The sequence below is a fragment of the Streptomyces sp. RPT161 genome (assembly GCF_027533845.1).
Lineage (GTDB): Bacteria > Actinomycetota > Actinomycetes > Streptomycetales > Streptomycetaceae > Streptantibioticus_A > Streptantibioticus_A silvisoli_A.
On the sequence record NZ_JAPZVN010000016.1, the window covers coordinates 54783 to 111380 of the forward strand.

A 56598-nucleotide genomic window follows, 5' to 3' on the forward strand; every position below is an offset into this window, starting at 1 on the left:
ACACGCCGATGGAGCGCGAAGGACGCACCGCGTGCCGGTTGAGATCAGCGAACATCTGCTGCGAGCGCGCGAGCCCGGCATCGTGGAAGAAGACGACCGCGATGGTCTCGTCCCCGAGGTCGGGGTTGTCCTTCAGCGCGAGCTCAATGGCGGCGCGGCGGTGCTGCCCGTCGTTGATCAGGAAGCGGGCTGCCATCGGAACACGGATCTGCCCGGCGCGCATACCTGCGCCCTGATCGCCGATGCTCTCGAACGTAACGTCGCCGTCGATGGACGCGGTGAGGGCACTGAAGACGTAGTCGTCCGGGTTGTCCAGAATATACCTGGCTAGAGCCGGTAGTCTTCCCTTGTTCAGCACTCGCTGGGCCCGCACCTCGGGGGCAATCTCGTCCTCGTCAAACAGGAAGATCCTAGGGATCAGTCTCAGGGGACACATCGAGACAAAGTACTCACGTCCTGCCTGAACCCCCCGAATGGCAGGGAAGACGTACTCGAACCCAACTGATGTTGCCTCGCCCGCCACAGGCGCACCTTCTCCCTCAACGACAGCGGTATCGTAGCAGCAGTACGTTATCTGAGAGACGTACCGACGTTAAATGCGGGGAGAGGGCTGAGGGATGCCAGCGACGTACCTAGATGCAGCTGCCACTACACGTGTCGACGAGCGCGTCGCGGAGGTCGTGTTGCACTGGATGACGGAGGAGTTCGGCAACGCGGGCAGCCGGACACACGATTATGGCAACCGGGCCAAGAAGGCTGTTCAGCGAGCGCGTGAGCAGCTCGCTGCCCAACTCGGAGCCCGAGCCGATGAGTTGATCTTCACCAGTGGCGCCACCGAGAGCAATAACATCGCCCTGCTTGGGCTCGCGACTCACGGCCAGGAGGTGGGGCGCCGACACATCATCAGTTCAGCGATCGAGCACAAGGCGGTCATCGAGCCGCTAGAACACCTGCAGACGCGGGGCTTCGAGGTGGACTTCATCAAGCCCGACTGCCGCGGCAGGATCCACACGGAAGCCGTCAAGGAGCTACTGCGCCCAGATACGCTCCTGGTCTCTCTGATGCACGTCAACAACGAGACCGGGGTCGTCCAGCCCGTTGCCGAACTCGCAAGGCATCTCCGGGAATCGGCCACCTACCTGCACGTCGACGCCGCCCAGGGATTCGCAAAACTGCCAGACGACTTGACCGCCCCGATCGACATGATCAGCATCAGCGGACACAAGATTGGGGCGCCCAAGGGTGTGGGCGCGTTGCTTATCCGTCGCCGTGGCTGGGACCGGATCCCCCTGCAGCCGATCATGTTCGGCGGCGGACAGGAGCGGAAGCTTCGCCCGGGCACGCTGCCGGTTCCCCTGGTGGTCGGACTGGCCAAGGCGGAGGAGATCTTCCGAACGGAACGCGACCAGTGGGTTGCAGGGGCGCAGAAGGTGCGCGAGGAAATCCTTGCGGCTCTATCCGGAACTCGGTACCACCTCAACGGTGACCCAGACCACAGCGTGCCTCACATCCTCAATGTGTCCTTCGAGGGTGTGGATGCGGAAGCCCTCATTGTGAGGCTTAGGGATATCGCCGCGGTTGCGACGGGCTCGGCATGCACCAGCGCCTCCTACACTCCGAGTCACGTCCTCACCGCTATGGGACTGCCGGAGAAGGTCGCAGCGAATGGCCTGCGCCTGTCCTGGTTCCCCTCTCAAGCTGACAATCTGGACATGCAGCAAATTGCAACGGTTGTCCGATCACTTCAAGACTGATCCTCGGGCTGGCGCACCGGCTCTTGCGCGTTGCGGCGCACCAAGCGGTGCCCGCGCAATTCCCGACCGCAACGGACCAGCTCGGCCTCCCAACCTCGCTCGGTCCCAATGAGGTGCGGCCGCTCATACAGTCCTGCACGCACCTCGGCTTCAGTGAGCCGCCGGTACTTGGGTACGTCCGGGTCGTCAGCCGCCAGAAACTCGTGCTTTCGGTGCAACAGGGGGCGGTTCGTAGAGTCCGTATAGGAGGTGTGCGTGGTTTCTAGGCTCTTCATCTCCACCGCGTATGACGTCGCTAGCTTCGGGTGCGGATCGCGGTCAAACTCCGGGTAGTCCAGCCAGCTCACCGACCTCCCCTGATGCCGGAGTTTGACGACGTTCCAGGCAGTCGGCCGCCCGGCTGCGATGGCAGCGCAGTGCTCATACAAACGAAGTACGGTCGGAATTTGCTCCACCGCGCGAAAATGAACATAAAGGGCAGTGGGCGTGAGCTTGCCAGCCTTCGAGGCCCGCATGGCCCCGCGAACGTAGGCATCATCGCGGAGCTTGAGCATGAGGCGGTCGGCGCGCTTGCATGCCTCTGCGTAGGAGGAGAAGCAAGCGCGGATGTCCAACTGCACAGACAGCGGCAAGCTACCGAAGGGGCCCCGGCCGTTGAACAGCTCAACCGCAAGAAACAGCAGAGTGTTGAGTGTTGTCCGGTTGACTCCAACTGACACCTTCTCCGGTGCAGCGGTTCGCCGCACCAGACGTTGGAGATCAGCACCGCTTAGGTGCCCCAGGAGCTCCGCCAAGGGGTCCGGCATCTCTTCGAGGCGAGGCAAACGTCCACGGCGCTCCGTGTAATCAACAACCGCAGTGATGGCGGAGGCAGTATCGTCGGAGGTCATCCAATCCACATTAGGGACGATCCTGCGCGCGAGGAATGCGATGCGCGACGAGTCCTCACGGAACGCATATACAATTCCGGGAGCGGCCGAAACACAACGGACTCCTGTGACATCTTCTACGAAGGCTCGCAACTCTCCAGTGCCAAAGAGGTGCTGGAAAGTCTGGCGGCTGGTAAGCACACCGTCCGCATACTCCTCGCCGCGCACCTTGCTCCGTTCCCAAGTCAATCGAGCCGCGACGACCAAGACAGAGCGAGCGAGCCCCCATGCGCGGACCAACGTCATGCGACGTTCAGTCGGATCTTCGATCACGTTGAGTACGTATGTCAGCAGAACAGCGTCCGACACCTCCTGGGCGTTGCCAGGGAAAAAGTAAGGGTCCCAGCCCTTGGCGTTCACCTGCATTTGCTGGAGGCCGTGGACGTCGTCGCCACGGCCACAGCCGTAGTCCAAGACACTGACGCCGGGTCGGAGCTGGCCATCGACAACCGCCTGGCGGGCTGGAACTGACAGGCCAACACGGCCAATGGCCGTCAGACGCCGCTCTGTATCCCACCCTGCCGCCATAGCACTCCACCGCCACATGCCCGCCCTCACCACACATGCCCACCAAGCGTATTGATTGGCTGCACTCGTGGCGACAGATGACGGCGGCGACGCCCGCACTAGGGACCCTAGACCGAGTGAAGGCCCTCACACTGACAGTGGCATCCGCCGGTGACGGCTGTGCCCCTGACTCGCTGCTCAGCAGAGAGCTACTGGCCGGTTGGAGTCTCAGCCAGCCAGTCGAGCACTCAGTCGTGGCAGTGCCGGAATCACCGGTTCGAGCGATGGCCCCACAATTCGAACATATGCTTGAATCTGGCCATGGTCCACACCTTCCCCGACGACCTCATGCAGGCCCAGCGCGACTGGTACCGCGTGTATCAGCAGCTCGCGGGGGCGGAGCACGAGGCGCAGCTAACGGTTTTGCGGCGTGCATTGATTCAATTGTCCGTGCAGATCTCGACCCATACGTACTGGGCGAGCCTGCCCGGCACGGCGCCAGCCGCCCGACTGGAACTGAAGCAGGCAGCCTGGGACGCGCTCTCCCAAGAGCAGGCCACCGCCTCACAGCGTCCACCTGCTAGCTGCGGGCATGGCTGAGGCCCGTCCCGGGGACCGCGCGTCGTCGTGGTGACGCCGGATGGCGAGGAGGTTCGAGCCGGCCTGCCGGAATACAGGTGTGCGGTTTGCACTTGGGTCTTCTCGTAACGCCAGCAGGAGGGGGAGGCCCAGGTGACCGACCTGAAGTTGTTCCGTCTCGACGACGAGGGACGCGATGTCGAGATGCGCGGCTCAACGGCGCCGCTGGAGCGCGATCTGCAGCGGCGGATCGAAGCGGGCATGGAGGCGATGCTGGGCATCCGCTTCCTGGCGTCGGAGTACCCGACGGGTCCGTGGCACCGAGGACGGGTCGACTCGCTCGGGCTGGACGAGAACGGGACTCCGGTGGTCATCGAGTACAAGAAGGCCAGTCATGCCGGAGTCGTATCCCAGGCGGTCTCCTACCTATCTTGGCTCAAGAGCGCGCGCCACGAGTTCCACGCCCTGGTGAAGGAGCGGCTTGGCGATGACGCCGCCGAGTCGATCGATTGGCGCACCCCGAGAGTGGTGTGCATCGCCAGCGACTTCTACCAGCACGACCGGATTGCTGTGCGGGAGTTGGGCAAGCGTATCGACCTGGTGCGGTATCGCTTGTTCGACGGGGGCTTGCTGAGCCTGCTGTTGGTGGAGTCCGTGTCGGGCTCTGCGGAGCCGGTGAGCGAGCCGTCGCTGCCTGACCGTGGCGTGCTGCCGTCTGCTGGAGGCGGTGGGAGGACGGTGTTGGCCACGTTGTACGGTGCGCCGTCGTCGCTGCGCGCGCTCTATGACGAGTTGCATGAGGTGCTGACCGCCTCGGGTGAGGTGGAGGTGGAGGCGAAGCTGCATTACATCGCCTACCGGCGGATGGTGAACGTGGCGTGTGTGCAGTTCCGTCCTGCTCAGTCCGCGATCGTGGTCTACCTGAAGCTGGACCCGGACTCCATCGACTTGGAGGATGGGTTTACCCGGGACATGCGGGGTGTCGGGCATCATGGCACCGGTGATCTGCAGGTGCGGATCACTTCAGCCGCTGCTCTGGAGAAGGCGACCCCCTTGATTCAGCGGGCTTTCGAGGCGGCATGAGTGAACGATGCAGGTCGGCTGGTGCACCGGTTACGGCGGTGCACCAGCCGCCGGGTGTGTGGGGACCTAGCTGGTGGTGGTCTGGCTCAACCATGCGACCAGCCCCGCGCGCAGCGCTGGTCAGTCGCGTGGTTTCAACTGTTCTATGGAGTTAACGAACTCCGACCATGCAGTGGGCTCAAAGGCGAGAGTGGGGCTGAATGGGTCTTTGGAGTCCCGCACGCAGACAGTGGGTGCAGGGCCAGGGCCCATCGCAACTTCGACGCAGTCGAGCCCTGCCGAGTCGCAGTAGCGGGACCTAGTCCAATGCATGGGCCTCATCTTTCCTCCTCCATTGACTGCACAGCCTGGCAGGGCACTTGTCGTTCGAAGGTGTCACGTAGCGCCATAGTCGTTGGGCCGCTGGATCGGGAGCTCCGAGATGCCGAGATCTCTTCGCATGGTCTGCCTCACCTCGTACAAGCCCTCCGAGGCGCGTTCCAGTCTGTCCTTGATTTCTTCCAAGGACTCCTCAGTTCTGATCGCCTGCTCGTGCTGGCCGAGTAAGGCGTGGAGGCGATGAAGTTGATGCACGATGTTGCCTGCGACAGCAAGTACGTCATCGCTGATCACCATCTGCGCCTCAGCGTATACGTCGCGTAGGATGCGACGAGGTTCTTCGCGCTCTCGGGCCTGTTGAGGGCTCGCCTGCCCAGATGCAAGAGCGAGGTAGTCTCTCGACAGAACCGAGTGGAACTGCCGTAAGCGCTGGTTGAACGCCGCGTACGAGGCTCTCCGCGCGCTGAGGGCCTCACGGCGTTCTACCGCCAGTTGTTCTTCCCGCCTCTGCCTCTCTGCATGGTCAAGTTCCACCGTCTTGGTCTGAAGCGCGCTCCGGTGTGCCAGTAGCCCGGACGCAAGTGTGCCGATCACCCCGACCACAGAGACGACCAAGGCGCTCATGGAAGGGTCCATGGCCTGAATGTAGCCCAAAGGCGAGCCATGGGTCCCTGGGTTATGACGATCGCAATTGCTGGTAGTGATCAAGTCAACCGGGCAGATCCCGCCTTCAAAGCCCGCGTCGCCGCAGCCCGGCTGGGTGGTAGCGCTCCGGTCGTGCTGGGCATAACGGGTCCCCACGGGTACTGGCCCTAGAACGCGGCGAACCGGCGTGTCATCGGGGTCCGCGGAGCGATCGTCTGGGGCCTCCTGCAAGAAGCGGGCGCGCTGCTGACCGGCTTACCCCGACTGCAGCGCCTCGAACACAGCGGATGCCGAACCCAGCAGGACAGCACCCTCTATCAGCTCCAGGCGGTCGGAACCGGCCGACTCGTCTACGTTCGGCACCTCAGCCTCCGTTGCATTGAATGCAACATTGTTGAGGCTTGCCCATCCCATAAGGCAACACCCGAGGCACGGGCTTCGGGTGCTGCCTTGACGCTCTGTCAGTCACATCCGGGACCTGCAAGGGCGAAGTCCTCGCGCGTCAGAGTAGGTTGCGCTGCCCGCAACAGACGCTCTTCCGCAACATCGGCGTAGTGCGGGGACAGTTCGACACCGATGAAGTCGCGGCCTTCGCGTAGGGCGGCGACGCCGGTGGAGCCGCTGCCGGTGAACGGGTCGAGCACGGTGCCGCCTTCGGGGCATATCCGGACGAGCTGCTGCATGACCTCTACGGGCTTTTGTGTGATGTGGACTCGGTCCTTGCGGGGCTGGGAGGCAATGAAGTGGCCGGGCAGGTAGAGGTCACGGTCCTTGTCTAGGGTGCCCTTGACGCCCCAGAGGATGAACTCGGACGACTGTTTGAAGCCGCCCTTGCGGGGACGGGACGCGGGCTTGATCCAGGGAATGGTGCCCGTCCAGGTCCAGCCTGCCATCTGCAGCGCGTCGCTGGTGGTCGGCTCCTGCCGCCAGTCGGTGAAGACCATCGCAACGGAGTGCTCGGTGGCTGCTCGGTACGCCTCGGTGAGCAGTTCGGTCAGCCAGGACCGGTAGCTCCTCTGGTCGCGGTTCTCGCCAGGGAAGTTGGCCAGGTCGTGTGCTGCGTCGCCGGAGGTGTACTTCGCGCGGGCGGTGCGGCTGGTGCGCTCAGAGCTGGTACGTCCGCCACTGTTGTACGGGGGGTCGGTGATGACGGCGTCGATACTCTCGTCGGGCAGGGCCTTCAGCACGGTCAGGGCGTCGCCTCGGTGCAGGGTGTAGCTCATCGCTAGGAACCTCTCGGGTAACGGTTTGGGCCAGGCTTCGAACGCCGCCGTAGGGGGGCCACTGGAGTGCTCGAAGTGGGGAGTGCGCCGGAGGTTAGCTGTGTTTTCCGGCCGCACCTAACGCGGCGGTCCGGGCCCAGGTGGGCTGCTCGGGTGGTCGTTTGGTGCGGCCGGAAATCGCGTCTACTGTCTCGCTTCGTCAGCGCGACGGAGCCCTGCTCCACCGCGCTGACCTGTGCCGATGCATGATTTCGCGCGTCCAATCGCGCCACTGCATCAGCTCGTTGTCCGCACCCATACATCCGCACAAGGAGGCGCCTGCATGCACAGGCTGAGATTACGAGGGCGGCTGGCTGCCGCTGACTGATGTACGTCTGGCGTTCCGGGACTACCAACTCCGTTGCCGGGCCAGCCCTCCGGGGCTGATTCACACCGGCGCGGTGCCGACGACTTTCCACAAGGAGTTGGCACCGCGCCTCCTACGACCAGCAAGGAGACGATGCGATGCAGCACGCTCTCATACACCCGTCGCCCGGCCCAATGCCGGCTACAGCTCCGGCTGTTCGCTGCGGCGTTGGGCGGTGGCAGTGAAGAAGACCTCAGCCGCAGCGGCCGTCGGGCTCGTCGCCGCCGGTCCGCTGATGCTGGCCCTGCCTGTCGTGGTGGCCGCAGCGGCAAGTGCACAGGCTGTCTCCTGTTCAACTGGCAGTCCGCGGTCTGTTGATGCTGCGGTGGTCGCCGCCCAGGTGAAGACCACCTTGGGCGGAGGCGCCAAGACATCGGTTTCGGTTCCGGGGCTGGATGATCCGGCAGAGCAGGTGCCGAACGCCGAGACGATCGTTGCCACCGGGTTGGCGATGCATATCCCGACCCGTGGGCAGATCGTGGCGTTGGCGACCGCGTTGCAGGAGAGCGGCCTGCGTAATCTGAACTACGGCGACCGCGACAGCCTTGGGTTGTTCCAGCAGCGGCCGTCTGCGGGATGGGGCACGCCTGAGCAGATCATGGACCCGGTGCACGCCAGTACCGAGCTCTACTCGGCGCTGGAGGAGGTCTCCGGCTGGCAGTCGATGACTGTCGCTCAGGCCGCCCAGGCGGTGCAGCGGTCAGCATTCCCGGATGCCTACGCGAAGTGGGAGCCGCTGGCCACGACTCTGCAGAAGGCGATCGAACCGTTGCTGGCGAAGGCCAGTGGTCCGAGTGCCGGCCCGTCACCGAGCGGCTCGTCGCCGAGCGGCAGCGGTGGCTGTTCGACCAGTGACGGCAGCAGTTTTGGTCCTATTCCCGCCGGGGCGGTGCCGTCCGAGTATTCGATCCCGGCGGATGCTTCGCCGCACGTGCGTACCGCGATCCGGTGGGCGCTGGGGCAGCTTGGCACTCCGTATCAGTGGGGTGGTAGCTGCACTGATCCGCATGGTTCGGACCCGATGGGGCGCTGTGACTGCTCGTCGCTGATGCAGATGGCCTACAAGGCGGCGGGGGTCTCGCTGCCGCGTACGACCTACGAGCAGGTCGTAGTCGGCCAGCCGGTGCCGGTGAGCGCCCTGAAGCCAGGTGACTTGCTGTTCACGCGAGGCACTGCGGCGGCGCCCGAGCACGTCGGCATGTACATCGGTGACGGGCTCGTCATCAACGCCCCACACACCGGTGACGTGGTCCGCATCGCCACGCTCGCCGCCTGGAAGCCGCAGATCCTCGCGGCTCGCCGCGTCGTCTGACCGGCGCTTCCTCTTCCCCCTTCCTCTCTTCACGGCGTGCTTCCGCGCGCCCACTTCCGAACTGGAGTTCGCAGTGATGCTCGCTGATAAGGCCATCCAGCTCGCCTACGATCCCGGTATCAGTCCCAATAGCGGCGGCCTGCCTGGCTTGCCGGTCTTGAAGCAGGTGATCGGCTCGATCAACCTGTTCGGCATCATCGCCGTGGTCGGCGCGCTCGCGGTCAGCGCGGGCGTGTGGGCCTGGGGCCACCACTCCGGCGGCCACCAGGCGGAGGCGAACGGTAAGAAGGGCGTGCTGGTCTCCGCCGGTGCGGCCCTCCTGCTGGGCGCGGCGAACGGCGTGGTCGCGTTCTTCAGCACGCTGGGGACGCAGGTCCACTGATGTCCACCCGCAGCAATGACTCCTCCGGCGGCGCACCGCGAATGCGCCGCCGGGCGCTGATCGGCACCGCCGTCCTGGTCGTGCTCGTTGTCCTCGCCGGCTTGTTCGCCTACCTCACGCGCGACAGTAGGACGCCTGCCAAAGCGCCTGCAAGGGGGCAGAGTTCGGCATCGGCCGTTCCTTATGCGCCGTCGCCGTCGGCATCCGCGTCTGCCGGACGCGGCACGCTGCCAAGGCCTCCGGCGACGCACGACCCGATCGCCTTCGGCAGGGCAGCAGCCACCGCCCTGTGGTCATACGACACCCGCGCCTACTCCCAATCCCGGTTGCTGACAGCACTGCATGCCTGGATGACCAGCGAGTCGAAGTACGCGGATGTCGCATCGGTCGACGAGCAGGTTCCCTCGGCCCAGTTGTGGGAGCAGATGGCCCAGGACCGCCAGTACGCCACCGCTACCGTGGCCGAGGCCCACTTCCCGGCCTCGTTCACACAGGCGCTGCAGGCAGACCCCGGCGCGATCGCCCAGGCGTACATCTACGCCGTCACCGTCACCGGTAAGCAGTCCATCGCGTGGAGCGGCTCGCCCCACGGCGGTGCCGAAGACCGTTCGATCACCCTCGCCGTCCAGTGCCACCCCGGCAAGGATTGTGCCCTGGTGGGCGTCCTGCCCGCCGTCGCCCCCTGACCCCCGAGACAGAGAAAGGAGGTATCTGCCATGGGAGTCTGCGACATCCCCTTGATGGACAAGGTGTGCGACGTCGTCGATGGCATCAACTTCGTCAGTGACCCGGGCAAGAGCATCACCGACGGCATCGGCGCGTGGATAGCCAAGTCCATGGGCGAGTTGGCCACCAGTGCCGCGAACCTTGCCGCCAAGGCCGTCGACAAGACGACGGCCATCGACTTGAACGCCTCGTGGTTCAGGAACAACTATGACCTGATTCTTCCAATCGGTCTGGCGTTGATCGTCGGCACGTTCTGCCTGCAGCTGATGCTCGCCGCCTGGCGCCGGGACGAGCGAGCACTCGCCCAGGCCGCCTGGGGCACCATGACCGGCGTCCTGTTCTCCTTCTGCGCCGTCTCCTTCACTGCGGTCGCCGTCACCGCCGTTGACGCATTGTCCGACGGGCTGTTCAAGGCGGCCAACCTCAGCATCGCGGATGCGGTGCGACGCATCATCAAGGTCTCCGAACTGGGGGCGATGTTCCAACTCGGCTGGGCGATCCCCGCCCTGGTCGCCGTTGGTTGCGCGATCGGCGCCTTCTTGTACTGGTGTGTCATGGTCGCGCGCAAGGTCGGCGTGCTGATCCTTGTCACACTCGCGATCTTCGCCGGGGCTGGTGGCGGTTGGGAGGCAGCCCGGCGCTGGCGGCGCGGGTGGATCGAGGCCACCAGCACCCTGGTGGTCTCCAAGCTGCTGATGACGGTGGTCTTCCTGATCGGCGTCAGCGCGATCGGCAACAGCGATACCAAGGACGGCATGGGTGCCGTGTCGGACGCCATGGCGGGCATCGTGGTGATGGTCCTGGTGCTGTTGTGCCCGTACGCCACGTACCGGTTCATCCACTGGGCGACCGACGGTGGCGGCCACGATGAGGTCCACCGATCCGGTGTCGCGGGCATGGCGGTCGCGGCAGGCGCGGCGAAGACTGCGGGCAGCCTGGCCTTGCAGATGCGCACCGGCTCTCCGGCTCCGCAGGGGCCGAACCAGGTTCCGGGCATGGGTCCGTGCGGCGTCGCCTCCGGCATCGATCCGACCGGTCGGATCAGCAAGGAAGGCATCGACGCCGGACCGCCCCGGCAGCCCACCAAGTACCGGTACGGCGAGGATTCGAACGCCAACGGTGACAGGGGTCGCACTCTCATTCAGCGGCCCGGCATCCCACCACTGATCACCCGACCCGGCACGGCAGGCGGAAGTAATGCCTCCGAGTCCCGCGAGCCTGCGACCAGCGACGGCTCGGCTCAGCAACTGGCCTCCCCGAGTAGCCAGTCCGGCGGACTTCCGACCAGGTTCGTACCCGCCGCTCCCTCCGGTCCGGAACGCGGTGGAGATCCCGGGCCGATCCGGCCTATCGGCAACGGTGTGTCCGCTCGCCGATCGGAACCGGCGGCGGGCAGTAACGGCCCGTCGGCGACCGGCTCGCCGACCCCGGCTCGCTGGAACTTCCCGGACCAGCCGCCAAGTTCCGATGCCTGATCCATCCGCGGGGCGGGCTGGTCCGCTACGCACAGCCCGCCCCGCCTCCTCCTCGTTCCTCAACCGAAACAGGTGTCCCGCGATGACTTCCAGAAGAGCGTCCCGCCTCCGGTCGCCCGATATTCCGTGCTCATACCACCTGGATTCCCGATGTCTGACTACCCGGCCACCACCTTGGCCGCCGTAACGTTCCCGCACCGCTCCCGCCGCGGCATCCTGCTCGGCCTGACCACCGCCCAGTTGATCGTCCTCGCCGCTTCTGGCCTGCTGCTGCTCGCCGTGATCCTCACCCGCGGCGTGGTCGGCGCCCTGCAGCTGCTGCCCGCCTGGGCCGCCATCGCCTTGTTCGTCTTCGTCCGCCACCGGGGCCGGTCCCTGGCCGACTGGGCACCGATCGTCACCCGCTACGCTCTACGCCGCATGCGCGGACAGATGATCTGGCTCGTGCGGCCGACGCGCCGCCCGGTGCGCGAGGGCCTGTTGAACCTGCCCGGCACCGCAGCCAACCTGCGCGTCGTCACCTCTCCCGACCGCCGCTACGGCGCAGTTCACGACCCCCATGCGGGCACGCTCACCGCGGTGGTGAAGGTGGCCTCCCGCGCCTACGCCCTGCTGGACCCCGCTACCCAGAACGCCAACGTGTCTGGCTGGGGCCGGACCTTGGCAGCCTTGGCCCGCACCAACCAGGTCGCCCGCATCCAGGTGATCGAGCGCACCGTCCCCGATTCCGGTGACGCGCTGCGCCGCTACTGGGACGAACATGGCCAGCCCGACGCGCCGCTTGCAGGCGCCGTCTACAGCGAACTTATCAAGAACGCCGGGCCTGCCGCCGCCCCGCACGAGGCGTATGTCGCGGTCGCACTTGACATGAAGGCCGCCCGCCGGTTGATCAACCAGGCCGGTGGCGGACTGATGGGCGCCTTCTCCATCCTCACCCAGCTGACCGCGACGTTCGACCAAGCCGCCCGCACCGCCGGTCTCAACCCGACCAGCTGGTTGTCCGCCACCGAGATCGCGGCGGTCGTACGCAGCGCCTACGACCCCACGTCTCTTCCGGCGCTGGACCGTTGGTCGTCCACGGGGCGCCCCGAGGCTGATCCTGCCGCCGCTGGCCCGGTGGTGGTCGTGGAGAAGGCTGACCGCATCGCTACCGATTCGGCGTTCCACACCACCTACTGGGTGGAGAACTGGCCCCGCACCGAAACCAGCGCGGGGTTCTTGCACCAGCTGCTGTTCACCGCTGGCGTCCGCCGCACCCTGTCCCTGTCCTACGAGCCGAAGGGCCTCGATGCCGCACTGCGCGATGTCCAGCGCAAGAAGGCATCCGTCATCGCGGACGCTGCCGAACGCGTCCGCCGGGGCCAGGTCGATTCCGAAGTGGACAGCATCGAGTACCAGGACATCAAGGCTCGTGAGCGGCAGCTGATCGCCGGGCACGCTGATGTCGCATTGACCGGGCTACTGACTGTCTCGGCCGACTCCGAGGAGGAGCTGCGCTCTGCGTGCGCGGTCGTGGAAACCGCGGCTGTCGCTGCCCAGCTCGATGTTCGCCCGCTGACCTGGCAGCAGGCCGAAGCCTTCACCGCCGCCGCCATGCCGCTCGCCCTCGCCGCCTGACGCCGGCTCGCCTCCCTGCCGAAAGAGCGCCACCTCCATGTCCCACACCACGACCCCTGCCGCGCAGGACTTCGTTCCGTACGCGACCGCGGCAATCGACTTCCATCGGGCACTGAACCTTCCCGGCGGCGCCCTGGTCGCCACCCGCGCCGAGTTGGACTCCCTGCACGCCCACCTGATTGCCCTGCACGGCCTCATGGACGCCCATGTGGCACGCACGGCGCCGCTGATCGAGACCGAGGGCGATCACCTCAAGGCCGCACGGACCCGGATTTGGCAGGCCGCCGCCCACCTGCACGCCGCCTACCACACAGCACCCATGCCCGACACCGGCGATGTACCCGCCCAGGAGGCGTGCACAGCCCGCCTGCCCGAGGGAGCCCCTCAGCTGACGATCTGCCAGCGCCACCAGGGAGCCTCCCGCACCGTGCGACGCCAGTCCACCCCGGCCGACCTGCACACCCCGTTCACCGGCCTCATCCGCCACTGACCAGCCGAGAGCACTGCCATGCCAAAGACCCGCGCCAGCGCCAGCCCCCTGTACATCCCCCGCAGGACCTCCCGCTCCCAGCAGCGCGAGGCGCGAGCGGAGTTCGCCGCCGCGCGCCGTCAAGCCCGCCACGCCGCAGCACCCCGCCAACGACACGCCGCACAAGGTGTCGACCCGGAGCTGCGGGCGACCTACCCCGCCTCCGGGCGCCCCGGTCCAGCGTCAGCACGAGGGGGCAAGCTCGGGCTACCCGCGCACCGGATGACCACCGCCACCGCCAGCGGCGCGTACCCCTTCCTGGCAGAAGGCGGCCTGGGTGCGGAAGGGATCTTCATCGGACGCGATGTCCACGCGGAGGCGGCGTTCTGCTACGACCCGTTCAGCCTGTACAACAGCGGTCGACTCGACGGGTTCACCAACCCGAACGCGGTGTTGGCCGGGATCATCGGCATGGGCAAGTCCGCCCTGGCCAAGAGCATCGCGACCCGAGCGATCGCCCACGGCTACCGCATCTACGTCCCTTGCGACCCCAAGGGCGAATGGACCGACCTCGCGCATGCACTCGGCGGCTACGCCATCGCCCTCGGCCCCGGTCTGCCAGGGCGGTTGAACCCGCTCGACGCCCCGGCCCGACCGATCGGCGTGAACGAAAGTGACTGGGCCAGCGAGGTCCGCAAGCGCCGCCTTCTGCTCCTCGGCGGCCTGGCCCGCACCGTACTCAAGCGCGACCTGCGGCCGATGGAACACACCGCGCTCGACCTCGCCCTCGACCTGGTCGTCGCCGACGCCGAAGCCCGCGACGCAGTGCCGCTGCTCGGCGAAATCGCTCACGCACTTGGCAGCGCCCAGCGTTTGGATTCCGCGCTCGGCGAGGGGGCCGGGCGGATGGGCCCGGCCGCACAGAACCTCGCTCACGCCCTGCGACGATTGGTCCACGGCGACCTCAGCGCAATGTTCGACGCTCCGTCGACCGTGAAGTTCGACGCCAGCGCACCGATGTTGTCGATCGACCTGTCTCGGCTCGGCGGTGCTGGCGACGACGCCGCTCTCGTGCTGGCGATGACCTGCGCCAGCGCCTGGATGGAATCCGCCCTCGCCGACCCCCACGGCGGACGTCGCTGGGTGATCTATGACGAGGCTTGGCGGGTGATGCGCCACATCGGCCTGCTGGAGCGCATGCAGGCGCAGTGGAAGCTCTCCCGCGGGCTCGGCATCGCCAACCTCATGATCATCCATCGCCTGTCCGATCTGCTCTCCGCAGGCGACGCCGGATCACGCGGACGCGTCCTCGCCGAGGGACTCCTCGCCGACTGCTCCACCCGCATCATCTACCGCCAAGAACCGGACCAACTCGCCACCGCCGCCTCTCTACTCGGCCTGACCGGTGTCGAAACCCAAGCTGTCTCCGCCCTCACCAAGGGCCGAGGGCTATGGAAGGTCGCGGGTCGCAGCTTCATCGTCCAGCACCTTCTGCACCCGGCTGAGCGGCAACTGTTCGACACCGACGCCCGCATGGCCGCCAAAGGCGCCGAGTTCACGAAAACTGAAGCGCCTTTGCTGCCTGTCCGGCGCCGGGAGGTGCAGTGATGAGTGTAGGTGAGGTCCTGAGTTCCTGTCGGCTACTGCTCGGAGTCGCCTTCGGGGTCGGCCTGTGCGAGGACCAGGGTGTAGCGCATGGCCGCGTCGATTCCGATGCCGAAGAAGTCGCAGATGCGGCGTACGTCGCCGCCGGTCGCGAAGATCTCCTGAAGGATGCGGTCCTCGCGCAGGGCCTGTGGCTTCACGTCGAGGGTCCGCCAGGCGTAGAGCCTGCTAGTCGGTGTGGTCCGCGGAGCGGTCTTGCGGTTGACGATCAGGTGGGGGTTCAGGGTGCTGGGCCAGCTCCGGGCTCGGTGGTCAAGGTAGGCGGTGAGGCGGGTCAGGACCGGCCCGGCGAGCGGGATGGTCTTCTCGCCGAGGGTGAGCTTGCCGTCGCTGATGTCCGTGAGCTGGATCGCGGCGAGTTGCGAGCCGGTCAGTCCGTGGAAGGCAACCAGCGCGACGGCCAGGGCCACGGTGACATCGGACGAGTTGAGCGCATCGCGGATCTTCGTCGTGTCGAGAGGCGTGGGGATGGTGGTGTTGCTCCGGGCTATGGGGACGCCTCTCGTGGGGTTGGTGAAGACCTTCTTACGGGACTTGAGGACGGCGAATACCGAGCGCAGGCCCTGGTCAGCGAAGAGCCGGTTGGCTCCTTCGGCCGGGAGTGCCTCGACGAAGTCCTGCCTGCTGATCTCGGCGAGCGAAGTGTGTCCCTGGTCGGCCCATCGTCGCCAGATCGGGGCCATGCCCTGTATGTGGAGGTGGATGGTCTGCTCGTGGCGGGGACGTCGCCGCGGGGCGGTGGCACTGCCCTTGAGCATGACGTCGAACCACAGCTGCAGTTGACCGGTCATCTCTTGCGGCAGACCCGTGGTCTTCTTCGCGAAGTACCGCTCGACGGCCGTGGTCCGGTCGTCGACCAGGAGGTCGGCGGCGGCGAGGATCTCCAGCGTCGAGGTCTGGGTGCCGCCGTATCGGATGCTGGCGGTGACGTCGCTGACCAGGATCTTCGCGCCCGGCCAGTCCTGCAGGGCGTCCAGCAGTTTGAGGGTGTGGACGACGCTGTTGGTCTGTCGCCGCGTCCATGCGTGTCGCTCGGCGTGCTCGCGCAGGACGGGCTCGCAGTAACGCAGCAGCCGCGAATCGCCCGTCAGTGCACGGTTCTTGATGGCGCCGTGGCCGGGTGGCATACGGAACAGCAGCAACTGGCGGGTACCGGTAATGGTCTCGGGAATTGCTGGTGGCCGCTTCTGGTGCAGTTCACGGGCGCGGGCGGCGCGGCGCCGGGCGGCTCCGGTCTTGTCGTACTGGAGGTTGGCGAAGAAGAGCTGCTGCCCGTGCTGTCTGACGGTCTCCAGGTTGGGGGCCCGGCCGGGCTGTTGATGAAGGCGGGCGTTCTCCCAGCACAGTCGGCAGGCGCCCTGGCCGTTGATCCGGCTCTTGCGTCCGCAGAACTCGCACGTGTCGACGGGATAGTGGGTGAACCACCAGCGGCAGCTCCAGCACTGCCAGCTGGTGGACCGGTAGACGCCCCAGGCCAGGCAGCCCTGGCAGGAGCCGACGTGGAGCGGGGCTCCGGGATGGCAGCGGGTGCACAGTCCTTGGCTGAAGTAGTCCACCCCGCCACAGGCCCGGCACGGCGGCGGGATGAACGGGCCGCCGGGCAGGCAGCTGTAGCAGAAGTCCATCCGCGGCTTGGTCCAGGCGACCCGGTTGACCTGGCAGACCGTGCACTTGCCGGGCGGTGGGGTGCTCATAGCGGCGGCTGCGAGCGTGGACGGCCGAACCGCGGGGCGACGACCGGACCCGCATCGGAGGCCGCGGCGGTCTCCTGCTCGGGCGGCCGACGTGCGGCGACCTTCTCCGGTTCGCGGATCAGCAGCGCGGTCGGCTCGCAGTCCAGGACCGCGCAGATCACGTCCAGGTCGTCCAGCCGGATTGAGGTCGGTGTCCCTGTCCACAGTGCCGACATCTTGCCCGCGCTGATCTCCAACCCAGCTTGGGCCAGGAGCCGACGCATCTCGGTGGACTTCCAGATGCCGCGCTCGGCGGCCTTCAGCCGCAGGTTCCACTGCACGGGTTCACACCTCTCCCAAGCGCGCTTCGAGTCGCTCGTTCGCACTCATCCAGGCTCGCTCGACGTGATCGCTATGGACGTGGATGTAGCGGCTGGTCGTCGACAGCCACTCGTGTCCGAGGAGTTCTTGCAGGGCCTTCAGATCCATCCCGTCCCCGTAGAGCGAGGAGGCACAGTAGTGCCGCAGGACATGGGGCGTGAGCCTTCCCGCCCAGGCTGGCAGCCACAGCTCGGTGGCGCCCGACAGACCGGCACGCAGGGAACTGTGGTTGATCCGCGTGCAGTGCCCGGTGAGCTCGTCATGCCGTTCGCTGGGCAGCAGCGGGGCGTCGGGATGGGCCCAGTCGGGTCCGAACTGGTGGCGTACGTCGGTGAGCCACCAGTCGATCAGACGGTCAGCACCGTTGATCGCCGGGACCATCCGCGGCTTGGGCCCTCGGCCACGGCTGCCCTTGCCGTGCCGGACGTGGAGCTTGCCGAACGTGCCCAGATCAGGGCGCCAGTCACGGATGTCGAGCATGCGTGCCTCGTTGATCCGCAGTCCCAAGCGGCGCCACAGCGAGGCCGCGAAGTAGTTCCGGGCGGCCGGCAGATACTTGCGAGCCTCGGAGACCGACGTCCGCCACTGCCCGAAGAGCTGGTCGACCTCCGCGTCGGAGGGCGGGATCCGCATGTTGGCGAAGACCGGACTGCTGGGGCGGTTGTACTCGTCGATCGGCTGCTGGACCACGGAGCCGGTCAAGACGTGGATGTCGCCCTGGTACCGGCTGATCACGAAGTCGTAGAAGTAAGCCAGCATGCCGGCCTTGCCCGCCCGCGTACTGTGGGCCCGGCCCTCCAGCCGCAGCCCCGTCAGGAAGCGGTCGGCGTCGTCGCACGATGCAGTCCACAGCGGGCCGTTGAGGGTCCTCGCGAACTCGAAGATAGCCGCCCGCACATTGCCGATGTGGCTGTCGGTCAGGTTGGCCGCGGCCATGGACAGGGCGAACTGATCAACGATCTCTTGCTCGAAGTCCTCGATGTCGCGCTGCGTCCGCAGCGCACGAGCCGAGGAGATGTTCCGGATGACTGCCAGTGCCATGGGCCGCTCAGTTCAGCGAGACAACGACTGAGTCGAGATTACTGGCAGAGCTTCAGGATTTCCGACGAACCATCAAACTTCGTTACCCAGGCCGGGCATCCCATGCCACCTGGCCTGCAGCCCACTCCCACCGCCCCGGCCCTGAACGAACTCGGCGGCCTACAGACATGAGTCAACCAGAAGTACCGCGATGCAACCGTCCTTGACCACCGACACAGGAACACCGTCATGGAACCTGCCGACCTGGCCTTTGGCCGTCACCCCCAGTACGGCATCGTCGCCCGCAACACCCGTGACCTGCCTGCCGGTCAGTGGATGCTCGACCGCCTCGACTTTCGGCGAGTCCCGGACCATCCCCATCTGTACGCACTCGCCGACCACTACCGCGACGGCCGGGCACACACCGCCCAAGCCATCGCCACCTTGCGCAAGGCTGGCTTCGCCGTAGACGCCGATGTCGAGTTCGAGCCGATCGAACACGCTGCGCAGGCCGAACAGTTCGTGCACTACGAACCTGTCGCGCCCGATGTGGCGTTCGCCGAGCACCCGCAGCTCGGCGTAGTCGCCGCCATCGATGACGGTGCCCGCCTTGGCGGCGAGTTGCTAGAACAGCACGGATGGCAGCACCACCCCGGGCTGGACATCTATACGCTGCCGAACAACATCGACCGCTTGCAAGCGCTCGACCACGTCGCGGCAGCTGCCCTTGCCGCGCAGCGTGCCGACCTCCTGGTGGCCGTACACCCCGAGTTGGCCCAGGCCGTAACGCATCACCGCACCGCGCAGGCCACAGCCCTCCACGCCCAGCACACCCCTGAACAAGGGTCTTCGATCAGCGATTCCGCGCTCGCCCGCAGCCCTGCGGTCTCCGCCCTGCCTGGCACGCCGACAACACCTGCCCCGGCGGCCGACTCTCCGGCGCGGCCGGTCGATCCACGTCGCGATGTCTCCCGCTCTCGCTGAGACCCAACCCACTGGAAGGAGCCATACCGGTGGCTGTGAAGAAGATCTGGACGATCACGCACTCGTGCGGACACGAGGTCGAGCGCGATCTGTCGGTCCGCCCTGCGGACCGCCGTGCCGGTTTCGCTGAGTGGCTGGCCAAGCAAGAGTGCACCGATTGTTGGAAGGCTGCACGCACCGATCGCGAAGAAGACAGGGCGGCCTGGCTGGCCGCCAAGCGTGCCGAGGAGCAGGCCGCCGCCGATGCCTGGTCGGCACGGTACCGGATGCCTCCGCTGGAGGGCACCGAGCGGGGGATCGCCTGGGGCGCGTGCTGCCGCCACCAGTTGGTGTCCGCCGCCTACACCTCTCTGGTTCTCGAAGGCGACATGGGCGATGCCGCGTGGCAGCAGATAGAGGACGCGACCCGGACAATCACCCGCGCCGGCTGGTGGATCGACAACCGCGCCTCCGAACCCGACGACCTCCCCGAACTCCTGGCCGCCGGAACCTCTAGCGACCGGTCGTGTGAGAACCCGTTCCTCTGACCAGCGGGGCGGCGTCCCAACTCACCGAGCGTGCCCCCCTGTTGACCTCGGCAGCTCCGCCGCCTAGCACCTGTTTCCGGCCGAACCAAATCCGCGATCGGGCGGATCCTCATCGTCGACTAGTCCGCGCAACGGGCTTCTCCCTATCCCGTCGCCGTCCTCGAGGCCCTCGTGATCGCGCACCTGCGGTACAGCGCACCGGGTCGACAACCGGTGGACAGCCCTCGCCTTCGGCGCCCGTGTCCGCACGGACATCGCAAACCGGGTACGCCCTCCCGTCTCCATCCCCATCTTCGAACAGGAGCTTTCCGCATGACCAGCAGAAGAGTGCCGCGCATTCCACCTTCCGCTATCAACTTCGCTTCCTGGACTGCTTCATGCCTGCCCCGCGTACCAGCGCGCCCTCGGCCACCACCGGTACCGACGCGCTTCTCTACCTGCTGTTCGGCGCCGTCGGCGCCGCCCTCGGCTACGGCTCCCTCGCCTGGCTGACCGGCAACCTCACCAACTCTCTGCTGGGCTCCGGAGCTTGGTCCCCCTACCAGCCAGCGGAAACGATCCTTCATCCAGCCGAACTCTGGCCCGACCTTCCCCCCACCGCGCTGCTCATCGGCACGCGGGTCCTCCCCTCCATCCTGCTCAGCGCCGCCCTCACCACGGCAGCGATCTTCTGGCTGTCCCGGCGTAGCGGTGCCACAACCGGGCTGGCGAGCAAGGCGGATCTCGCTCCGCTACTGGACAAGGAGACCGCCGCCAAGGCAAAGAACCTGCGGCCGAGCCTCTCCGGGCTCAATCCCAAGCAGATCGCCCCGGCCGATCGCGGCCTCCTGCTTGGCACCCTCGATCCTGGCCGAGTGGAGGTTCGTGCCTCCTGGGAGGACGTCCTGGTGGCGATCATGGCGCCGCGCTCCGGCAAGACCTCAGGGCTGGCCATCCCGGCGATCCTGTCTGCGCCCGGGCCGGTGCTGCTGACCTCCAACAAGGCGGCGAACGACGCCTTCACCACCACCGTCGACGCGCGCTCCAAGGTCGGCACGATATGGACGCTCGACCCGCAGCAGATCGCGCACCACTCACGCCTCATGTGGTGGGACATCCTCGCCGACGCCCACGACCTGGCTGGGGCCAAGCGTCTGGCCGGGCACTTCGTCGCCGCCTCCGTGGACGACTCCAACGGCAGCGACTTCTGGTCCACCGCGGCGAGCAACACTCTCGCGGCCCTGTTCCTGGCGGCCTCCTCGTCCGGCCGTCCGATCACTGACGTACTCGCCTGGCTCGCCTCCCCGGCCGACCGCACTCCGGTCGACCTGCTCACCGATGCCGGACACGTGGCGGTCGCCGCCCAGCTTCAGGGAACCGTCAGCGGCGCAACGGAGACGCGGGACGGCATCTTCGAGACCGCGCGGCAGTACGCCAGTTGCCTGCTCGATCCGGAGATCGCCGCGTGGGTCACCCCTACCGACGAGCACCCCGAGTTCAAGCCCGCCGACTTCGCCACCTCCAAGGACACGTTGTACCTGCTGTCCAAGGACGGCGGCGGCAGCGCGAGCGCGATCATCGCCGCAGCCGCCGACGCGGTGATGCGTGCCGCGGTGATCGTCGCGGAACGCTCCGGCGGCAGGCTCGACCCGCCGCTCCTGGCGATCCTCGATGAGGCCGCCAACGTGTGCCGCATCTCGGACCTGCCGGACCTGTACTCGCACCTCGGCAGCCGTGGCGTCATCCCCGTCACGATCCTGCAGAGCTACCGGCAGGGCCAGAAGGTCTGGGGTGAGACGGGCATGGATGCGCTCTGGTCCGCCGCCACCGTCAAGATCATCGGCTCTGGTATGGACGACGCCGACTTCGCTGACCGCGTCTCCCGCCTCGTCGGCGACCACGACGTGCAGACCTCGTCGGTCTCCACCAGCGACGGCGGCAAGTCCACATCGATCTCGATGCGCACCGAACGGATCCTGCCCCCGGACGCCATCCGTGCCCTGCCCAAGGGGAAGGCTCTCCTTCTTGCCACCGGCATCCGCGTCGCGATGCTCACCCTCAAGCCCTGGTACAAGGAGCGGTCCGTCAAGGAGATCGGCCCCGCCTCCGCAGCCGCCACGAAGGCGATCACTGGGCGGGCCATCGCCAAGACGCTACGGCGCGACGACTTCGGGACTGCGGCATGAGCGGTCTACGCCTGGTTCCCATCCGCGCAGAAGACCCGGCGCCGAGCGCGTTGCCTCCCCCCTGTGGCAAGCGGCGTGACCACCGCAGCGGCCCTGCGGATCCTGTCGCCGCAGGTCACCAGCTGAGGACCCCGCCGCCCATCGCCTGTGCGCGCCTGGCGGCATCTTCAATGTTTGCCAACCGCCTAGAAATTACGTCCCGGTGTTCCTCAACCGTCCGCACGGCGGGCGTCCCTGCCACGATCGTCTCGAGGTGTTCGCGGAGCAGAGCGCACTCTCGCAGGAATGCTGGCACCTGGTCGACGTCAACCTGCAGGTCGGCAGCGGCGAGGACCGGAAAGAAGCGGGCTCCCAACGAACGGACCGCCTCCGACCCCCACACCCGGGTACGCCAACGCTCGAATCCGGCCAGGTAAGAGCATCCTGCTGGAACGTCCAGCACCTGCATCTCACCGTCGGCTCCGATGACGAAGACATCCACCGACAGACTCATGAGCGCATTGGATCACAGCAGCCTTGCGTCGGCCTATGGACTTTAGCGCTGGTCCTGCCGCTTCGTGCCCCCTGCCGAGGCCACTTCGGCCTCTCCGCCCTATATCCCCTTGCACCTTCGTCAGGAGGCATTGGTGTCCCGTCACACCCCTACCGTCCCTGGGCTGGCCGATATGCCCGTCGTTCGGCTCGGCGACCAGTGGTGGCTCGTCGCCGACCGCGGCTCCGTACCCATCGCCGACCCCGCCTTCAGCGGGGAGCTGGACCAGTTCGCCGCCGCGATGACCGCCGCGAACCGCGCGGTTGCCGCACTGCGCCCCTCACAGAACACCGACGAGAGCGACGCGGAGTTGCAGTGAACGTGCTGATCGAAGCCGAGCAGGCGGTACTCGGCGCTGTCCTGCTTGATCCCGGTCAGCTCGACTCGCTGGCTGGTTGGTTGTTGCCCGACCACTTCTCTCGTCCCGCGCACCAAGCCGTGTTCGCCGCGATGCTCACCCTCCGATCGCGCGGTCACTCCGCGCTGGCCTCCAAGGGCGAGGCGCCGCTGGCGTGGGTGACCGACACCTTCGCCGAGGCTGATCGCCATATCCGGGGGCTTACTCGGTCGTACGCGCACACTCTCGTCGCCGCATGCCCGCGCGCCGGGAACGCCCCGGTCTACGGGCGGATGGTGCTGGAGGGCGCGATCCACCGCAGCGTCCTGGAGCACGCCACCCGCCTGTGCCAAGTCGCCGATACCGATGCCCTGCAGAGGGTGGTCGACAGCACCGTGGACCATGTTCAGATCCTGACCGACGTCCTCGACGATCTGTCCCGGCGCTGGGGCTGCGACCCCAAGCCGCTTCCGCCACCCGACGATGTCGACCATTCCTACCCGGTCGCCGCCGCGGGTAGCGACGGGCAGTCCGAGGATGAGCAGTTCCTCGTGGGGCTACTCATCGATCGGCCGGACGGCATGCGCCAGGTGGTGGAGTGGCTGCGACCGGCTGACTTCGCCGACCCGCTCTGCGGGCGCCTCTACCGGTGCCTCGGTGCCTTGCACCACCGCGGTGAGCCCATCGATGCCATCACCGTGCAGTGGGAAGCCCAGCGACGCGGCCTGTTTGCCGACGGCTCTCTGAATGTGGACCAGGTCGGTGCCATCTGCCGGAGCGGCGGCGTTGGATCGCCGGAGTTCCTAGGCGAGCGTGTCTTGGCCTCGTCCCTTGTCCGAACGGCGTCGGCCTCTGCCCGCACGATCCAGGATCTGGCCCACGACGAGTCGCTCGCCCCCGGCCGCCTGATCGGCTACGCCCTCCACGCCCTCCTATCGGCCCACGAGGTCCACGAGCGCTGGCGCACCGCCACCGGCACACCACCAGCCGGGAGTGCCGAACCTGTGGCGAATGCCGAGCACGCGACCGCGCGCGTTCATGCGGCTCTGGCTCGCAGCCAACCCCAGCGCTCGAGCCCGGCCCTGGCTCGGACGTCTGCCGCCTCCATTCCCACCGCCCGTCCCGCTGCCCGGAGCCACACGTGATCCCTCGCAGACCAGCCTTGGCCGCCCTCGCCCATGCCTTCCGAATCACTATGGTCAGGAGTTCGCCATGCCGTCCGCCTCCCCTGCCCACGCTCTGCGCGCTGCGGCTTTCGCCTTCGACGCCCAGCGCGGCAAGCTGCCGGTCGCCGGGGATCCCCACCGATCGCCCGAACCCACCTTCGTCTCCCGGCAGATAGCCGAACTGAGCACACTAGTCACTGACTTGAGTGAGGAGGTCGCCTCCAGGGCTGTACACGACTCGACCGCTCCGGCTGACGCGCGCGTCGCCACCGCCTTCGCCGCAGCGCTCGAACCCGCTGGCCAGGCCATCGCCGCGCTCGGTACGGTCAGCCACCAGTTGGCTTTCGTGGACCATACCTGGGCCAGGCGCCATGAGCCGGGTGTCCGCGATGTTCACGGACGAATCCCGCACGTCATTGAAGACGCCCTCTCTGAGGCCCACACCGCTCTCCAGGATGCCTCCACTGCCCTCCACAGCGCAGCGACATTGATCGCGCAGCCGACGCTTCGACTGAAAGCCGCCCTCAGCCGCACCACGACAGCCATCGCCAAACCGTCGACTGTTCGCACCGCAGGCCCCGCCCCGGCGGCTCCTCTCGCGGCGGCAGCCACTCGAGGGCGGTGACATGACCGGCACCACTCAATCCCATTTCCCGCTGATCGGGAGTCTGTGCTCGGGATACGGCGGCCTGGACCTAGGCGTCCAGGCCGCCCTCGGCGGCAGCGTGGCCTGGCACGCCGAGATCAACCCCGACGCCTCCAAGGTTCTGGCCCGGCACTGGCCAGACGTGCCGAACCTGGGCGACATCACCACCATCAACTGGGCCGCCGTACCGCAGGTGTGCGTGCTGACCGCCGGTTTCCCCTGTCAAAGACGTCTCCGTTGCCGGTCGACGCGCCGGACTCAGTAAAGACACCCGCTCCGGCCTGTGGCTGCACATCGCCCGTGCAGTCGAGGCCCTCCGTCCTTGCCTTTTGGTGGTGGAGAATGTCCGAGGACTCCTCACCTCACCCGCCGGTTCCCCTGGCGACATGGAACCCTGCCCGGGGTGTCTGGGAGACAACCCAACCCAGCCTCTTTTGCGGGCACTTGGTGCCGTACTCGGCTCCCTGGCCGACCTTCGGTATGACGCGCGGTGGCTCATGCTTCGCGCCAGCGACGTCGGAGCACCCCATCATCGTGCGCGGACCTTCCTCGCTGCCTGGCCCGCCGATCGATCTGCTCAAGACTCCGACGTCGAACTTGGGCACGAACGGTGGGAGCCAGCACCCGAACAAGCGCAAGCAGGGCGGCCACGGCCCATCGCTGGCCGACGAGGTGGAGTGGCTGCTGCCCACCCCGAAGGCCAGCGACGGAATCAAGGGATCGCCCAACCAGTGCTACGGCAGCGGCGACCTGACGCTCCCATCAGCGGCGGCGTCCCTGTGGTCGGCGTCGAGGACCAACGACACGGGCGCCCCTGGTCGCAGGCCCGGCAAGAGCGACCGTCCACCCTCGTCGGCGGTGGTGCTGCCGTTGTGGGACGACCCGGACCCGGGCAGCAATCAGTCACCGGTCAGTGGGGGCGGTACGCAGCGGCCATCACCCGATGGGAGAACCTCACCCGGCCGGCACCAGCTCCGACCGACGACGCAGGGCGCCTTCAACCAGCTTTCGTGGAATGGATGCAAGGGCTCCCTGCGGGCTGGGTGACTGCCACCCCTGGCCTGGGTCGACCGGCTCAACTCATCGCACTTGGCAACGGCGTTGTCCCCCAACAAGCCGAGTGTGCCGTCCAGTTGCTGACGCCGTTCTCACGGTGCTCGCAGTGCACCGTCCCGTAAGCCTGCCACCGGATCACATCACGCGGCCACGCCTCCTCTATCGCGGATTTCCGGCCGTGCCAAATCCCGAATCCTCCGGATCCTCTTCCGCGTGCCGACCTCCGACAGAAGAAAGCAAGCACTACCGTGTCCGATTCTCTCCCGAGCTCCACCGAGCCCTTCCGCATACCCGACGACGATCTAGACGATCTCGCGTCCACCTTGGCCAAGATCGTCGCTGAGGTCCGTGAGCACGGTGTCCTCCTGGACCGCCTCGCCGCCGAAACAACCGAGCCCAGCGAAGCCTCCTCCGCGCAGCCCATAGATGCGGTCCAGGCCGCTGGCGAACAGAAACCACCTACCTCGGCGTTCATCGTGGCGCTCGGCGGCGAGGCATACGACATCGAACTCGCCGCCCTACGGAACTGGGTCAACTACCTCCTGCTTCCCGTATACGGCCGTGAGATCAGCGCCAACCGTCCCTGGTGCGACCAGTGGCACGAGCACCCCGAGGCCGTTGCCCGCCTACACGCGCTCTGGCTGGCCTGGCAACAGCTGACCGATGCCGAGGCGGGCCTGGGCGGGCCGTCGACCTGGCATCGCGACCACCTCGACCACGCGCTGCTTCAACTGCGCGCAGCTGATGGCCCGTTCGCGGCTTGCACCACCACCCCCGCCCGCCCGACCCACCGCGTCCTCACCACCCCGGCCCCCGCCCCCACCGGAGCACAACAGTGAACACCACACCCGACTACCGCCTGGAGGGTTTCGAGCCGACCGATGACGATGTGGCCGAGGACTTCTCCTTCGTCACGCTCTATGACGACAGTCTCGTCGCCGTCGCCGAACACCACAGCAGCGACGGCCGCGACACCTACCTGGTCCTCTACGACAACTCGGCGCAATGGGGCGCCCCAGGTACTCCCGCATACATCGCTATGCACGTCAAACGCGAGGTCGGGCAGCGCAGCTTTCGATTCGACTCCACCCCCGTGGCCCTGGTGCCCTTGGCCCAGCGTTGGCTGATCGAGCGCGGCTGCCCCGCGGAGGCCATTGAGGTCTCCCACGCCAATTCACCCAAGCCGAAGGACGAACTCACGCAGCAGTTGGAGGAGCGGCTGAAGTCATCCGGCAACCGGTACGAGGTACTCGACCACAACACCTACAACCCCGGGCGTTTCGACTTCGGCACCGAGACCTGGGTCCTCGTCCACGACAGCCACCTGGACTCCGCGGAGCAGCCATACCGCGTCTTTCTTGAAGAGGTCAGCGCCGACCTCAGCGGCTACACCGTCCGCGAGGGGGCGTTCGCCGACGAGGACGCGGCCGAGGAGTGGCTGTGGAATCGCGACACGCCACTGCCCCGGCCCGTCGAGGCGACACGCGGCACAACCCACCGAGCACAGGCGGCACTTGCTCGGTCGACCACCGAAATACCGGCCGCTACCGTGCCCGCGCCAGGGCCAGCACAAGCCACCGAAGGGAAGTCCAGCCGGAGGTCGCGATGAGCCGCGCCCGCTTCGCCTTCGCCGCCCACCCGGACGCCATAGGCGACCTGCGCCAACTCCCCGACAACATTCGGGACCTGGCACTGCTAGAGCTGCAGAACCTCGTCCACGGCAGCGATGACTGCCTGCCGTTGGATGGCCGCTTGACCGGCTTCCACAAGGTCTACGTGGATCCCGCGGTCGCCTACCGCATGGTCATCCAGTTCCGGGATGCGCCCGCCTCCTCCACCCACACCCACGAGGTCTACCTCGTCGCCGCAGGCGCCCGGCAGGACTACGAGGTCTACCGGACCGCCCAGCAGCGAACGGACCGTACCGGCCCTAACCGCCCGGCTCCCGACTCGACGGCCGACGCGCGGGTGCGAGCCGCACGTGCCCGCTCCCCCCAGGCCGCAGTCGTCAATCCGTCGACCACCGCCACAACGCCAACCGCCCCCGTGGGCACCGCGCGCGTCGCCGCTCGAAGGGATCTGTCATGACCGCCGACCGCATCGCCACCGCCACCAGCGCGGAGCTTGCTGACCAGGCCAGCGCAACCTGCAGCGGTACGCCGCCGGCGACCACCTAAGGTCACCATCCGGCTGGACGCCACAGCGAACTGACGGCAGTTGAAGGTGAAGGGCAGTTCACCAGAAAGCGTTGCTGTCGCTGATCTGCAGACCACTGGAGAAGCACAACCGTTCGATCTCAAAATGCAGTCAGTGCTGCTGCCACCACCAGACGGTGAGAGCCACAGCCCCAGTGCCGACGGCCCCGGCCGCGCCACGGACCGCGCTGAGCACGATGATGCGCCGCCAGCGCCGGAGCCGTCGGCCTACACGCACCCAGCGTTCATGTCGGCCCCGCCTCCAGACACAATGATGGCAGCGACAATCCATGGTTCCGGACATACCGAGCCTCCCAGGCCTCTGACTTCTCCGTCCCGTGCGGGGCGACAGCAGCAGTACGCCATGGTGGTACGGCGGCCCCTGGCATCAGCTCGTGGGGTTGTAACGTGGGAGGGTGCCTCGTACCGAGAGCCCTGCCGATCGAGAGCTCTGCGAAGCGGTGTGGGAAGCCCACCGGCAGACGATCAGCTGTAAACAGCTGGAGACATGGCGAGCGGCCAAGCTGCTGCCCAGCAACTTCCGGCGCGCTCTGGGGCGCGGACAAGGCAAGGTGTCCTGGTTTCACCCCGGGGCCGTGGGAATCGCGGCCGAACTCGGACGGAACTCCCGTCCCGGACGCAGCCTGCATGAAACGGTCCTGAGGACGTTCACCACCAACCCGTATACCTTCACCGAGGGCCGTTCTGCGCGGCATCCGCTCACAGGCCAACCGGAACTGTTCTCCCCGGAACCGGGGATGCGGACAGCCTTGGAGTGGCATCTGCGCAAGCCGCGTCTCACCGACGAAATCTTTCAGCGACTATCCGACGGGGCCTCCGCCGACGAGGCGCTGGCGGATGCCAATGTCGAGCTGCACCGATTCGCGCAAGAATCCGCCCAACTCCTCGCACGTCGTCGCCGGTCGCTCCCCGCCAGTAGGCAGCGTGACCCGAAGCTCCGTGATGTGGCTGCCGAGATCACGCAGCTCATCACCGATTGGGTCAACGGTGACGGCCTACCGTCGGAGGCCGTCACCGAGGACAGCGCAATGCTTCTCCGAGCCATGGGGGCCGATCGGCCCGAGGGAGAACTTGAACGGGTGAAGAGCCTGATCATCGCAGACGGGCTCAAGGGTGGACTTGCTGAACTCGACGCCAGTGCCTACCCGAAGGGAGCCGATGAAAGGGCGGCTGCCCTGAGGCAGCGTACGTATCGCGAGATCTGTGAAGTCGCCCTCATCGTGCACTTCGTGGCGCGGACGATCAGGAACCGGAGGCTCTCGCTCACGCTCCTGCCCGGTAGCCAATTGGTCAACCGCACGGCGGTCCTCTACGCGACAGACCCGTGGCTCCACCAGTGGATGACCGTCCTGGAGCACACCATCGGACCGCAGGGCCCGGCCAACTGGTCCGGCACCACCACGGCCATCACGGCCTTGTGCTGCCATCCCCGCGGCTTGGAGTACGCGCGACGGCTGGAGTCCCAGCTCGCATACTCCTACGGCGACTCCAGCGCCTCACAAGTAGAGGTGCAGCTCGACGAGATCCTCGCCGTCAAAGCCGGAGGAACCTAGAGTCGGCGTGACTCCTGGGGAACACATACGGTCACCAGCGGCCGTGGTTTCCTGGGGGGAATTGGCGACAGTTGAATACGCGAGCTCACCAGTACGATCCCCGCACTCAGACCGGGCGCGTGCGATGCGGCCTGTTGGTCACCGTACGGGCTGCGTCGTGCTCAGAACGTAGTCGAAGTACACGGGATCGCCTTCCGGGTCGACGGGGTACTCGTAGGAGCTGTTGTTAGCGAAAGAGATCTTGGATTTCGGTAGGGCGTAGATGCCAAAGTCGTCGTCGTACGCGACGGAATGCCCGTGTTCTTCTACCTGCGGCACCAACCGTTCGCTGGGGGTGCGGAAAACGTCCAGTCCGTCGAAGGTGACGTTGAATTCGTCATCTTCCACGCGGAAGCGCCACAGCTCGACGCTGGTCAGCGTCCCGTCCTGGGGGAAGGACAGGACGAATTGGAACGCGGAGTCATCGAGGTTCACCACTGCGGGTCGTTCGGCTCCTGGCCGGTGACTGATCCGGCCCAGCCCTTGAGTGACCCGCATTGCTTCATGGAAGGGCATACCGAGCTGGAAGGGCCCAACACTGACGTGCGGATGAATCTGGACATCATCCACGCTTGCTTCGCCTACTCCTTGTCGCTCACTGGCTGCAGGGATCACCGCAGTAGAGCGGCCTCGTCGAAGGTCCAGCCACGACTGGCCACTTGCCTCACGTACGCCGCTGCAGAAGCCCAGTGCGACTAGTTCACTCGCGGCAGACGCCACTAGGGCCGAATCGACTACGTACTTCGGCACACCCCATGTCAACGTACCGGTGTCGGGAAAACCCCAGGTCAACAAGGTGCCCCGCTCCAGCCACCCCTCGTCGGACGGCTGCGCACCTACCTGGATCTGCTTTGTCTCCACCAGCATTGAACCCATCACCAGCACCTCGCCAGCTTCCCCAAAGGATTCTCATGTCTCGCTCGCTCACCGTCGGACAACTGATCCGTCAGCTAGAGGAACTGGATGCTGATCTGCCGGTCCGCCTGGCCATCAACCCAGACTGGCCGTTCTCCCACTACGCCGGCCGCGTTCTCAACGCGGACGGCACCGCGTTCATCGCCGACGACGGCCAAGAGGGGTACCTACCCCGCACCGTCAGCACCCTGCTCGACTGGGAGAACAGCAGCACTCCCACTGAAGTCGCCGACTCTGACGAAGCCCCGGAGTACCTCGACGCGCAGGACGCCGCATACGTCGTCACCGAACTGTTTGACCGCCCAGACTGGACCGTCGAGGACGACGACCTGCCTGCCACCTACTCCAGCCCCTGTGGCCACCTCAAGGTCCGTCTCGACGAAGACGGTTGGCTCTACGAAGCGCGTGAGCAGCCCACGGCCGCCCCCGTCTGGAACGCCTACTTCACGGCCTCGGTACCGGCGGACGCGATCAGGGCATTCACCGCTGCCCTATTGACTTCGCTCTGATCCTGGCCCACGTCGCCCGAGGTGCGCTGCGCCTCGGGCGCCTTCTCCTTCCGCCTTAACCCGCCGCCTGCTGGAAACCCGCTGCGAACGGCGGAAAGGACATCACCGCAGACCTCGGGCTCGCCGCCGGCGACCTACTGCTGCTGGCCACCTGGCCGAGGGTGACCGGTGACTGGTCACACGTTGTCCGACCCACGCTGTACGAAGCGACCGGCCTGTGCGTCGTGATCAGCGTGTACAAAGCCGCTCTCCACCTGGCGAATCACATCGCCGAGTGCAGATGATTCGCAACACCGGCCGCCCCTCACTCACGCAGCAGGGGCGGCCTCGCGCGTTGGTCACCCTTTTCGCCAGCAGGGCTACATCGAGTACGGGATGTCCTACGTGATCAGCCCGCAATCGGCTGCGCCTGCGGTGGACCGTTTGACGATGGCTCTGGGCAGTCGCCGTAGCCCGCCGACGCCGATGGCTGGCGCGTTACACGCAGAACTCCGGCTTTGCTACTGGGCCCTGTTGGGGTAGTCGCTCACTGGGCCACCCGCCATCGCCGCACCAGGTCTCCCTCCGTTGTCAGCCACGTCCCGTCCCCGAGGGCGAGTGGGTCGCAGGAGACTGTGCCCGGGTAGTCGAGTTCGGCGACTGGCTGGAGGGTGCGGGCATCAAGGATCAGGTGGCGGTTGTCGTCCGAGTCCTCCTCCTCGGCGACGGCCACGACAACGCGATCGTTGTCCAGGAATCCAGGGCGATGGCCGACGAGGCGCATGCCCTCCGGCAGCACGTCCGCAGCCTCGACGACGATGTCCTCCTGCCCAGCCTCGCAGCGGCTGAGCCACTCCCCTCCAACGTCCAGCTTGAGGACTACACCGTTGAGGCTCACCCCGGCGAACGGCTCGTCGTCGCCGCCGACGGCCTGCGTGCGCAGGGTGTCGTCTTCCAGCGTGACCGCCAGCGAGTAGAAGGTGTCCCCTTGCAGCGCGTTGAGGAACACCTGAGTGGGGTCAGTGAGGGACTGCTGGAAGATGTACCCCGCGGACGCGGACGGCAGCGGCGTCTGCGTGACGTGTCGGCCGTCGGCCAGATCGAGAGCGACGCACGCATCTCCGGAGTAGGCGCTGTCGCTCAGGCCGGGGCCTGGCGTCGTGACGAGGAGGCGGCGGCCCGAAGCGTCGGCGACGCAGGAAGGGCCTCCCGTTCCCCGATCAGGCCACGGCTCGAACTCATGCGTCCATCGCTGCCGCCCACTCGCGTCGTAGACCGTGACGGCGCCATTGGCCACCATGGCGAGTCCCCCGTCCGGTAGTGGCGAGGCGAACCCTTGGGTCTGCTCCGGCTTGTGGGAGGGCCAGCGGCGCTGTTCGGCGAAGACCCGACCACTGTCTGAAGCTACGCGGCCCACGACGATCTCGTCCCCGGGTTCGGAGACCAGCCAGCAGGCATGGTCGCGTACCAGAAAGGTGTCGAGGTGGTTGCGGGACCGGTTAACGAGACCCGGCAGTTCCTCCTGCGCGAGGAGCTCAGCGGTGGTACATGAGTAGCTCATGGTGATTGTTTACCTCGGAGAATGCCTGGCGGGCCAATAGAACTGTTTCTGCTGCGTCCCCTGCGTGCGGGGGTACACCATGCCGTACATGGCTCCGTGGCTGCCACGGATGAGCGGGGAGCAGAAGTCTGTGCACACGCTGTTGGAAGCCGCGCCGTGTGTGGGTAGCCAGTCCGGCTTGTCCTTGCCGTGGTTCAACCGGCTGAGGTAGGCGAGGATGTTCTGCTCGGCGTGACCGCCCTTGACGCGCGGAGGCACCTTCATGTAGGCGTCGTCGGGGATGGGCACGAGCCCAAGTTGCTTGGCCAGTTTGACTTGTTCCGCATCGAGTTTGCTCTTGCTCGTGCCCGAGACAAAAGTGACGGGTCCCTTGGGCGTCTGCGCGTGGATGATCGCGACTGTCTGCTTCTCGCGTTGAATTTTGTTCTGCTTGAGGTTGTTGATCTGCTCCGCCATCTTCTGCATCGCGTCCATGCATGGCGCGAGCCCCATGGGATCGGAGATGGTCGCCGGGTTTGTCACGTATCCGGCGGGATTGGGGGCGGGTGCCAGCCCCAGTGGGTCGGGGGTGACGTAGCGGCCCGGTTCGGGGTCGTAGTGGCGGAAGTGGTTGTAGTGGAGTCCGGTCTCCGGGTCCGCGTACTGGCCGGGGAAGCGCAGGGGTGTGTAGGCGCTGGCGTCGCGGTTCCACGCGGTGGTGCCCCACAGGGTGGGGCGACTGTGCCAGGCTATGTCACCGGTCTCGCTGACGAGTTCGGTCGGGGTGCCGATGAGGTCGGTGACGATGGCGAAGAAGCGCGAGTCGACGGACTGCTGGTCGGCGCTGGGCTGGCGGCTCTCGGCTTGCGCGAGTGGTCGTAGGCCGTCGTACTCCCAGGTCAGCGTTGTCCGCGTGGTGGTGTCGGTCTGTTCCGACAGGCGGCCACCGTCCCATGCGAAGACGGTTTCCTCGACGACCGTTCCGTCCGGGGCGTGCTTGCGCTTGGCGGTGCGGCGCGCGAAGGCGTCGTAGGTGTAGGTCCACAGCACGCCGTCCGGCGTTGTGCAGGAGGTGAGTCGGTCCTCGGCGTCCCAGGTGTAGCGCCAGATGTCGGGCTTGCGGGACAGGCGTTTTCTGCGTCGCTCGATGACGCGTCCCGCCGCGTCATAGGTGTAGTGCAGGGCCCCGGCGGAGCGCAGCCGCATCCCGTCGTAGGTGCGCGGGCCGCGGGTGTCGGGGTTGGGGGCGTGGTCGGGCCAGGTGGCCTCGGTCTGGTTGCCTTCGCCGTCGTAGAGGTAGCGCTCGCTCCAGTGGTGTGCGTCGACGCCTGTTGGGCGGCCGTCGGCATCGAGCGTAAATCTGCTTGCCTGGCCGGTCAGTTGGTCGGTGACGGCGAGGATGTGGTGGTCGGGCCGGTAGGTGTAGGCGCGTGAGCGCAGCTTTCGGCCCTTAACGGCCAGGCTCTGCTCGCTGACACGCCCCAGTGCGTCCCAGGCGGTGGCCAGGTGAACGGCCCGGTCAGAGGAGCCGACAGTGCGGGTGAGTTCCTGCCCGTGGGCGTCGTGCGTGAAGTGCAGCGGGCGCCCACTGAACTCCATGAGTGTGCGGTTGCCTGCCGCGTCATAGGTCTGGGTCGTGACCGCGCCGCTGGGTGTGGTGCGGAAGGTGCGGCGGCCTTCTGCGTCGTAGGTGTAGCGATGGGTACGGCCGTCGACTGCCTCGGCGGTAAGACGCCCCTGCGCGTCCCACGCCAACTCCAGCGTGGCGTGTGGTGATTGTGCTTGGAGGAGTCTGCCCGCCGGGTCGTAGGCGAAGGAGGTGACGGCGCCGTCGACGTCCTTGGTCGCGAGGCGGCCCAGTGCGTCGTAGTGGTGGGTGACGGTCTGACCGAGGGGGTTGGTGCGGGAGACCATGCGGCCGGAGGTGTCGTGTGTGTAGGTCAGTGTCCGGCCGTCGAAGTCGGTCTCGCGGATGACGCGTCCCACTTCGTCGTACGCGTAATTCCAGGTGAGACCAGTTGAGTTGCGGACCTCGGTCAGTCGCAGCTCGGTGTCGTATGTGAATTCATAGCGTGCTCCGCCCGGCTCGGTGCGGGCTGCGACCAGGTCGAAGTGGGTGTATTCATAGCGGGTGATACCGCCGTTCGCGTCGGTCTCGGTCAGGCAGTTGCCCTCGCCGTCGTAGGTCCACCTCTGTTCGCTGCCGTCGGGCTCGACGCGGCGTAGAAGGTTCCCTTCGGGGTTCCACTCCAGGTGAGTGATGGCGCCGAGCGGGTCGGTGAGGGATGTCGGGTGGCCGAATGCGTCGCGCGTGAAGGTGTGGGCGTGGCCGAGGGCATCGGTGCGGGCCATCGGCAGACCGGCCGGATTGGGCAGGAAGGTTTCGGTGGCGCCGAGGGCGTCGGTGATCGCCGTGATGCCGCCGCGCGCGTCGTGTGCGTAGCGAGTGATCGTCCCGTCGGGTGCGATCAACGCGGTGTTGTTGCCGGCCTCGTCGTACTCGCGCCGCCACACGGCTCCGTCGGGCCCGGTCACGACGAGCGGCATGCCTCGCTCGTCATACTCGGCAGTGGTGACGGTGCCATCGGCCTCGCGGACGGCCGTGAGATTGCCGTGCTCGTCCCAGCTCCATTGTGTGGTGTGGCCCTGTGCGTCCGTGCGGCTCAGGAGGTGGTCGTCACGATCCCAGGTTTGGCGGGTGGTGTTGCCCAGCGGGTCGGTCTCGGCTACGACCTGGAGGCGGTCGTTGAGGTGGTAGACGGTGGTGGCACCGGTGGAGTTGGTGTAGCGGGTGATGCGGTAGCCGGTCTCGGGGTGGGCCTCGTACGCGAAGGTGGACGAGAGGAACCCGTCGGGGCCGATGGTGCGGACGACGCGGCCGTCACCGTCGTAGACGTACTGGAAGGTGGAGTCGTTGCGGTCGGTCCAGGACGTGATGCGGCCGACCGGATCGTAGGTGAAACGCAGCGGCAGGCCCGAGGAGTTGGTGACCGCGTTGAGGTTGCCGTCCTCGTCGAAGCCGTAGGAGGCGACAGTGACCGCGCCGTCGGGAGTGCGTAGGGACAGCGTGCGTATTCGCTGGTCTTCTGCGGCGAGGTGAACCGTGTAGCCGCCGTGATGGATGACCGCGGTCGGGGTGCCGTCGCCGTGGCGGTCGATGGTGATGCGGTTGTTGCGATCGGTGAGTTCGGTGAGCCAGTAGGCGGTCGACTCGTTGTAGGGGCTTCCCGTGAAGCAGCGCACGGCGCCGGTGTGCGTGTCGGTTACCTGGTAGACCGTTTCGGTGTTCTCGTCCCCGCCATAGCTCAGGGGCAGGCGCGGGCCTTCCAAGGGGAGAACCGGTTCACCGCCGGGCTGGGGAAGGCGTGGATAGACCAGGAGGGAGCCGTCTTCCCGTGCCCAGACCGCCCCAGTGCCCGCGGTGTCGAGTTCGATGCGCTCGTCAAGGGTGGAAGCCCAACTGCGGCCGAACCACTGCCCGTAGCGATACCCGGACAGGTGCGTACGCCGCAGGACCAAGGGCAGGACCCCGGGCAGCGACAGATCTGTCTGCGGCAGGGTCATCTCGCCTGTGGCGACATCCACTGGATCGTTTTTGCAGGTTTTGTTATCCAGTTGGATGCCGTGACGGCGCGGGTCAGACTTCGCCTCGCTCAGCGAGTCCGGCTTGCCGTAACGCGACCTCCTTCCAGGGCCATTGGAAGCAAGGTGGAGGTCGTCGTTCCTGCCGTGGTGCTGGCCGAGCTTGTGGAAGCCGTCCTCGATGTCCTGGTCGGCCTTACGGAAGTCCTTGGAGATCTGCTGGACGGCCTTGGGCAGCCGGTCCTTGAGATGGTCGCCCAGCTCCGTGGCGGCCTTCTCCAACGCGTTGACCGCCTTCTCCGCGACCGGTGCGATCGCCTCAGCGATCACACCCCTGCCGCGAGTACGCCCCAAGTGCCCGCGCGCCGTGAAGATCTGGCCCCTGGTCTTGCCATGCACCGCGGCACCGACCATGTTGAGGTGGGTACTCGCCCGCTCATGCTCGGCGTGGTCGATCAGGACATCATCGGAGCCCCCACCGCCGCCCCCTCCGGCTCCACCGTCTCCGCCACCCACGGAGTCAAGGTGCAGTGCCGTCTTCGCGGAGCCCACGCCCTGATGGAAGCCGTCCTTGCCCGCCTGCTTGACCTCGTTGAGGTTCACCCCGTCCTGCACGCCCATGCCATCAGCGGCAAGTTGAATCGCCAGATCAACCGCCATGCCATCCAAAGCCGCCACCGCGGGCTCGGCCAGGGCCGAGACGATGTAGTTGACCGCGTCCTTGGCGACTTCCTGGAACAGCTGCTTGACGACCTGCTGCGTGGCTTCGATCGCACCCGCGTCCAGCAACGCCGACAACCCGCCGGTCTCCGGAATCAGCGCCAGCGCGATCCCAGTTTCGTCGGCTAGGTACCCCAACTGTGTGATTGCCTCGCCCTTTTGGGCCGTGATGGCACCCGCAGCCAGGTCCAAGGCCCCTGCGACCACTGTTGCCGCAGTGGCGAGGTCTTTCAGGTGCTTGTCCTTGACCTTCCCCCAGTGGGCGTTGAGTGCCTGCATCGACTGGCCGCGGCCGGATGCCAGCAGGCGTTGCATGTGCTGGTTGGCGGCGCCGGTGTTGTCGTCGAGGTCGTGCGCGAAATCGCGGAGCGAGTCGGCCGTGTGGTGGTAGTCGTCCTCGTCCACGTTGGGCCAGGACACGCCAATGAGGTCCAGCATCGTGGCGGCCCAGTCGGGCAACACAACACCCACGACTCAATCCCCCCGGTAAAAACGATCAAGACTGGCTAGTCGTATCACGAGGGGATCGGGCAGCGGAAGCCGAGTTTTGGCCTCTTACCGGTACGTATTAGCAGGTCAGGACAGGCGCCACCTTCAGCAAACCCAGATCAGTTGGGGGGCCAGCCCATACGCTGTCCGTACGGACAACGCGAGTACTCTCTGGCGTTGATTGAAGCCACGGCGCTGTGTTGAGCAGCGGCACTCAGCTGGTTCGGGCGGTACGCCGCCGGACGAAGAACCCGACAATGGCGCCCGCGGCGACGATCGCCCCCAAGCCGCCCAGCGCCCAAGGCATCACGGCGCTACTGCCATGGCCCCCGGCATCGGCCAGTTGCCATCCGCGATGCTGAAGAGGGTCTTGGCGGTACGCTCGCCGCCAAGATCAGAGCCTCCCTGACGTACTATCGGAAACTCCCTGGCGTACCTAGATGCGAGGTGCGGCTGCACGACACGACGCTGTACAACTCGCTGTTCCGCTACGACGACATTCTCATGGTCAACCCTCACATCTGGGGCCAGCCTGCCAGCGCCAACCCACTGCTCCATCTCCAACGCCTTGATGGCAGTGGATGGTTCGACCACTACATGGCCAGCTTCGACGCCGTCTGGGAGACCGCACGCCCCTGGGCAGCCGAGCGATAGGAGAAACAGCACCGTGGGCAGGATTGAGTACTACCACGATCGATCGGCCCCGAAGGCCAACAGCCTGATCCCCGCCAGCAACCTCCTGGTGGTCAACGGCGAAGGAGCCATCCTCCTGCAGCGCCGCCGGGACACCGGGCAGTGGGCTCTTCCCGGCGGCGCGCAGGATATTGGCGAAAGCGCGGCTCAATGTGCGCTCCGCGAATGCGAGGAGGAGACCGGAATCCTCGCCGAGATCACTGGACTGCTCGGGGTGTACTCCGAGCCCAAGCACATCGTTGCCTACACCGATGGGGAAGTCCGGCAGCAGTTCGAAGTCGCCTACATCGGACGGCCGATTGGCGGGGAGCCGACTGTCAACGACGAGGCGGACGGCGTTCGTTGGGTACGGCCGGAAGACCTCGACCACTATGACATCCACCCGAGCATGCGCCAACAGATCGGCGACTACCTGAGCGGAACCTACCCCTACTTGGGCTGAGGAACGCGGCCCGCGAACCTATGCCGCATCCACCCGTGCTTGCACCCTGGCGACACTGGCGTGGATAGCGGGTAGGGCGCGACGGATGAACCGCCCCACGACGCTGTCGGTGCCGTACCGGCTGATGATCTCGGCGACACGCTCCTCGGAGGACGTCCGCTTTCCGTCCGGCGTCGTCGTCATGTCGCAGTAGACCAGGGCGTCCACAAGGAACCGGTCATCCACCAAGGGGAACTCGCCCTCCAGATCCTCGCGCAGCCCCCGCTCCTCGGCCTCCAGCAGCGCATACGAATGGTTGGCCACCAGCCGAACCAGCAGCTCGTGCGACGCGTGAACGTCCCGCAGGTACCGAGCCCCGTCCAGGGGATGGAACCCGGTGACCACCCGCGGCGGCGCGTATCCCACGTCGTGCAGCCATGCCGCGGCGACAAGCAAGTCGGCGGACTCCCCCGCGACGGGTTCCAGCGAACGGGCACGCTCCGCCACCCCTTGGGTGTGTGCCCAGCGCCGTGGCAGAGCATCCGCGAGCTGGGACTCCGCGATATGCGTTGCCCATCCTTCGAGTCCCACACCGGGCAGTGTAGGTAACGCCAGGTCGCGCGGACAGTGGTCTCGACGGGCGTTGCGCGGGATCATGCGTGACTGCTTTCTTCCATGAGGTGGGCGAGGGCGACGCGTGCTCGCAAGATGGCTTCGGTGTCCAGCGCGACGTGGCCGAATCGCAGCCTGTTGAGCGCATCCAGAGCTGCGAAAGCCGGAAGCGCGGCGCGCTCGACGTCGGTCAGATCCTGGCCGTATCCGTCCAGATACGCCTCGCGAAGGTCATCGCGGTGGATCCACGGCCCGTAGGCGAGTCGGACGGTGTCACGTAAACGCAGGTTCTTCTCACAGCACTCGAAATTGAGCAGGGCGACTGACTTCTGGGAGTTGTGCCACGACCAGTTGCGGGGCCGGTTGTCACCGTGGCAGTAAGCAGTGGGGAGTTGGCTCATTTCTGGACCAGCCAGGACAGCAGCGAGCTTGCGAATCAGGGCCTCCTCATCATCGGACAGGAGCCTTGAGACGCGCTGCAGAAGGATCTCCAGCGTGGTAACGGCGTGGTGGATGAAAGTACTCGCTGGTGCTTTGGGGAGAGCCGACGTCGGCGTGGCATCGTGCAGCCGACGGATCAGCTGACCGGCCTGACGGTGCAGGGCATACTCATCAGTGTGCGAGAGGCTCAGAGTTGAGGCCACCGCTCCCCGCAGACCTGTGGTGACCACGGCGCAGAGGTGGGCGTTAGCAGCGACCAATCGCGGTGCCTGTCCTTGTCCAAGGACCGAAACGACGCGGCGAAGGGCGAAGACCTCACGGTGAAAGAACGCCGGGTTCGGCAGAACCTTGACGAAGTAGCTGGTCCCGCTTGAACGCAGAATCCGCCACGCACGGGAGGCGTCCTGCTTCGACGAAGAGTGCCAGCACCCCACATATTCGCCGACCATCTGGTACACCCACGGCCGTAATTCCGCAGGGAGTTCGGCTGGCTGCGTCCGGCCGCTCACGAAGTCCACCTCCTGGTGGTAGACGTCCGTCCCGCTCCAATGCCGCCTGGTGACGCTTTGGTGTTATCACCGACGGTCTCAAGCAGTTCCGTGAAGGGGCGCCATTGCCGGCGCTCACATATGTCGGGCTCAGCCGCGGTGACGGCGCCTTGGTGAGGCAGGACGCAGGAGAACATCTGAACGCCGCCCTTGGGCTCGTGGCGGTGGAGGACGTGCACCAACTCGCCTCGCTCGAACGGCAGATGTGCGCCGATAGTGTTCTCGTGAAGTGGCATACTGCCTCCCGATTCGCGTGTGGAGCGACTACACAGCTGGCTGGCCCCAGACCAAGTAAGCGGTCCTTCCCGTCTTGGCGGCTGCGGTGGCGGCTCGGATTCGCCGCTCTTGGCACGGCCTGACGTAGTTGCTGAGCCGGGCGAGTGGGACGAACCCGTAGGCGTCCAGTTCCGCTTCCTGCAGTGCGCTCTCCCCCGTGCGTGGAATGGTCCAGCCGCGGAAGACGAAGGTGATCCCTTCGACCGCGTCCTGTTTCCGGTTGGTTGGCGTGGAGTCGACTGCCAGCAGTTCGATCCCGGACAGTGTCAGACCGGTCTGCTCGCGGACCCCACGGCGTGCCGCTTCGTGCGGTGTCTCGCTCGCGTATGTTCCGCCGCCCGGCAGGGTCCACCCGTCGTCGCACGTGTCGTTCGGCTTGACCAGCAGGACCTTCCCGGACTCGTTCAGGAAGAGAGCGACGCCGCTGACCCGTCGGCGGGTGACCTTGCACGTGGACTCTCCTTGCTTTGGAAAATCCGGTGAAGGCGAGTAGGTCGGGGCGCATGTGTCTGAGTCCTTCCGAGTGCTGGGCGCCATCGATGCCTGGTCGCGTTCGCTTCAGACGATTCAGGCGTACATCGGGCATGAGGCGCCTCGTCGTACCGCGGCCGAGTGCCGACCGCGGATCGACCTACGTCCTGGGCGCAAGGTGGATCGGCAGGGCACGCAGGCCATGGGCGATGAATGACTCGACCGGCTGGAGCCGTTCAGCGTCGATGGCGAGTTGAAGATCGGGGAAGCGGTCGAAGAGCGCGGGAAGCGCGATGCGGGCCTCCAGACGAGCCAGGGGCGCGCCGAGGCAGTGGTGGACGCCGTGGCCGAATGCCAGGTGGTCAGTGTGAGGGCGGCTGATGTTGAACTGGTCTGCGTCAGGTGCGTGATGGGCGGGGTCACGCCCGGCGGCGGCGTAAGCAGGCAGGATCGCCTCTCCCTTTCGGATTGTGGGACCGTCGGGGATGGGGATGTCTTCGACGGCGAAGCGCAATGGCAGGCTGGCGATGCTGGGTGCCCATCGCAAGGTCTCTTCGATGACGTCGCTCCACGACGCCGTTCCTGCACGCAGCAGACGGAGTTGGTTGGGGTGCGTGAGTAGGGCATGGACAGCATTGCCGATGAGGTTGACGGTGGTTTCGTGACCGGCACCGATGACCAGCAGCAGGGTGTCGATCAGCTCGGAGTCGCTCAGGCGGGCGTCGCCGTCTTGGTCGCGGGAGGCGACCAGCACACTGGTCATGTCATTGCCGGGGTTGGTGCGCTTGAGGGCAACTAGGTCGGAGAGCAGCTCATGGATCTCATGCCAGGTGGCAGCAGCCTGGTCTGGGGTCGCGGCGGCGGTGACGATGGCCTCGACGAGGCGCGCGGTGTCAGCGCGTAGGGTGTCCGGGATACCGAACAGTTCGCAGATGACCTGCATGGGCAACGGGTGGGCGAAGGCGGTGCGGAGATCCACAGGGTGTTCTGTGGGGGCGGTGGTCATGGCATCGAGTAACTGGTGCGTGATCTCCTCGATGCGTGGGGCGAGGGCCTCAGTACGGCGGGCTGTAAACGCAGGGGCGATGAGTTTGCGTAGCCGTCGGTGGTCGGAGCCGTAAGCAGTGAACATGTTGGTGACGCCGATCCACTGGTGCAGCCACGAGGTGGGAGTGATCTCGCCGCGCTGCCAGACCGGCCAGTGCTGCCGGGGGTCCTTCGAGACCTGCGGGTCGGCCAGGAGTTGCTTGAGCAAGTGGTGGCTGGTGACCGCCCAGGCGGTGATGCCGCCGGGGAGTTCTACGAGGGCTGCGGGGCCGAGCTTGCGGAGGCGGCCTGCTTCGCCGTGGATGTCGCTGCCTGTGGGGTCGATGGCGACGGGCTGCTGTTCCATGGGGTGGCTCCTGTTTGGTCGGGGCTGATAGGGGTGAAGCGGGCGGGGAGGGCGGAGAGGGCCCGGTGGAAGGAGCCAGGCCGCCACACCAACTGCTCGTAAGGCACGGCGAGTTCGATGTTGGACAGCCATCCGGTAAGTCGCTCGATCGCGGTGGTGGCGATGAGCAGAGCGTGCTGCTTGACCGGGCAGGCATGCGGCCCAGCCGCCCAGGCGAGGTGTGATCGCTCGCCTGAGCGTGCCTGGCCGGGCGCGGTATGGGCTGGCTGGGTGTTGGCGGCAGCGTAGGAGACCAAGACGAGTTGTCCGGCGCGGATCCAGGTGCCGTGGAAGTAGATGTCCCTTAGTGGGTAGTGGGCGGAGTAGTTGGCCATGGGCGGGTCCCGCCACAGGACTTCGTTGATGGCATCCTGTGCGGTCAAGGCCCCGCCGACCAGGCTGTTGTAGTAGCGGTCGTCGGAGAGCATGCGGCCCAGCGCGTTGCCGATCAGGTTGGTGGTGGGCTCGTGCCCCGCCCCCATCGTCAAGATGATCTGGTCGACGAGTTCTTCTGGGCTGAGCCCTGCGGGGTGGTGCATGAACCAGGAGGTCAGGTCATCTCCGCGCCGTTGCCGTTTGAGGGCGACGAGTTCCCTTACGTACTGGCCGTAGGCGGCGTTGGCTTCGGCAGCCTCTTCGGGGCTGTTGCCTTCGAGCATCCCGGCCAGCGCGGCGATAAGGCGCTCGCTGTAGTGGTCGGGCAGTCCGAACAGTGCGTTGAAGATCAGTAGCGGCAGGCTGCGAGCGTATTGGGCAATCAGGTCGCAGTGGCCCGCGCCGCCGAACTCGCGGATGAGCCGGTCGGCGCAGTGTTGGACCAGGAGCCGCAGTTCGTGGGGCTCGACGAGGTCGAAGGCATCGACGATGACGCGCCGGTAGCGGGCATGGGCCTCGCCGTCGCTGAAGAGTACGTTACGGCGCCAAGCCAGCATCGGTAGCACTGGTGAGTCTGGTGGGATGGTGGCCTGCCACCGGCGTGGGTCTTTCGACCAGGTGCTGGTGTCGCGCAGCAGGTCCAGCGCCGTTTGGCGGCCGGTGACCAAGAGCGCGTCGACACCGGGGGCGATCTCAACCGGCGCGAGTGGCCCGCAGAGCCGCAGGTGCGCGTAGAAGGCTTGAGGGTCGGCGGCGAACTGGGGGCCGTAGAGCTGTACCACAGGGGGTGCGTCGCCGTGGGCCGGGCAGCTGGGCGGCTGTTGAGTTGTCACGCGGGCTCCATGTGCATGTGGGCGATGACGTGCTCGACCAACGCGATCAATGCGTCGAGGGATTGCCCGCGGCTACGGGCGTCGCACAGGACCAGGGGGGTGCCGGGGTGCAGGTCGAGGTGGTCCCGCAGCGTGTCCGCGTCGTAAGTCGGCGCTTCGGGGAAGGGATTGACGGCCACGGCGTACCGCAGCCCCGCTTCCTCGATGAGGTCCATTACTTCGAAGGACTCTTCCAGGCGGCGGGTGTCGACCATGACCAGAGCACCGACTGCTCCTTGAGCGATGTCTTCCCATAGCAGGCGGAACCGTCGCTGGCCCGGCGTCCCGAACAGGTACAGCACCAGGTTGTTGGGCAGAGTGAGGCGTCCGAAGTCGATGGCCACCGTGGTGGTGGTCTTGTCCTTCACTCCCGCCAGATGGTCGACCAGCGCACCGGCCTGCGTCATCACTTCCTCGGTGTGCAGGGGCGCGATCTCGGAGATGGCTCGGATGAGCGTGGTCTTGCCGACGGCGAAGGGTCCGGCGATGAGAAGTTTGATCAGGACCTGATCGGTCCCGGCCAGGTATCTGGGGTCAGGACTTGAGCGCGCGGAGTCCATCGAGAACCTTCTCCATTGTTTCGAGATCTGGTCCGGTGGCCTGTGGGATAGGAGGGCGGGCGTGCAAGAGCCCGGCGCTGACGAGGTCGGCCACTAGGACTTTGACGATGCTGACGGGCAGGCGCAGGTACGCGGCGGCATCGACCAGCGGCAAGGCCCCGGGCTGGATCAGTTCCAGCACGCCACGCTGCTCCGGGCACAGGCCGACCGGTATCTCCTCGCAGGCGGCGTGCAACGTGGTGAGCCTGTCGAGGTGGTTACGGCTGGGGTGAGCGCGCCCGCCGGTTGCCAGGTAGGCGGGCACGAGCCGTCTGCTGTGCCTGCCGCCGGTCATCCCGCGGCATCCCGAACGGGCTCGCGTGGCGAACTGGTCATGACTTTCTCTCCCAGGGACTTCACCTGGATCTGCATCTGATGCGCCACTACCCCCAAGTTGACTTCCAGGCTGGTGAACACGGCCAGATACGCGTTCCCGCCAGCGGGGATGACGAAGACGTAACCGTCGTCGGATTCGATGATGGTCTGACGCAGCCGGGGCTTCGGGTTCCCGGAGAAAGCCTGTGTGGTGGCGCGCGCGGCCCCCTGAAGAGCAGACATCATCGCAGCCGCGCCTTCCGCGTCCGCCTCCGCCAGGTCCGGGGAGCGGCCTTCGATGAAACCATCGCCAGACAACACTGCGGCGTGAACCACGTGTGGCAGTTCCAACAGCGGGCCGAGCACCCACGACTTGTCCTCAGTCGCCTTCCGAAATGCGTTCATGATGTCGCGTCCCCTTCTACTTGCTGCGAGCCAGGCTCAGCGGCGGCCCGGCCCGACTCAGTACCGGCCTGGAACGCCGCCCAGCGCTGACCTGCCTCCTCCGGAGTACGGTCCGGGGCCGTGTCAACAAGCCTCGGTCGGGCCTGGGCTGTGGTGGGCTGACGTCGGCGTCGCCGCGGCAGGCCCTCGCCTCCAGGTGGGGGCGCAGGTGCAGGGGCGGTGTCAGAGCGAGGGCGTGGGGCCATCGCGGACATGGGCTGGGACCCGGGGTCCATTCGCGTGAGCAGGGCGCCCGGCAGGTACACGATGGCTCGCACACCGCCGTACGGGGAGGGCTCGACGCGGACGGCGAACCCGTGTTGGTGCGCCAACTGACCGATCGCGGGGAATCCCATCCGCGGGGGGTCACCGAGCTCAGTGAGCAGCACCGGAGCCCGAGCGGTCATCAGGCGTTCCGCGCGCTGGAACTCCTCCTGGTGCATCCCGATCCCGGCATCATCGATGACTACCGAGGCGCCCTGGTGGCCCTGCAGTAGCGCGACTTGGACTGGAAGGTCCGGGTGCGAGTGGTGAAGCGCGTTTGCCAGCAATTCGGCGATCGCGATGGCGACCGGCTCCACCGCGCGGGCCACGACACCGACTGGATCACGCAGTTGGTTGCTGACCTCAACCCGCTCGTACCCCCGCACCCGTGACCGTGCACCGACCGTGATGTCGGCCAGGTAGGAGTCCTCGCGGATCAGTCCTGTCCAGGGCGCTCCGCACACCACGGCTGTGGCCTGTACCCGGCGCAGCGTCTGCTCGTTGAGGAAGTCAGCGGCAAGCAGATCCTGCGCGATGTACGGGTCGTCGTATCGCTCCTGCATCTGCTGCAGAGCGCTCTGCATTTGATACAGCATGGCCTGGATCGTGCTGGTGGTCCCCTGCATCGCAGCCCGAGCGGCGGAGTCGACGCGCAATCGCTCCTTGGTGACTGCCTCGCGAACCTGTTCCAGCACCGAGCCCAGAGCACGCTCGATATCCGTTCCGGCGAACCGGTCATCCAGCAAACCCCGGACGGGCACGCGCGGGTGCGCCAACGACATCACCAGATCCGGAACGCGAGCACTGGCTAAATGCCCGACCTCGTCCTCCAGGGCCTGCCACAGACTTGTCAGGTGGGCGTTCTCCTCCTCCGCCGCCGCGGAGCGCTCAACCTGAGCCCTCCGGCCCAGCCAACTGCGAATCAGGAACGGCGCCACGCCAAGAGCGGCCGTGGCGGCCCCTGTCAGGTACGCCACTAGCACCCCCGGTATCTGCATCATCGAAAGTCCTCGCTCTACGGACGGATGGTCGAGGCTTCCCCGACTGAAAGGGGGAAGGAGAACGGACTCATGTTCCCGTGCGGGTCTACAGATGGAACTGGCCAATCATGCGCGTCACGTTGGTCGTCAGACTGCGGATCGTGGGAGCGAGCGAAGAGCTGGCGAGATAGAAACCCAACAGGATGCACACCAACGCATGGCCCAATTTCAAGCCTCCCTGCTTGACCAGCAACAGCACCATGATCAGCAGAAAGAGAACCGTGGATACGCTCAGGGTCACTGGTTTGCCTCCAGCGATGGATCACGCCGCCCTGGCCCACGCTGCGCGAACTGACGCAAGCGAGTGGTGCAGTTCAGCGCTGTCGGTGACAGCGAAGGAAGAGTCGTGCGGCAGCAACCAGATGCGGACGCACTCGCGGAGCTGCCATTCGCGACCAGGAACCAAGCAAGAGAAATCGCCGTACCGGCACGGAGCCTGCGGCGCATGCCAACGCCACGCGGAACCAGCCTCCACAGGGATGTGAACCAACAGGTCCGTCATGCAACACAGCACCGGCCCAACCGGACGGCGCAGTTTGCGCAACTCATCTAAGGCCCTCATTCCAACGCAAAGCCCCGTCTGCACCACGTCTGTGCGAGTCGTCAGTGGTGATTCCGGTCGGGGGTGCTCCGTAAGGCGTACGTTCCAGGGGAGTTCTGAAATGGGGGCGAGCATAGGGACTCCGGTGCCGATGTTGAATGAAAGTGGGGCCAGAGCTTGATGCTGACTGCCTGCCCGGCGGCACGATGCTGGCCTGGTGTGCGGGACGGCGGTACCGCCTCGGTGGACGCCTTGGGGACGTCTCGGGACGTTTCTGAGCACGAGTCGCGACAACGATGGAACACCCGACCCGCGCAAGAGTTCAGCGGAGGAGCCGGAGATGGTCAGCGTCATCGTGGCCGATGAGCGGAAGCGGTTGAGCGGCGCAAGGCACCCGGGGGCTCAACTTCCCCCGGACAGGACTATCCGCCAACGCCACCGCGACGCCGACCCCTCCGTTCACTGGCGCGCTTGTGGTCACCCTTGCACTGTTGGCCCCCCTCGACGAGGGAAGCTCACCCGCCGTGACGGCGCCACGTACCTGCCGCCCTCACATGGGCGGAACAACTAGGGTGGCCTAGAGCCTTCTCCGGACATCATCCTGATCACTCAGTGTTGACCTACCGCCTCAAAGCTGGGCATTCCGGCGCTTGCCATGAAACGCAAGCGTCAAGTGTTCGCAATATGTGCGACATTGACCACGACGCACCGTGACACCATCAAGCCAACCAAGTAGGCCCTTAAGGGACCTTAAGGGCGGTTCATGTTGGCATGATCACGCTACGGAAGCGGGCGCGTCGCAACCTTCACGGCATGGCCAAAAACGTGTAGAGGCAGTGAAGGGTCGCTGGAGAAGATTTTGATCAGCGCCACGGGGGGTTGGCCGCGGATAACTTCGCGTGGCGCATTGTCCCTTCAGCTTCCCAACGGAGGACGCAATGCGCATTTGGACTCGTGTCGCTGCTTTAGCGGTAGCCGCTATGTCCGTCGTCGCGATGGCCGGTACGTCTCAGGCCGCCAGCCCTTCGCCCGCAGCCACCAAGCAGTACCAGGTCATCCGCACCGCTCACGTGGAGATCCCGGCAGCCAGCCCCAAGGGCATTGCCCGGCCCAACACCGGTGGTAACTGCGACTACTACGTCTCCTGCACCAGTCTGAGCAATGGCACGCTGTACGTTTCGGTTCTCGACGCCGGATCCAGCCCCAGCGAGGTCCTCGACCAGTACTCAAAGACTGGCGGCGGCACCATCTCGGCCGACTTCGAGTACAACGACGGGAGCAGCCTGCACTACGACCAGGGCACGTTCTCGCAGTCGTCCGGCCAGACCAAGTCCTACGAGTGGTACCAGCAGTACCTGCCCAGCTGTGCTCAGGTCGTCGGCATCCTGGCGGTAAGAGGCCAGGGCAACTTCCAGACGCCTCCGGTGTACATGTGCTAGTAGCCAAGCAGTGACATGTGCGGCCCGCACTCTCGTGCAGGGGGTGCGGGCCGCGTGTGGTCAACCCTTCGTCGTCTGGAAGCCCCTGCAATGATCCGCGCAATTCTCAAAGCGAACGTCGGCCTGATACCCGTCTTTCTGATCTTGGCCGTGATCCTTGGCTCGCTTGCCTGGTGGGCCGCGCGACGGCGCACACTGCCGGTGTGGCCCACCGTGCTGTTCGCCGTCTCCTTAGCGGGAGAGTTCACCGCAACGCTTTATCCCACCGGCCGCCATGCCGGGTCCTCCCACGTCTGTTCGTACAGCAAGGACATCGCCGCCGCGTTCGCTGATCAGCAGGGGCTGATGAACGTGGCCATGTACATCCCCGTCGCGCTGTTCGCCGTCCTGGCCTTTCTACACCCTCTGTACGTCGTGGCTGCCTGCTGGCTCCTGTCCGCCACCACCGAGACCGTGCAGGCGCTGATCCCACACATCGGTCGAGCCTGTGACTCCCAGGACTTCGTCACCAACTCCACGGGAGCGGTGATCGGGGTCGCGATCGGATGCGCATGGCAAGTGCTACAGCGGTCCCTGTCGGTACCGACGAAGCGCGAGGCCGTGTGGAGCGTCATCCCGCTTGCGGGAGGGGCCATCGCCCTCGCGTTGGTGCATCATGCGGCCATCAACCCCATGTGGGCCGACTCCACGTTGACCGTGGCTCACTCCACCGACCAGCGGGCCCTCGCGGCACAGGACGCAAAACTCCTCTTCGGCCCGTCAGCCAAGGTGGTCAACATCCAAGATCAGTCAGCGCTACGTGAAACACCGGAACTGGTGATCGTCACCACCGACACGGGCCAATTCTCCATCGAGTGGCCTTCCGGACAACTCCACGACGGCACCAACGGAATTTCCGCCCTGCCGACCGCTGGCGGATCAGATGCCGAAGCTCAGGCAGCGGCCGACGCCTTCGCGCGTAAATGGTTTCCCCGGAGCCTGCCAGACACCACCGTCCGGGTCTACAAGGTCGACCCCAAGAACGCCCGGCGCATCGTCGAGTACCGCCGCTACCGCAAGGCCGATGGCCTTCTGGAGCCGATGCGTCTGGACATCGAGGTCGACCCGGGCGGACACATCGCCCAGTACAACTCCCGTAACGTCCCTGACCCCGAACTCCCCACAGCACGCATCACCCGCGAACAAGCCATCGCCACGGTCACATCGGCACACCCTGGGAAAGTACAAACCGCCTTCCTGCTCGCCTACCAACTCGACGGGAAATGGCAACCCTGTTGGGCCGTCACACTACCCAGCAGCAACCCGCACGCCCCGGGCATCTCCTACCTGGTAGACGCGGTCACCGGCGCCCCCATCAACGGCAATGTCAACCAGTGAGGTTTCTCAACGAAGATGCCGATGGCGCCAGGTTGCAAGACTCGCGATCAGCTCGGCCTGGCGCCTTTTGCAGAAGGTGGGAAGCGCTCAGTTGGAGTGCGCTTCCAGAGCGTCGAGGATCTCGGGCCAGAGTTCACGGGGGCGGTCGTGACCCATGCTGGGAATCAACAAGAGCTTCGCTCCGGGCACCAGGTCTGCGGTGCGTTTCCCACCACTGGGGTCGATCAGCGTGTCATCCAGGCCGTGGATCACCAGGGTCGGCACCCGAAGCTTCCGGAGTGCGTCTGCGCGTGACCCACCCAGGATCATCGCGCCGAGTTGACGCCCTACTCCGGCTGGGTAGTAAGCGCGGTCGTAGCTGTTGGCAGCGAGCTCACGAAGGATCGCGGGGGCGCCGTAGCGCTTGGAGGCCCACACCAGTTCCCTCTCCGCCGCTGCAATCTATCCCTCACGGTCGGCTGGCTTTGGGCTGAAGAGCACCGCCTGGGCCTCGGGGCTAGGCTGTCCGTATTCGGGTTCGCCGGTCGAGGACATCATCGACGTCAAGGTCAGCACCCGCGCCGGCTGGGTAATGGCCATCGTCTGGGCGATCATGCCGCCCATCGAGGATCCGACCACGTGAGCTCGTTCGATTCCGAGCGCGGTGAGCAGGCCGAGGCCGTCGTCGGCCATGTGTAGCGGAGGCTCCGTGATCGGTCAGGACGATGGTGGGCTGACCGGTTCGTCGAGCAGCCGGACATCGCGCCACACGTTCGTGTAGGCACGCTGGGCCTCCCGAACCCAAGAAGGAGGCGCGTGCCAATCAACGGCCACCTCGCGCTCGCCCCACGCCACCTGCATGATCCGGCGGCCGGCAGCGAAGCTCTCGACGAGATCACGGCGCAGGAACAGCAAATGCCCTCGCCAGGGCTTGTCCACGCTGAAGGCTGCAGAGGCGCGCCGGCCGTCCAAACCCACTAGGTCCAGGGTGCTGGGCAACTGACGCAAGCCGAACCGGGCGGCGAATTCGAACGACGGCACATCGTACGACCCGTCCAGAGCACTCTTCGATTCGCTGTCGGAGGGGAACTCAACAGCGACTTGGTCGAAACTGATGCCTTCGGCGTCCTGCCAGTTCCGCTGAATTTCCGGCTGCGGGACTGATTCCGAGGCGAAAGTAGGGTCGAATCTGAAGCTCCAGGGCATTTCCGTAGCGAGAACGCCACGAGCCGTCGGCAGCGAAGGGAAGAAGTCGTTTCCCGGATAGGCCTGTTCTACAGCGAACTGCCGTGCGCGTTCGGCATCTTCGGGAGCGAGGAGGAGGGTCCGGAAGAACCCGAACGCCGTCCGGCCATCATGCTCGTGGGCCAGGTAGCCCTCGGCCAGGAGCCAGCCACCACCCACGCCGTGGATCTCCGCCGGAGACCACAACTGGTCTGAGACTGCCACACTGCCTGACGTGACCCAGGTCTGATCGTCCCTGGACTCCACGGATGCCCACGGCGGAAGGGGCACAGGCGCGACCGGCGGCTCGTCGGGGAAGCCCGGGTCAATGTCGGGCATCAAACGTTCCGGCTCCCCGAAGAGGGCCGGTGCCCGTCCGACGTCCACGAGACGGCCGACCATTTCGTGATAGGCGATCCAGCTGTACTTTTTTCCGTAACGCTCCACCTTCCTCGAAGAGCTGTAGCGGCGCTCGGCACTCATGGCGATGGCCTCGTCGAGGCTACCGAACTCCTCTTTGCGCCAGCCGAGTTCCCAGACGCGGGCCCTGACCTCGGCGCGGGCTTGGCGGAAGGCAGGGTGGGTGTAGTCGTAGTTGCCACGGTCGTTAATGGCAGCTCCGATGACGTAGTTCTCAAAGTTCATGCCCATGGTGCGGTCGCATTCCGCTGCATGAGGATCGTCATCGGCCATCACATTGGCGGGCCCCACGGCGGCAAACGTCAGGGCGCGGGCGTCGACACCATCCGGGACGGCGGCGGGGTGGAGGGCACCAGCGAACTCGAAGGTCGCCCGTACGTAGCCGCGCAACTGCTCATGTGAGGTGGGAGCAGCCCCGCCATCGAGGAAGCTGTCGTGCAACTGCGCCAGCCAGTCACGTAGGGCCTGCTCGAACGATCCTTCGGGATCAGGCATCTGATGGGTGCTGGCGGCGCCGAACGCAGCACCGACTAGGCGCTCGACGATGTAGAGGTCATCGGCGTCGAGCATCCTGGCCGCGAGGTCGAACAACCGCTTGGGTTCCGGCCGGCCGTATCGCTGGAGGGCCTTCGTGGCGAGGTCACGCAAGACCGTGTCCGTCGAGGCCAGCAGCCAGGATATGGCCAATGCATCCAAGTCGTCGCTCTCGGCACGGTCTGCCCGGGCCTCCCATCGGCTGACCGTCCGCTCCAGAGCCTTGGTGAGCACTCCTGGGGCTTGGCCACGAACCCATTCGGTCCAGTACGGATCGCGCTGTGCAAGGGGAAGCCGTCGCAGGACCCGGTCAAGGAACTCGGCGTTCAGGCGGTGTCGAACAGATCTGCGCACCTCCCACAGGCGGTCGAACGCATGACGATGCCCTCGGCCGCCGGCCCAGCGTGTGCTAATCAGGGCTTCAAGCGCGTTGACAGTCTCGTCATCCAGGAAACCGGACTCAGTGGCGAGTTCACCGGCGAGCGCGAAATCACGATGCTCGGCCGGGGCGGCGCGCCACAGGTGACGCTTGGTGAAGCGACGTGGGAGCAGGCCGATCAGCCCGACGGTGACATCCTCACCGAGGGAGTGCGCCTGCTCGCCGAGGAGGGACTCCCACAGATCCGGCTCCGCGAGCTGATCGTGGACACCGGAGTAGGTCATGCGCACCAGGAGCGAGTCGGCGATCAGGTATCCGGCGAGGCGGTCGAACGCGAATGCGCACTCGGTGTCGTCGAAGCCCTCCGTCTCCTGGCGAATGAGGACCCCTTCCTCCACCAGGCGCCGGAAGAGGCTCTCGTCCCAGCTCGACTGGCCCGCGTCTAGGATCTCCCTAGCCTCGTCGGACGGCAGACGGCGGAGCTGATGTGTCCACATGTGGTTGGCGAGGTTGGCGAGGCGGCGCTTGATCTGCTCGGCGGGCACGTGGGTGCGCGCCGGGTCCAGGGCCAGGCGCTCGGCCACACCGTCGCGGTACAACTCAAAGACACCCACCAGGGACTGAGGCAGCGCTTCCGCGCCCACCGGTGTCTGGCGCGTGGGGTTCGCTGCCTCGCAGTACATGCGGACGAACAGGGGGCTATGGAAGGCCACCGTCGGAAGCCAGGCGTCGGACGGGTTGATCTTGTACTCGCGGAAGTAGACCGTGACGATCTCGGAGACCTCCGCCTGCTGCCACTCCAGGTCCAGCCGCGCGGCGTCCTGGGGGATCAGCTGATCGGCATGTGCGTCGCGAAGGGTGACGATGACCATCACGTAGGGGTAGTCGCCCAACGCCGGCGCCAGTTCGGCCACCAGCCTGCGCCATTCAAGGGGCCGCTCGGCCTCGTTCAGCCCGTCGATGACCAGCGGGATGCGACAACCCGCCCGAATTCCAGAGGAATTGAGCGCTTCCAGGAGCTGGTCGAAGCGATCGGCCTTGATACCGGGAATCCGCCGTGCGAGGTCGTCGAGAGTGCTGCCAGCATGCAGGCTCCCGCCTTGGACGAACACCCCCGCTGTAGGTCGGCCGGTCGCTGCGGTCATCTGCGCGGCGAGGTGTGTCTTGCCCTGCCCCGCGGCGGCGGTGACGGCAAGCAGTGGAGCTTCGGCATCGGCTCGCGCAGTGCTGAGCCACTGGACGATGTCGCGAAGGTCCGCGCCAAGGCCAGTCACCAGGAGCGCTTCAGGTCGCTGATGCCTCCTTAGCTTGACCACCAGGCGCTTCAGCGCTCGGGGAGAAGTCGTTGGCGGCTGTTGGCCGGCGAGCCGCTCACGGACCTCGCCAGGGCGAAGGCTCCTGCCGGCGTCGATGATCGCACGCAGGTCCTCGACGAAGCGGTTCAGGTCGTCGGCAGCAACTGCGGCGGCGTCACGCGAGTCCGGGTCCAGGCCATCGAGGGCAGCGCGAAGCGCACCGGTACGGACTGCGACATCGTCGGTTCGCTGCTGCAGCCAGTCGAACGCCGCCGGGCGTAGCAACGCACGGTCAATGTGATGCTCAGCCTGGGTTGAGGTGTGCAGGCGGGGCATCCACCGGAGCCTGACCGGCGCAACACTCCGCTCGTGGGACCGCTTCAACACCTCGGGCGTAAGCGCGAGTTCGCCGAAGAACGTGGCCCGCAGCTCGTCAAGCCCGGCCAGTTGAGCCTCGTAGTTCTCGGCGCACCACAGGCTGACTTTGACGGTTTCCTGGCTGAGGCCGTCGATCCAGTCCTCGTCCTTTTTCGCCGGCCGGTAGGGTAGGCAGAGAACAAAGTCGGTCAGCCCATCAACGTGCTTGACCGCCAGCCTGAGCGACTCTTCGGTCAGTTCGCGCTGGCGGACGGTCAACTCGTTCTTGCGGTTGAGCGCGAACCACTTGCACGACCAGCCCCAGACCCGGCCGGGATCGCCCAGGGCGCCGACGCGGTCGACATGGAAGTAGAACTCGACACCGGGCTGGTTGCGCCGCTCCCGCATCCTTCCCAGCGCGCCGTGGTGCCGAGAGACGATGGCTCGCGTCAGGGCCTCGAAGCTCTGGTCGGGGGCACCGGGCAGGCGCTCCAGATCAGCCAGATCCAGTGTCACTCGCTCACGTCCGATCGCGGCGTCGCGTCCTCGTTCCATTCGTGGCGGGAGAACACCTCGACCTTCGCACCGTAGTGGAGGAACACCTTCAAGAACCCCTGTACATCGGACTCATCGGTCCAGAGCCTGACCGTCTCGGCGTCGCGGGTGACGCTATGGTCGAACGCGTAGTTGTCGACGTCGGAGCGGCCCAGGTCGTACAGCTTCATTTCCTGCAGTGCGTCGCTGAGTTCGCGAGGCATGCGCTCATCGTGGGTGCGCCAGTCGTCGTCGGACCACGTGTCTTGGGCGAGTTCCTGCAGTGCCTTCATGCATTCCTCGGCTGCCTTCGCGCCGGTGACTTCTTGGAAGCGGCCGATCATGACGAGGTTCATCGAGTGCTCCGAGCCGTACCCGTTCCAGATCCTCATCGTGCTCCTCTCAGCGTCTGGACGGCATCCATGATGGAGGCGCCAACCGGTGTTCCCGCAGCAGCGTAGGCGTGAGGGCGCAGCACCCCTGTAGCGTCGACGTGCATGTGCGCGTCCAGAGAATGCTCGCCTAGGAGTGCCTCCGCGACTGGCAGCGCCGCCTCGAGGCCGGTGCGCGAGATTGCGAGGCGAACCCCAGCCCTGGCGGCCGAGACCCACTCGACAAGACGCCGAGCATCGGTTTCGCCGATACCAGGGGTAGCCGCAGTTGGCTGCTCCGGCAGAAGCAGCAGCTCAGAAGCGCCGACATCGGCAGCGAACCTGGCGACGTCGTCAAGTTCATCGATGGTGTCGGCGTTGACCACTGTGTTGATGCCGAACGGGGCAAGGGAGGCGAGCAATGAGGCTGCTCGGACCACGGAGGCGAATGGCTTGCCGCGGAGTCGTTCGTACGTTGGTCCGATTCCGTCGACCGACAGACGGACGAAGTGGACGGCCCCGCGCAAGGACTCGATGAAGTCGGGCGTCAGCCGGTGCCCATGCGTGGTGAACGTCACTGCCATTGACGTGGACTGAGTAATGTCCGTGCACAGTTGAGAAAACCGGCGGTACGCGGTCGGCTCCCCTCCTCCGAAGCCGACGCCCAGGCACCCGGCCGCATCGAGCTCGACCGCCCAGGCCAGTACGTTCTCGGGGTTGAGAGCCGCAGCATGCTTGGGCGCGTAGCAGTACAGGCACTGGAGTTCGCACGCGTTCGTCAAGGCGACGGACAGGTACCGCGGTGCAGGAGAGAACTGCTCAGCAGCGACAGACACCTCATCGAACAGGACGTTCATCCCGGAGGTGCGGTCAAACAAGTGAACGCCACAAGCGGACAGGCGGATCTTGCACGTCATCGACGACATCATGCCACCAAGGCCAGCGACGGCTGTCCGTATCCAAAGATCTGAAATGTCCACCCAGAAGGATGTCAGCGCGTCCGTTGACACAGCACTCGCTGGACGGTGCCAGAGGGCTGCGACGCAGCGCCCTCGCCACGCCTTCGAACTGAGCAGACCGCATCACGAGATCGACTGATCCACCGTCAGCTAAGTCAGCATTGAGTCAGCATTCATCCGACTAGGCCCTGCTACAGCTGCTCAAACCTGCGAATCGCCGCTGGGCTCCCAAAGTCGCAATCACAGGGGCGGCCAGTGGTCCCGGCAATCGGGCTCGACGGAGCGAGAGCCGTGCCCACCAGGCTCTCAGCGATCCCATCAGCAGGGCGAATGCCCAGCTCAGCGCACACGTCCGCGCGGTTTCAGCGGCCCGGGCGGGAGTGCGGGGGCGGTAAGTCGAGAGCCGTCGTAGCCGCGCACCTGCCCGAAGCGAGTGCCTTCCATCCAGTCCATGCGGGCCTGTACGATCTCGTCCCCGGTCCGCCCGACGAAGTTCCACCACATGACGATCTTCTCCTCGAACGGCTCGCCGCCCAGCAGTACGAGGTCGGTCGCGGTGTCGGCGCGTAGTGGCAGCCCCGTTCGGCCGCAGCCAAGGTAGAGCAGGGAGCCGGGGACGAGCGGTACGTCGTCCACGATCGCGCCGCCCGACATCGTGAGCGCCGCGTACTCGAAGGACGGATCGAGCGGCAGCGTCACATCGGCGCCCGCGTCCAGCAGCAGGTCAGCGCCGACCAGCGGGGAGAACGTACGGCCGGGTGAGACGGCGCCGGCCAGCTCGCCGATGATGACGGTGGCCCTAAGGCCCGGCGCGGTGACCACGGGGAGTGCGGTGTGGTGGTCGAAGGCGGGCTCGGTGGCGCGGTGGGCGTCGGGGAGCGCGACCCACAGTTGGGCGCCGTGCAGGAAGCGGGCGTGTTCGCGCGGGGACTCCTCGGAGTGCGCGATGCCCCGCCCCGCGGTCATCAGGCCCAGCTCGCCGGGGCGTACGGTTTGCAGGCTGCCGAGGCTGTCGCGGTGCAGCACCTCGCCTGCACGCAGCCAACTGACCGTCTGGAGGCCGATGTGCGGATGCGGCGGAACCTGCATACCCGGTTCCTTGGCGATGTCGTCGGGGCCGTAGTGGTCGACGAAGCACCAAGCGCCGATCATGCGCCTGCCCAAGTTGGGCAGCAGGCGCCGCACTTCGGTGCTCTCGCCCAGCAACACCTGCCGCCCGGTGAGGAGTTCGCGTACCGGCTCGGCCGCGACGGCGGCGCGCCCGCCG

At 66.3% G+C, this 56598-nt stretch carries 53 protein-coding genes and 2 pseudogenes (2 of these 55 running past the window's edge); 28 read left to right on the forward strand and 27 right to left on the reverse strand.

All coding sequences use genetic code 11. The features are described from left to right. A protein-coding gene (gene dndB, locus O5O46_RS25910; RefSeq protein WP_269857989.1) for a DNA sulfur modification protein DndB crosses the window boundary here: on the reverse strand, positions 1–523 show its start. 584 nt of this gene lie to the left of the window's left edge; 523 of the gene's 1107 nt are visible here — the first part of the coding sequence; it begins with the start codon at positions 521–523; its stop codon lies off the left edge, out of view. 94 nt (positions 524–617) lie between these two features. Here dndB and dndA point away from each other — a divergent pair, with 94 nt between their 5' ends. Then, on the forward strand, positions 618–1754 hold the full coding sequence (dndA, locus tag O5O46_RS25915; RefSeq protein WP_269857990.1) for a cysteine desulfurase DndA: 1137 nt from the start codon (positions 618–620) through the stop codon (positions 1752–1754). On the opposite strand, the gene O5O46_RS25920 is transcribed toward dndA, so the two are convergent. Continuing rightward, positions 1745–3229 carry a DNA phosphorothioation-associated putative methyltransferase gene (locus O5O46_RS25920; protein WP_333482425.1) on the reverse strand — a complete coding sequence of 495 codons (1485 nt, stop codon included), beginning with the start codon at positions 3227–3229 and terminating at the stop codon, positions 1745–1747. The genes dndA and O5O46_RS25920 overlap by 10 nt on opposite strands. 282 nt (positions 3230–3511) lie before the next feature. Here O5O46_RS25920 and O5O46_RS25925 point away from each other — a divergent pair, with 282 nt between their 5' ends. Continuing rightward, a complete protein-coding gene (locus tag O5O46_RS25925) occupies positions 3512–3790 on the forward strand; it encodes a hypothetical protein (RefSeq protein WP_269857992.1) in 279 nt (92 codons plus the stop codon). Positions 3791–3922: 132 nt separating this feature from the next. After that, positions 3923–4852, forward strand: a complete 930-nt coding sequence (locus O5O46_RS25930) for a DUF5655 domain-containing protein (protein ID WP_269857993.1) — start codon at positions 3923–3925, stop codon at positions 4850–4852. 120 nt (positions 4853–4972) lie between these two features. Here O5O46_RS25930 and O5O46_RS25935 read toward each other — a convergent pair whose 3' ends face one another. The 3 genes from O5O46_RS25935 to O5O46_RS25945 form a co-directional block, all read right to left on the reverse strand. Beyond that, positions 4973–5173, reverse strand: coding sequence for a DUF397 domain-containing protein (locus O5O46_RS25935; protein ID WP_269857994.1), 201 nt, complete (start codon positions 5171–5173; stop codon positions 4973–4975). Positions 5174–5227: 54 nt separating this feature from the next. Next, positions 5228–5806: a hypothetical protein gene (locus O5O46_RS25940; protein ID WP_269857995.1), complete on the reverse strand. Its 579-nt coding sequence runs from the start codon at positions 5804–5806 to the stop codon at positions 5228–5230. Positions 5807–6276: 470 nt separating this feature from the next. After that, positions 6277–7038: a DNA-methyltransferase gene (locus tag O5O46_RS25945; protein ID WP_269857996.1), complete on the reverse strand. Its 762-nt coding sequence runs from the start codon at positions 7036–7038 to the stop codon at positions 6277–6279. 587 nt (positions 7039–7625) lie between these two features. On the opposite strand from O5O46_RS25945, the gene O5O46_RS25950 reads away from it, so the two are divergent. The 7 genes from O5O46_RS25950 (at position 7626) to O5O46_RS25980 (ending at position 15033) form a co-directional block, all read left to right on the forward strand. Then, positions 7626–8756, forward strand: a complete 1131-nt coding sequence (locus tag O5O46_RS25950; protein ID WP_269858063.1) for a C40 family peptidase — start codon at positions 7626–7628, stop codon at positions 8754–8756. Between the two features lie 73 nt (positions 8757–8829). Beyond that, entirely contained in the window at positions 8830–9138 is a 309-nt protein-coding gene (locus O5O46_RS25955; RefSeq protein ID WP_269857997.1) for a DUF6112 family protein, read from the forward strand. A gap of 41 nt (positions 9139–9179) precedes the next feature. Next, positions 9180–9824 carry a hypothetical protein gene (locus tag O5O46_RS25960; protein ID WP_269858064.1) on the forward strand — a complete coding sequence of 215 codons (645 nt, stop codon included), beginning with the start codon at positions 9180–9182 and terminating at the stop codon, positions 9822–9824. 30 nt (positions 9825–9854) lie between these two features. Continuing rightward, positions 9855–11339: an SCO6881 family protein gene (locus tag O5O46_RS25965; RefSeq protein WP_269857998.1), complete on the forward strand. Its 1485-nt coding sequence runs from the start codon at positions 9855–9857 to the stop codon at positions 11337–11339. 150 nt (positions 11340–11489) lie between these two features. Then, entirely contained in the window at positions 11490–12956 is a 1467-nt protein-coding gene (locus O5O46_RS25970; protein WP_269857999.1) for an SCO6880 family protein, read from the forward strand. Between the two features lie 37 nt (positions 12957–12993). Then, a complete protein-coding gene (locus O5O46_RS25975; RefSeq protein WP_269858000.1) occupies positions 12994–13446 on the forward strand; it encodes a DUF6238 family protein in 453 nt (150 codons plus the stop codon). An 18-nt stretch (positions 13447–13464) separates the two neighbouring features. After that, positions 13465–15033: an ATP-binding protein gene (locus O5O46_RS25980; RefSeq protein WP_269858001.1), complete on the forward strand. Its 1569-nt coding sequence runs from the start codon at positions 13465–13467 to the stop codon at positions 15031–15033. A 32-nt stretch (positions 15034–15065) separates the two neighbouring features. On the opposite strand, the gene O5O46_RS25985 is transcribed toward O5O46_RS25980, so the two are convergent. Genes O5O46_RS25985 through O5O46_RS25995 form a run of 3 tightly spaced genes read right to left on the reverse strand, consistent with a single transcriptional unit; the run spans position 15066 to position 18185 of the window. Continuing rightward, entirely contained in the window at positions 15066–16784 is a 1719-nt protein-coding gene (locus O5O46_RS25985) for a hypothetical protein (RefSeq protein WP_269858002.1), read from the reverse strand. Further along, positions 16781–17104, reverse strand: a complete 324-nt coding sequence (locus O5O46_RS25990; RefSeq protein WP_269858003.1) for a helix-turn-helix domain-containing protein — start codon at positions 17102–17104, stop codon at positions 16781–16783. The genes O5O46_RS25985 and O5O46_RS25990 overlap by 4 nt, the downstream gene beginning before the upstream one ends. A 4-nt stretch (positions 17105–17108) precedes the next feature. Beyond that, on the reverse strand, positions 17109–18185 hold the full coding sequence (locus O5O46_RS25995) for a tyrosine-type recombinase/integrase (RefSeq protein ID WP_269858004.1): 1077 nt from the start codon (positions 18183–18185) through the stop codon (positions 17109–17111). A gap of 228 nt (positions 18186–18413) precedes the next feature. On the opposite strand from O5O46_RS25995, the gene O5O46_RS26000 reads away from it, so the two are divergent. From O5O46_RS26000 to O5O46_RS26010, 3 genes are all read left to right on the forward strand, one after another. Further along, positions 18414–19148 (forward strand): hypothetical protein, encoded by a 735-nt coding sequence (locus tag O5O46_RS26000; protein WP_269858005.1) that lies wholly within the window; start codon positions 18414–18416, stop codon positions 19146–19148. Between the two features lie 29 nt (positions 19149–19177). Continuing rightward, a complete protein-coding gene (locus tag O5O46_RS26005) occupies positions 19178–19675 on the forward strand; it encodes a hypothetical protein (RefSeq protein ID WP_269858006.1) in 498 nt (165 codons plus the stop codon). A gap of 377 nt (positions 19676–20052) precedes the next feature. Then, on the forward strand, positions 20053–21840 hold the full coding sequence (locus O5O46_RS26010) for a type IV secretory system conjugative DNA transfer family protein (protein WP_269858007.1): 1788 nt from the start codon (positions 20053–20055) through the stop codon (positions 21838–21840). A gap of 115 nt (positions 21841–21955) precedes the next feature. On the opposite strand, the gene O5O46_RS26015 is transcribed toward O5O46_RS26010, so the two are convergent. Further along, a complete protein-coding gene (locus O5O46_RS26015) occupies positions 21956–22333 on the reverse strand; it encodes a hypothetical protein (RefSeq protein WP_269858008.1) in 378 nt (125 codons plus the stop codon). Positions 22334–22505: 172 nt separating this feature from the next. Here O5O46_RS26015 and O5O46_RS26020 point away from each other — a divergent pair, with 172 nt between their 5' ends. The 10 genes and pseudogenes from O5O46_RS26020 (at position 22506) to O5O46_RS26065 (ending at position 29346) form a co-directional block, all read left to right on the forward strand. After that, positions 22506–22691 carry a hypothetical protein gene (locus tag O5O46_RS26020; protein ID WP_269858009.1) on the forward strand — a complete coding sequence of 62 codons (186 nt, stop codon included), beginning with the start codon at positions 22506–22508 and terminating at the stop codon, positions 22689–22691. Beyond that, positions 22688–23854, forward strand: coding sequence for a DnaB-like helicase N-terminal domain-containing protein (locus O5O46_RS26025; protein ID WP_269858010.1), 1167 nt, complete (start codon positions 22688–22690; stop codon positions 23852–23854). The genes O5O46_RS26020 and O5O46_RS26025 overlap by 4 nt, the downstream gene beginning before the upstream one ends. 67 nt (positions 23855–23921) lie before the next feature. Continuing rightward, entirely contained in the window at positions 23922–24500 is a 579-nt protein-coding gene (locus O5O46_RS26030; protein ID WP_269858011.1) for a hypothetical protein, read from the forward strand. A 1-nt stretch (position 24501) separates the two neighbouring features. After that, the gene (locus O5O46_RS26035; RefSeq protein WP_269858012.1) at positions 24502–24786 is read left to right on the forward strand and encodes a DNA cytosine methyltransferase; all 285 of its coding nucleotides are present in this window, start codon (positions 24502–24504) and stop codon (positions 24784–24786) included. Positions 24787–24802: 16 nt separating this feature from the next. Beyond that, positions 24803–25072, forward strand: a pseudogene (locus tag O5O46_RS26040) (DNA cytosine methyltransferase); the annotation flags it as partial. Next, on the forward strand, positions 25056–25568 hold the full coding sequence (locus O5O46_RS26045) for a hypothetical protein (protein WP_269858013.1): 513 nt from the start codon (positions 25056–25058) through the stop codon (positions 25566–25568). The pseudogene O5O46_RS26040 and the gene O5O46_RS26045, both read left to right, overlap by 17 nt. Before the next feature lie 257 nt (positions 25569–25825). Beyond that, positions 25826–26416: a DUF4913 domain-containing protein gene (locus tag O5O46_RS26050; protein ID WP_269858014.1), complete on the forward strand. Its 591-nt coding sequence runs from the start codon at positions 25826–25828 to the stop codon at positions 26414–26416. Continuing rightward, positions 26413–27186: a hypothetical protein gene (locus tag O5O46_RS26055; RefSeq protein ID WP_269858015.1), complete on the forward strand. Its 774-nt coding sequence runs from the start codon at positions 26413–26415 to the stop codon at positions 27184–27186. Before O5O46_RS26050 ends, O5O46_RS26055 begins: the two co-directional genes overlap by 4 nt. Beyond that, positions 27183–27665 (forward strand): hypothetical protein, encoded by a 483-nt coding sequence (locus O5O46_RS26060; protein WP_269858016.1) that lies wholly within the window; start codon positions 27183–27185, stop codon positions 27663–27665. The genes O5O46_RS26055 and O5O46_RS26060 overlap by 4 nt, the downstream gene beginning before the upstream one ends. A 523-nt stretch (positions 27666–28188) precedes the next feature. Next, positions 28189–29346: a hypothetical protein gene (locus O5O46_RS26065; RefSeq protein ID WP_269858017.1), complete on the forward strand. Its 1158-nt coding sequence runs from the start codon at positions 28189–28191 to the stop codon at positions 29344–29346. A gap of 138 nt (positions 29347–29484) precedes the next feature. Here the strand turns inward: O5O46_RS26065 and O5O46_RS26070 are convergent, their stop codons facing one another. Beyond that, positions 29485–30261, reverse strand: a complete 777-nt coding sequence (locus O5O46_RS26070) for a hypothetical protein (protein ID WP_269858018.1) — start codon at positions 30259–30261, stop codon at positions 29485–29487. 35 nt (positions 30262–30296) lie between these two features. Between O5O46_RS26070 and O5O46_RS26075 the strand changes: the two genes are divergently transcribed. Beyond that, complete coding sequence (locus tag O5O46_RS26075; RefSeq protein WP_269858019.1) at positions 30297–30809, forward strand: DUF317 domain-containing protein; 513 nt, start codon at positions 30297–30299, stop codon at positions 30807–30809. Positions 30810–31335: 526 nt separating this feature from the next. Here O5O46_RS26075 and O5O46_RS26080 read toward each other — a convergent pair. Next, positions 31336–32349 (reverse strand): hypothetical protein, encoded by a 1014-nt coding sequence (locus O5O46_RS26080; RefSeq protein WP_269858020.1) that lies wholly within the window; start codon positions 32347–32349, stop codon positions 31336–31338. 9 nt (positions 32350–32358) lie between these two features. Further along, the gene (locus tag O5O46_RS26085; protein WP_269858021.1) at positions 32359–37101 is read right to left on the reverse strand and encodes a DUF6531 domain-containing protein; all 4743 of its coding nucleotides are present in this window, start codon (positions 37099–37101) and stop codon (positions 32359–32361) included. A gap of 465 nt (positions 37102–37566) precedes the next feature. On the opposite strand from O5O46_RS26085, the gene O5O46_RS26090 reads away from it, so the two are divergent. Together O5O46_RS26090 and O5O46_RS26095 are read left to right on the forward strand one after the other, a co-directional pair. Continuing rightward, positions 37567–37773: a hypothetical protein gene (locus O5O46_RS26090; RefSeq protein ID WP_443072624.1), complete on the forward strand. Its 207-nt coding sequence runs from the start codon at positions 37567–37569 to the stop codon at positions 37771–37773. A gap of 13 nt (positions 37774–37786) precedes the next feature. Then, positions 37787–38254, forward strand: a complete 468-nt coding sequence (locus O5O46_RS26095; RefSeq protein WP_269858022.1) for an NUDIX hydrolase — start codon at positions 37787–37789, stop codon at positions 38252–38254. An 18-nt stretch (positions 38255–38272) separates the two neighbouring features. Here O5O46_RS26095 and O5O46_RS26100 read toward each other — a convergent pair whose 3' ends face one another. The 10 genes from O5O46_RS26100 to O5O46_RS26145 form a co-directional block, all read right to left on the reverse strand. Then, entirely contained in the window at positions 38273–38824 is a 552-nt protein-coding gene (locus O5O46_RS26100) for an HD domain-containing protein (protein ID WP_269858023.1), read from the reverse strand. A 62-nt stretch (positions 38825–38886) separates the two neighbouring features. Continuing rightward, complete coding sequence (locus O5O46_RS26105) at positions 38887–39804, reverse strand: aminoglycoside phosphotransferase family protein (protein WP_269858024.1); 918 nt, start codon at positions 39802–39804, stop codon at positions 38887–38889. A 294-nt stretch (positions 39805–40098) separates the two neighbouring features. Then, entirely contained in the window at positions 40099–40647 is a 549-nt protein-coding gene (locus O5O46_RS26110; RefSeq protein WP_269858025.1) for an NUDIX domain-containing protein, read from the reverse strand. Positions 40648–40741: 94 nt separating this feature from the next. Then, entirely contained in the window at positions 40742–41974 is a 1233-nt protein-coding gene (locus tag O5O46_RS26115; RefSeq protein WP_269858026.1) for a cytochrome P450 family protein, read from the reverse strand. Beyond that, a complete protein-coding gene (locus O5O46_RS26120) occupies positions 41881–43221 on the reverse strand; it encodes a cytochrome P450 (protein ID WP_269858027.1) in 1341 nt (446 codons plus the stop codon). Before O5O46_RS26120 ends, O5O46_RS26115 begins: the two co-directional genes overlap by 94 nt. Beyond that, a complete protein-coding gene (locus O5O46_RS26125) occupies positions 43218–43820 on the reverse strand; it encodes a GTP-binding protein (protein ID WP_269858028.1) in 603 nt (200 codons plus the stop codon). The genes O5O46_RS26120 and O5O46_RS26125 overlap by 4 nt, the downstream gene beginning before the upstream one ends. Beyond that, entirely contained in the window at positions 43795–44154 is a 360-nt protein-coding gene (locus O5O46_RS26130) for a DUF742 domain-containing protein (protein WP_269858029.1), read from the reverse strand. The genes O5O46_RS26125 and O5O46_RS26130 overlap by 26 nt, the downstream gene beginning before the upstream one ends. Then, positions 44151–44579, reverse strand: coding sequence for a roadblock/LC7 domain-containing protein (locus tag O5O46_RS26135; RefSeq protein ID WP_269858030.1), 429 nt, complete (start codon positions 44577–44579; stop codon positions 44151–44153). The genes O5O46_RS26130 and O5O46_RS26135 overlap by 4 nt, the downstream gene beginning before the upstream one ends. After that, complete coding sequence (locus O5O46_RS26140) at positions 44576–45883, reverse strand: sensor histidine kinase (RefSeq protein WP_269858031.1); 1308 nt, start codon at positions 45881–45883, stop codon at positions 44576–44578. The genes O5O46_RS26135 and O5O46_RS26140 overlap by 4 nt, the downstream gene beginning before the upstream one ends. Before the next feature lie 85 nt (positions 45884–45968). After that, positions 45969–46163 carry a hypothetical protein gene (locus O5O46_RS26145; RefSeq protein ID WP_269858032.1) on the reverse strand — a complete coding sequence of 65 codons (195 nt, stop codon included), beginning with the start codon at positions 46161–46163 and terminating at the stop codon, positions 45969–45971. A 1280-nt stretch (positions 46164–47443) separates the two neighbouring features. Between O5O46_RS26145 and O5O46_RS26150 the strand changes: the two genes are divergently transcribed. Further along, the gene (locus O5O46_RS26150; RefSeq protein WP_269858033.1) at positions 47444–47902 is read left to right on the forward strand and encodes a hypothetical protein; all 459 of its coding nucleotides are present in this window, start codon (positions 47444–47446) and stop codon (positions 47900–47902) included. Positions 47903–47992: 90 nt separating this feature from the next. After that, positions 47993–49279: a VanZ family protein gene (locus O5O46_RS26155; RefSeq protein ID WP_269858034.1), complete on the forward strand. Its 1287-nt coding sequence runs from the start codon at positions 47993–47995 to the stop codon at positions 49277–49279. Between the two features lie 87 nt (positions 49280–49366). Here O5O46_RS26155 and O5O46_RS26160 read toward each other — a convergent pair. From O5O46_RS26160 to O5O46_RS26180, 5 genes and pseudogenes are all read right to left on the reverse strand, one after another. Further along, positions 49367–49951 (reverse strand): annotated as a pseudogene (locus O5O46_RS26160) (alpha/beta fold hydrolase); the annotation flags it as partial. A gap of 24 nt (positions 49952–49975) precedes the next feature. Continuing rightward, entirely contained in the window at positions 49976–53983 is a 4008-nt protein-coding gene (locus O5O46_RS26165) for a hypothetical protein (RefSeq protein WP_269858035.1), read from the reverse strand. Then, positions 53980–54393: a DUF6375 family protein gene (locus O5O46_RS26170; RefSeq protein ID WP_269858036.1), complete on the reverse strand. Its 414-nt coding sequence runs from the start codon at positions 54391–54393 to the stop codon at positions 53980–53982. The genes O5O46_RS26165 and O5O46_RS26170 overlap by 4 nt, the downstream gene beginning before the upstream one ends. Beyond that, positions 54390–55289, reverse strand: coding sequence for a radical SAM protein (locus O5O46_RS26175; RefSeq protein ID WP_269858037.1), 900 nt, complete (start codon positions 55287–55289; stop codon positions 54390–54392). Before O5O46_RS26175 ends, O5O46_RS26170 begins: the two co-directional genes overlap by 4 nt. 381 nt (positions 55290–55670) lie before the next feature. Beyond that, positions 55671–56598 carry the 3' portion of a pirin family protein gene (locus O5O46_RS26180; protein ID WP_269858038.1) on the reverse strand. The gene runs 38 nt beyond the window's last position, so the window shows 928 of its 966 coding nt (coding positions 39–966); its start codon lies off the right edge, out of view; its stop codon occupies positions 55671–55673.

Bases quoted from the DNA above. Each gene is read 5' to 3' on its own strand.
- O5O46_RS26000 (WP_269858005.1), top strand. From the start codon at position 18,414: ATGGAACCTGCCGACCTGGCCTTTGGCCGTCACCCCCAGTACGGCATC.
- O5O46_RS25975 (WP_269858000.1), top strand. From the start codon at position 12,994: ATGTCCCACACCACGACCCCTGCCGCGCAGGACTTCGTTCCGTACGCG.
- O5O46_RS26030 (WP_269858011.1), top strand. From the start codon at position 23,922: ATGCCGTCCGCCTCCCCTGCCCACGCTCTGCGCGCTGCGGCTTTCGCC.
- O5O46_RS25980 (WP_269858001.1), top strand. From the start codon at position 13,465: ATGCCAAAGACCCGCGCCAGCGCCAGCCCCCTGTACATCCCCCGCAGG.
- O5O46_RS26010 (WP_269858007.1), top strand. From the start codon at position 20,053: ATGCCTGCCCCGCGTACCAGCGCGCCCTCGGCCACCACCGGTACCGAC.
- O5O46_RS26020 (WP_269858009.1), top strand. From the start codon at position 22,506: ATGCCCGTCGTTCGGCTCGGCGACCAGTGGTGGCTCGTCGCCGACCGC.
- O5O46_RS26075 (WP_269858019.1), top strand. From the start codon at position 30,297: ATGTCTCGCTCGCTCACCGTCGGACAACTGATCCGTCAGCTAGAGGAA.
- O5O46_RS25935 (WP_269857994.1), bottom strand. From the start codon at position 5,173: ATGAGGCCCATGCATTGGACTAGGTCCCGCTACTGCGACTCGGCAGGG.
- O5O46_RS25985 (WP_269858002.1), bottom strand. From the start codon at position 16,784: ATGAGCACCCCACCGCCCGGCAAGTGCACGGTCTGCCAGGTCAACCGG.
- O5O46_RS25945 (WP_269857996.1), bottom strand. From the start codon at position 7,038: ATGAGCTACACCCTGCACCGAGGCGACGCCCTGACCGTGCTGAAGGCC.
- O5O46_RS26115 (WP_269858026.1), bottom strand. From the start codon at position 41,974: ATGGAACAGCAGCCCGTCGCCATCGACCCCACAGGCAGCGACATCCAC.
- O5O46_RS26140 (WP_269858031.1), bottom strand. From the start codon at position 45,883: ATGATGCAGATACCGGGGGTGCTAGTGGCGTACCTGACAGGGGCCGCC.
- O5O46_RS26110 (WP_269858025.1), bottom strand. From the start codon at position 40,647: ATGGCGCCCAGCACTCGGAAGGACTCAGACACATGCGCCCCGACCTAC.
- O5O46_RS25995 (WP_269858004.1), bottom strand. From the start codon at position 18,185: ATGGCACTGGCAGTCATCCGGAACATCTCCTCGGCTCGTGCGCTGCGG.
- O5O46_RS25970 (WP_269857999.1), top strand. From the start codon at position 11,490: ATGTCTGACTACCCGGCCACCACCTTGGCCGCCGTAACGTTCCCGCAC.
- O5O46_RS25925 (WP_269857992.1), top strand. From the start codon at position 3,512: ATGGTCCACACCTTCCCCGACGACCTCATGCAGGCCCAGCGCGACTGG.
- O5O46_RS25960 (WP_269858064.1), top strand. From the start codon at position 9,180: ATGCGCCGCCGGGCGCTGATCGGCACCGCCGTCCTGGTCGTGCTCGTT.
- O5O46_RS25940 (WP_269857995.1), bottom strand. From the start codon at position 5,806: ATGGACCCTTCCATGAGCGCCTTGGTCGTCTCTGTGGTCGGGGTGATC.
- O5O46_RS26155 (WP_269858034.1), top strand. From the start codon at position 47,993: ATGATCCGCGCAATTCTCAAAGCGAACGTCGGCCTGATACCCGTCTTT.
- O5O46_RS26060 (WP_269858016.1), top strand. From the start codon at position 27,183: ATGAGCCGCGCCCGCTTCGCCTTCGCCGCCCACCCGGACGCCATAGGC.
- O5O46_RS26175 (WP_269858037.1), bottom strand. From the start codon at position 55,289: ATGACGTGCAAGATCCGCCTGTCCGCTTGTGGCGTTCACTTGTTTGAC.
- O5O46_RS26070 (WP_269858018.1), bottom strand. From the start codon at position 30,261: ATGGGTTCAATGCTGGTGGAGACAAAGCAGATCCAGGTAGGTGCGCAG.
- O5O46_RS26170 (WP_269858036.1), bottom strand. From the start codon at position 54,393: ATGAGGATCTGGAACGGGTACGGCTCGGAGCACTCGATGAACCTCGTC.
- O5O46_RS26130 (WP_269858029.1), bottom strand. From the start codon at position 44,154: ATGACCGGCGGCAGGCACAGCAGACGGCTCGTGCCCGCCTACCTGGCA.
- O5O46_RS26125 (WP_269858028.1), bottom strand. From the start codon at position 43,820: ATGGACTCCGCGCGCTCAAGTCCTGACCCCAGATACCTGGCCGGGACC.
- O5O46_RS26135 (WP_269858030.1), bottom strand. From the start codon at position 44,579: ATGAACGCATTTCGGAAGGCGACTGAGGACAAGTCGTGGGTGCTCGGC.
- O5O46_RS26015 (WP_269858008.1), bottom strand. From the start codon at position 22,333: ATGAGTCTGTCGGTGGATGTCTTCGTCATCGGAGCCGACGGTGAGATG.
- O5O46_RS25965 (WP_269857998.1), top strand. From the start codon at position 9,855: ATGGGAGTCTGCGACATCCCCTTGATGGACAAGGTGTGCGACGTCGTC.
- O5O46_RS26080 (WP_269858020.1), bottom strand. From the start codon at position 32,349: ATGAGCTACTCATGTACCACCGCTGAGCTCCTCGCGCAGGAGGAACTG.
- dndA (WP_269857990.1), top strand. From the start codon at position 618: ATGCCAGCGACGTACCTAGATGCAGCTGCCACTACACGTGTCGACGAG.
- O5O46_RS25920 (WP_333482425.1), bottom strand. From the start codon at position 3,229: ATGTGGCGGTGGAGTGCTATGGCGGCAGGGTGGGATACAGAGCGGCGT.
- O5O46_RS26035 (WP_269858012.1), top strand. From the start codon at position 24,502: ATGACCGGCACCACTCAATCCCATTTCCCGCTGATCGGGAGTCTGTGC.
- O5O46_RS26150 (WP_269858033.1), top strand. From the start codon at position 47,444: ATGTCCGTCGTCGCGATGGCCGGTACGTCTCAGGCCGCCAGCCCTTCG.